The organism is Polaribacter sp. Z022 (assembly GCF_023555495.1).
GTDB lineage: Bacteria > Bacteroidota > Bacteroidia > Flavobacteriales > Flavobacteriaceae > Polaribacter.
On sequence record NZ_JALCZO010000006.1, the window covers coordinates 172879 to 214247 of the forward strand.

General features: G+C 29.2%; 36 protein-coding genes, 1 tRNA gene and 1 rRNA gene (1 of these 38 running past the window's edge). 7 read left to right on the plus strand and 31 right to left on the minus strand.

Annotated elements, in window-relative coordinates; all coding sequences use genetic code 11:
* The 28 genes from MPF13_RS13615 to MPF13_RS13750 all read right to left on the minus strand — a co-directional run.
* Nucleotides 1-248: the 5' portion of a DegT/DnrJ/EryC1/StrS family aminotransferase gene (locus tag MPF13_RS13615; protein WP_249983310.1), read on the minus strand. Its footprint begins 859 nt before the window's first position; 248 of the gene's 1107 nt are visible here — the first part of the coding sequence; it begins with the start codon at nucleotides 246-248; its stop codon lies beyond the left edge, outside the window.
* Nucleotides 238-1221 carry an MraY family glycosyltransferase gene (locus tag MPF13_RS13620; RefSeq protein WP_249983311.1) on the minus strand — a complete coding sequence of 328 codons (984 nt, stop codon included), beginning with the start codon at nucleotides 1219-1221 and terminating at the stop codon, nucleotides 238-240. Before MPF13_RS13620 ends, MPF13_RS13615 begins: the two co-directional genes overlap by 11 nt.
* A gap of 24 nt (nucleotides 1222-1245) precedes the next feature.
* The gene (gene rfbB, locus MPF13_RS13625; RefSeq protein ID WP_249983312.1) at nucleotides 1246-2295 is read right to left on the minus strand and encodes a dTDP-glucose 4,6-dehydratase; all 1050 of its coding nucleotides are present in this window, start codon (nucleotides 2293-2295) and stop codon (nucleotides 1246-1248) included.
* A gap of 7 nt (nucleotides 2296-2302) precedes the next feature.
* Complete coding sequence (rfbD, locus tag MPF13_RS13630) at nucleotides 2303-3175, minus strand: dTDP-4-dehydrorhamnose reductase (RefSeq protein WP_249983313.1); 873 nt, start codon at nucleotides 3173-3175, stop codon at nucleotides 2303-2305.
* A 2-nt stretch (nucleotides 3176-3177) separates the two neighbouring features.
* Nucleotides 3178-3732: a dTDP-4-dehydrorhamnose 3,5-epimerase gene (rfbC, locus tag MPF13_RS13635; protein ID WP_249983314.1), complete on the minus strand. Its 555-nt coding sequence runs from the start codon at nucleotides 3730-3732 to the stop codon at nucleotides 3178-3180.
* Between the two features lie 3 nt (nucleotides 3733-3735).
* Complete coding sequence (gene rfbA / locus MPF13_RS13640) at nucleotides 3736-4608, minus strand: glucose-1-phosphate thymidylyltransferase RfbA (protein ID WP_249983315.1); 873 nt, start codon at nucleotides 4606-4608, stop codon at nucleotides 3736-3738.
* Nucleotides 4609-4615: 7 nt separating this feature from the next.
* Nucleotides 4616-5527 (minus strand): NAD-dependent epimerase/dehydratase family protein, encoded by a 912-nt coding sequence (locus MPF13_RS13645; protein ID WP_249983316.1) that lies wholly within the window; start codon nucleotides 5525-5527, stop codon nucleotides 4616-4618.
* Nucleotides 5518-6366 (minus strand): glycosyltransferase, encoded by an 849-nt coding sequence (locus MPF13_RS13650; RefSeq protein ID WP_249983317.1) that lies wholly within the window; start codon nucleotides 6364-6366, stop codon nucleotides 5518-5520. Before MPF13_RS13650 ends, MPF13_RS13645 begins: the two co-directional genes overlap by 10 nt.
* On the minus strand, nucleotides 6357-7469 hold the full coding sequence (locus tag MPF13_RS13655; RefSeq protein ID WP_249983318.1) for a glycosyltransferase family 4 protein: 1113 nt from the start codon (nucleotides 7467-7469) through the stop codon (nucleotides 6357-6359). Before MPF13_RS13655 ends, MPF13_RS13650 begins: the two co-directional genes overlap by 10 nt.
* A gap of 27 nt (nucleotides 7470-7496) precedes the next feature.
* Nucleotides 7497-8777, minus strand: coding sequence for a hypothetical protein (locus MPF13_RS13660; RefSeq protein ID WP_249983319.1), 1281 nt, complete (start codon nucleotides 8775-8777; stop codon nucleotides 7497-7499).
* Between the two features lie 61 nt (nucleotides 8778-8838).
* Complete coding sequence (locus MPF13_RS13665; protein WP_249983320.1) at nucleotides 8839-10011, minus strand: glycosyltransferase family 4 protein; 1173 nt, start codon at nucleotides 10009-10011, stop codon at nucleotides 8839-8841.
* 21 nt (nucleotides 10012-10032) lie between these two features.
* A complete protein-coding gene (locus tag MPF13_RS13670) occupies nucleotides 10033-11289 on the minus strand; it encodes an oligosaccharide flippase family protein (RefSeq protein ID WP_249983321.1) in 1257 nt (418 codons plus the stop codon).
* Entirely contained in the window at nucleotides 11273-12298 is a 1026-nt protein-coding gene (locus MPF13_RS13675) for an NAD-dependent epimerase (protein WP_249983322.1), read from the minus strand. Before MPF13_RS13675 ends, MPF13_RS13670 begins: the two co-directional genes overlap by 17 nt.
* Before the next feature lie 38 nt (nucleotides 12299-12336).
* Nucleotides 12337-13503 carry a GDP-mannose 4,6-dehydratase gene (gmd, locus tag MPF13_RS13680; protein WP_249983323.1) on the minus strand — a complete coding sequence of 389 codons (1167 nt, stop codon included), beginning with the start codon at nucleotides 13501-13503 and terminating at the stop codon, nucleotides 12337-12339.
* A 306-nt stretch (nucleotides 13504-13809) separates the two neighbouring features.
* Nucleotides 13810-14763 carry a GDP-L-fucose synthase family protein gene (locus MPF13_RS13685; RefSeq protein ID WP_249983324.1) on the minus strand — a complete coding sequence of 318 codons (954 nt, stop codon included), beginning with the start codon at nucleotides 14761-14763 and terminating at the stop codon, nucleotides 13810-13812.
* A 13-nt stretch (nucleotides 14764-14776) separates the two neighbouring features.
* On the minus strand, nucleotides 14777-16099 hold the full coding sequence (locus MPF13_RS13690; protein WP_249983325.1) for a UDP-glucose dehydrogenase family protein: 1323 nt from the start codon (nucleotides 16097-16099) through the stop codon (nucleotides 14777-14779).
* Nucleotides 16100-16101: 2 nt separating this feature from the next.
* Nucleotides 16102-16530 carry an adenylyltransferase/cytidyltransferase family protein gene (locus MPF13_RS13695; protein WP_249983326.1) on the minus strand — a complete coding sequence of 143 codons (429 nt, stop codon included), beginning with the start codon at nucleotides 16528-16530 and terminating at the stop codon, nucleotides 16102-16104.
* Nucleotides 16531-16533: 3 nt separating this feature from the next.
* Entirely contained in the window at nucleotides 16534-16959 is a 426-nt protein-coding gene (locus MPF13_RS13700; protein ID WP_249983327.1) for an adenylyltransferase/cytidyltransferase family protein, read from the minus strand.
* A 38-nt stretch (nucleotides 16960-16997) separates the two neighbouring features.
* Nucleotides 16998-17930, minus strand: a complete 933-nt coding sequence (locus MPF13_RS13705) for a Gfo/Idh/MocA family protein (RefSeq protein ID WP_249983328.1) — start codon at nucleotides 17928-17930, stop codon at nucleotides 16998-17000.
* A 3-nt stretch (nucleotides 17931-17933) separates the two neighbouring features.
* Entirely contained in the window at nucleotides 17934-19217 is a 1284-nt protein-coding gene (locus MPF13_RS13710; protein WP_249983329.1) for a nucleotide sugar dehydrogenase, read from the minus strand.
* A complete protein-coding gene (locus MPF13_RS13715; RefSeq protein WP_249983330.1) occupies nucleotides 19217-20200 on the minus strand; it encodes an SDR family oxidoreductase in 984 nt (327 codons plus the stop codon). The genes MPF13_RS13710 and MPF13_RS13715 overlap by 1 nt, the downstream gene beginning before the upstream one ends.
* A gap of 109 nt (nucleotides 20201-20309) precedes the next feature.
* Nucleotides 20310-20384: transfer RNA gene (locus MPF13_RS13720), tRNA-Val, on the minus strand.
* Between the two features lie 59 nt (nucleotides 20385-20443).
* Nucleotides 20444-21652, minus strand: a complete 1209-nt coding sequence (locus MPF13_RS13725) for a bifunctional folylpolyglutamate synthase/dihydrofolate synthase (protein ID WP_249983331.1) — start codon at nucleotides 21650-21652, stop codon at nucleotides 20444-20446.
* 17 nt (nucleotides 21653-21669) lie between these two features.
* Nucleotides 21670-22500, minus strand: a complete 831-nt coding sequence (locus tag MPF13_RS13730; protein ID WP_249983332.1) for an energy transducer TonB — start codon at nucleotides 22498-22500, stop codon at nucleotides 21670-21672.
* A gap of 185 nt (nucleotides 22501-22685) precedes the next feature.
* Entirely contained in the window at nucleotides 22686-23078 is a 393-nt protein-coding gene (locus tag MPF13_RS13735; RefSeq protein WP_249983333.1) for an ExbD/TolR family protein, read from the minus strand.
* A gap of 1 nt (nucleotide 23079) precedes the next feature.
* Nucleotides 23080-23769: a MotA/TolQ/ExbB proton channel family protein gene (locus MPF13_RS13740; RefSeq protein WP_249983334.1), complete on the minus strand. Its 690-nt coding sequence runs from the start codon at nucleotides 23767-23769 to the stop codon at nucleotides 23080-23082.
* 147 nt (nucleotides 23770-23916) lie between these two features.
* Nucleotides 23917-25320: a sodium:proton antiporter NhaD gene (nhaD, locus tag MPF13_RS13745; RefSeq protein WP_249983335.1), complete on the minus strand. Its 1404-nt coding sequence runs from the start codon at nucleotides 25318-25320 to the stop codon at nucleotides 23917-23919.
* 320 nt (nucleotides 25321-25640) lie between these two features.
* A complete protein-coding gene (locus MPF13_RS13750) occupies nucleotides 25641-26711 on the minus strand; it encodes an anhydro-N-acetylmuramic acid kinase (RefSeq protein WP_249983336.1) in 1071 nt (356 codons plus the stop codon).
* Nucleotides 26712-26803: 92 nt separating this feature from the next.
* Between MPF13_RS13750 and MPF13_RS13755 the strand changes: the two genes are divergently transcribed.
* Entirely contained in the window at nucleotides 26804-27946 is a 1143-nt protein-coding gene (locus MPF13_RS13755) for an acyl-CoA dehydrogenase (RefSeq protein ID WP_249983337.1), read from the plus strand.
* Between the two features lie 159 nt (nucleotides 27947-28105).
* On the opposite strand, the gene MPF13_RS13760 is transcribed toward MPF13_RS13755, so the two are convergent.
* Nucleotides 28106-28888, minus strand: a complete 783-nt coding sequence (locus tag MPF13_RS13760; protein ID WP_249983338.1) for a tRNA pseudouridine synthase A — start codon at nucleotides 28886-28888, stop codon at nucleotides 28106-28108.
* Between the two features lie 266 nt (nucleotides 28889-29154).
* Between MPF13_RS13760 and MPF13_RS13765 the strand changes: the two genes are divergently transcribed.
* From MPF13_RS13765 to MPF13_RS13790, 6 genes are all read left to right on the plus strand, one after another.
* A complete protein-coding gene (locus MPF13_RS13765; RefSeq protein ID WP_249983339.1) occupies nucleotides 29155-30135 on the plus strand; it encodes an outer membrane beta-barrel protein in 981 nt (326 codons plus the stop codon).
* A gap of 47 nt (nucleotides 30136-30182) precedes the next feature.
* Nucleotides 30183-31472: an ammonium transporter gene (locus MPF13_RS13770; RefSeq protein ID WP_249983340.1), complete on the plus strand. Its 1290-nt coding sequence runs from the start codon at nucleotides 30183-30185 to the stop codon at nucleotides 31470-31472.
* A gap of 150 nt (nucleotides 31473-31622) precedes the next feature.
* A complete protein-coding gene (locus MPF13_RS13775; protein ID WP_249983341.1) occupies nucleotides 31623-31961 on the plus strand; it encodes a P-II family nitrogen regulator in 339 nt (112 codons plus the stop codon).
* A gap of 19 nt (nucleotides 31962-31980) precedes the next feature.
* Nucleotides 31981-33207, plus strand: a complete 1227-nt coding sequence (locus tag MPF13_RS13780) for an ammonium transporter (RefSeq protein ID WP_249983342.1) — start codon at nucleotides 31981-31983, stop codon at nucleotides 33205-33207.
* Between the two features lie 216 nt (nucleotides 33208-33423).
* Nucleotides 33424-37935: a glutamate synthase large subunit gene (gene gltB, locus MPF13_RS13785; protein WP_249983343.1), complete on the plus strand. Its 4512-nt coding sequence runs from the start codon at nucleotides 33424-33426 to the stop codon at nucleotides 37933-37935.
* Between the two features lie 4 nt (nucleotides 37936-37939).
* Nucleotides 37940-39403 (plus strand): glutamate synthase subunit beta, encoded by a 1464-nt coding sequence (locus tag MPF13_RS13790; protein WP_249983344.1) that lies wholly within the window; start codon nucleotides 37940-37942, stop codon nucleotides 39401-39403.
* A gap of 64 nt (nucleotides 39404-39467) precedes the next feature.
* Here the strand turns inward: MPF13_RS13790 and MPF13_RS13795 are convergent, their stop codons facing one another.
* On the minus strand, nucleotides 39468-41120 hold the full coding sequence (locus MPF13_RS13795; RefSeq protein WP_249983345.1) for an LVIVD repeat-containing protein: 1653 nt from the start codon (nucleotides 41118-41120) through the stop codon (nucleotides 39468-39470).
* A gap of 172 nt (nucleotides 41121-41292) precedes the next feature.
* Nucleotides 41293-41369, minus strand: a 5S ribosomal RNA gene (gene rrf / locus MPF13_RS15715); the annotation flags it as partial.

Below are 41369 nucleotides of genomic sequence, written 5' to 3' on the forward strand. Positions count from 1 at the left end.
GGATTTACAGTGGCAACATAAGTAAAAGATTGACATAAAACTTCATCTCCTTTTGTAATTCCACTTAAAATTAAAGCTAAATGTATTGCTGATGTTCCTGAATTTAAAGCAACAATTTTTTTATCAGCTTGAAAGTAATTTTCTAAAACTTCTTCAAAAGCATGAATACTATCTTTACTAATAGAAGAAATCTCTGTTTTTAGATCTAAATGAATAGTAGAATCTGATAAAGGTATTTTAGCCTGCATTATTTAAAGATAATGATTTTTTTATTTTTTTGAACAACAATATATAACAAAAAATAAAAAAAAACATAAAAGCTAGAAAAACAAGTATTTGTGTTTTTAAATCAAAATGATATGTTTTTAAAACCACTATATTTATTAACATCTGTAATACAGCATAAATTATAGAAACATTTAAATGAGGTATTTTATACACATCAACTAACTTCTGATACATATGGTGTCTATGTGGATCAAAAATACTTTCGTTTGTATAAAATTTACGATACAACAATGTACACCCTGCATCTGCGCCATAAACCATTACAATCATTATAATTATTGGTGCAGACAATTTATAAGCTAAAAAAAGACCTAAAAAAACGACTAAAACACCCAAGGATATACTACCAATATCACCTGCAAAAAAAAGGGCTTTTTTCCTAAAGTTATAAAAACCAAAAACCAATATAGAGATTCCAACATAAATTATTAAATCTTGGTCTAAAAGATTTTCTTGATAATTTACCATAAAAAACCCAGATAAAACAGACAAACTATAAATACCAGTAATTCCGTTTATTCCATCCATAAAGTTAAACATATTCACAATTCCTACTCCTAACATTAATAAGAATATAAATAAAATGATAGATGAAATTGGTAAAAATGTTACTCCTATTTGATAAAGTGTAAGTAATACACCTATCAACTGAAAAGGAAACCTAATTTTGGAACTTAATGTATAAATGTCATCTAAAAAACTTATTACGGATAGTAAAAACACACCCAAAACAAAATAAGTATATTGATAATCATTAAAAAAATAGAATAGCAAAATGGCGATAGGAAAAATAATTCCACCTCCTCTCACTGTTATTTTAGTATGAGAACTTCTTTGGTTGGGTTTGTCTATAATTTTAAATTTAACTGCTAATTTTAGATATACATAAGAAGCAACTATTAAACTAACTAATACAATTAAATAAATATTCATAAACTATATTTAAAATACCAATTTTTATTTATACATTTCCTCATAATATTTTTCATAATCACCAGAAGTTATGTTTAACAGCCAATCTTCATTATCTAAATACCATTTTACTGTTTTATCAATACCTTCTTCAAATTGTAGAGATGGTTCCCAACCTAATTCTTCTTTTAATTTTGTTGAATCTATAGCGTATCTTAAATCATGTCCTGCTCTATCAGTAACATAAGTAATAAGTTTTTCTGAAGCACCTTCCGCTCTACCTAAATACTTATCTACCGTTTTTATAATAACCTTTATTAAATCAATGTTCTTCCATTCATTAAATCCTCCAATATTATACGTTTCTCCTAATTTACCTTCATGAAAAATCACATCAATAGCTCTTGCATGATCATCAACAAAAAGCCAATCTCTTACATTTTCTCCTTTACCATAAACGGGTAAGGGTTTATTTTGACAAATATTATTTATAAATAAAGGTATTAATTTCTCTGGAAATTGATAAGAACCATAGTTATTGGAGCAATTAGATATAACCGTAGGAAATTGGTATGTATCTTGAAAAGATCTTACGAAATGATCCGATGATGCTTTTGATGCCGAATAAGGAGAATGTGGATCATAAGCTGTAGTCTCCAAAAAGAATCCTTCTTTTCCTAAAGACCCATAAACTTCATCTGTAGAAACATGGTAGAAAAGTTTATTTTCATAATCGTTATTCCAATACAATTTAGCTGCTTGCAATAAGCTTAAAGTCCCCATTACATTTGTTTGTGCAAATGAAAATGGATCTTTTATTGAACGATCTACATGAGATTCTGCCGCTAAATGTATCACATTATCAATTTTATAATCTATAAATACATTTTTAACTTTCTCAAAATCGCAAATATCGCATTTTATAAAAGTATAATTTTCTTTCTCTTCAATATCCTTTAGATTTTCAAGATTTCCAGCGTAGGTTAATTTATCCATATTTATAACATGGTAATCTGGGTATTTATTAACTAATAACCTTACTAAATGTGACCCTATAAAACCAGCACCTCCTGTAACTAATATATTTTTTTTCATTTTAATTTTATTTATTTTTTAATTTCAAAAGACATTCTTCTAACGAGTCTTTCCAATAAGGAATTTCAATTCCAAAATCATTTTTTACTTTTGATTTGTTTAAAACAGAGAAATGTGGTCTCTTTGCTGGAGTTGGGTAATCTTTTGTTTCAATAGGTTTTACATTACAATTAACGTTACCTATTTGCATAATTGCCTTAGCAAAATCATACCAAGATGCAACACCTTCATTAGAAAAATGATATAGTTTTCCTTTTAAGCTAATTTTATTTCCTTTGCTATTTGACAAAACTCTTAGGCAAGTTAATGCTAAATCTTTAGCATAAGTTGGTGTACCTACTTGGTCAAAAATTACACCTAATTCATCCCTATCTTTCCCTAAACGTAACATCGTTTTAACAAAATTATTTCCATAGGACGAATACAACCAAGAAGTTCTTATTACTATACCATCAATATCAGAATCTATTACAGACAACTCACCTTCTCTTTTAGTATCTCCATACACACCAATTGGGCTAACTGGGTCTGTTTCTTTATAAGGAACGAAACATTCACCATTAAAAACATAATCCGTTGAAATATGGATTAATTTACCATCTGTTTTTTTTAAAGCCTTTACAAGATTAAGTACCCCTTCTGAATTTACTTTTTGTGCAATTGCACTATCCTCTTCTGCTTTATCAACAGCTGTATAAGCTGCACAATTTATGATTGAGTTAATTTTATTTTCATCAACAAATTTTTCTAATTCTAAAAAATTACAAATATCTAAATCTGGCAAATCTTTAAAAATTAAATTGAGATTATCAAAGTTATCAGCTAAATCTCTTATTTCTGAACCTAATTGTCCGTTTGCTCCTGTTACTAAAATATTCATTCTTAATAATTAAAAGGTGAATTTAAATCTGAGAAAAAAGTTAAATTTTTATCTTTTTCAGACAACTGTACTTCACTTTCATCTAAGCCCCAATCGATATCTAAATCTTTGTCATTCCAACGAATACCCGAATCATATTCTGGGGCATAAGTATTATCTACTTTATATGCAAAAACAGCAGTTTCACTTAAAACAGAAAATCCATGAGCAAAACCTCTTGGTACAAATAACTGTCTTTTATTATCTCCTGTTAATTCTACAGCGACATGTTTCCCATAAGTTGGAGAACCTTTACGTATATCTACAGCAACATCCATTACGCTACCTTCTACACAACGTACTAATTTAGCTTGATTAAAAGGTGGTTTCTGAAAATGCAACCCTCTTAAAACACCTTTCGATGATTTAGATTCATTATCTTGAACAAACTTTATTTTACAAACGTTTTCTTCAAATTTTTCTAAATTAAATGACTCTAAAAAATAACCTCGATTGTCTCCAAAGACAGAAGGTTCTATAATATAAACATCTGGAATTTCAGTTTTAATAAATTTCATTTCTTATTTAGCTAAATTTAATAAATATTGTCCATAGGCATTTTTCTTAAGTGGTTCTGCTAACTTTTTTAGTTGGTTTTTATCAATATAATTCATGTAAAAAGCTATTTCTTCTAAACACGCTACTTTTAACCCTTGCCTTTTTTCAATAGTTTCAATAAATTGACCAGCTTCCATTAAAGAATCGTGAGTACCTGTATCTAACCACGCAAAGCCCCTACCCATTAATTCTACCTTTAAACTTTCTTTATTTAAGTATTCTTGATTAACAGTTGTAATTTCTAGTTCTCCTCTATCTGATGGTTTTATTTTTTTAGATATTTTAACCACATCGTTTGTATAAAAATATAAACCAACTACTGCATAATTAGATTTAGGATTTTCTGGTTTTTCTTCTATAGAAGTAACATTCCCTTCTTTATCAAATTCTGCTACACCATATCTTTCAGGATCATTAACATAATAACCAAAAACAGTAGATTTTTTATCTTCTTCTACATTTCTTCTTGCGCTTTGAAGCATTTCAGTTAAACCATGCCCATAAAAAATATTATCTCCTAAAACTAAACAAACATCATCATCTCCTATAAATTCATCTCCAATTATAAATGCTTGAGCTAATCCATCTGGACTTGGTTGTACTTTATAACTTAACTTTATACCTAATGTCTCACCAGAACCCAATAATTTTTCAAAATTTGGCAAATCTTCTGGAGTTGAAATTATCAATATTTCATTAATTCCTGCCAACATTAAAACTGAAAGTGGGTAATAAATCATTGGTTTATCATACACTGGTAATAATTGTTTTGAAACTCCTTTTGTTATTGGATATAAACGTGTTCCACTTCCTCCTGCTAAAATTATTCCTTTCATAATTATTTTAATTTTTATCAATTAGTTTAAAAGATTCAATAGTTTTTATTAGACCTTGTTCAACAGAGTATGGTAATTCTTTTCCAATTGCTTTTTTTATTTTTTTGTTACTTACTACGTAGTTTTCTGTAAGCTTTTGTAACCTTTCCGAATTTATAGGCAATCTCAAAAAATCTCCTAAAATAGACATAATTTTTATAATTGTTTTTGGTATATTTAGTATTTTTATCTTTACACCAATAACTTCTGAAATATTTCGAACTAAATCATTTGTTGATAATGGGGTATCATCAGATAAATTAAAAACATCTGACTTAATTGCTTCATTCTTTATAATTTGATCAATTACAAAATTAAAATTATCAATACCCAAAAATGATCTTTTATTATTAAAACTACCCAGAGGCCAAGGTATTTTTTTTGCAACAATATTATACATAAGGTTTAAATTCCCTTTATTATTGGGGCCATGAATCATACAAGGACGTATAATAAACACTCTTTTATTTAATAGGTTGTTTTTATTATTTAAGATATATTTTTCAGCATTAAGTTTTGAAATTCCATAATCAGTTTTTGGTAATGGCTCTATTAACTCTGTTAAAGGCTCATCAATAGAGTCTGCCACAGCTTTAACAGAACTTATAAAAATAAATACTGAACATTCTTTAGATTTTAAAAAACTATCAAATAATTGTTTTGTTAATTTAAAATTAGCTTCCTCATAAACTAATGAATTTGATTTAGACTTTAAATCATGTGCTTTACCTGATAAATGAACAATAACATCTTGGTTCAGTGTAATTTTTTGCCCTTTAGCATACCTAACACTTAAAGGATATATATTATATTTCTTTTCTAGAAAAGATTTTAAATTCCCTCCTACAAAACCACTTGCTCCTGTTATTGCTATATCCATTTCTTGATTTCAGAAATTGTCTTTTTGTTTATTTTACTTCTTTCGTTATCAAAAAACCAATTCCATTTATTAAAATAAGTAATTGCAGAATTAATATATATTTTAAATAACCTCTTATTTTTATTAGCTCCAGATTCATAACCATGTATTACAGAAACCTTAGGAAAATAAATTGTTTTATAAAACTTATGCATTCTTCTAGAGAGGTCCCAATCTTCAAAATACATAAAATAATTATCATCATACATTCCTACTTTTTCTATGGCTTTTATGTTTAATATTGTAAAACATCCTGATAATACAGGTGCATTATAAATTAAATCTTTAGGAACATTTCTTAACTCATATTTATTTATAAAGTTTTGATAAGCTTTATTAGGTTTTCTAATTTTTCTCCACAATATAGACTTTGGGCTAGGTAATAATTTTGGTAAATTCTGAATAGACCCATCTAAATTTAATATTTGTGGCATCATCATACCAATTTCATTATCTTTTTCCATAAATTCTATCATAGGTCTTATAATATCTCCATCAAAACTAATATCAGGATTTACTACTAAATGGTATTTATAACGATTCTTAATTGTTAATTTTATAGCTATGTTATGTGCTTTACCAAAACCTAAGTTATTATTTTGATACAGATATATTATTCTTTCTGGATCAATATTTTTTAAAAACTTTAAAGCTTCTGTTGGTGAGTTGTCAATTAAATATAATTTACCAACAAGGTTAGATTTTAAAACACAAGTTATTGCTGTGGTCAATTCATCTTTACAGTTACAATACATAACCAAAGATACAGAAAGTATTTTTTTGTTGATATTTATTGACATTTCTCACTCATTTTATATACTTTATAACATAAATCAATATATTTTTCTGCTTGCTCTTTAGATGTATCAAATACTTTCAAACGCTTTTTACCATTTTCCACAGTTTTTTTATATAATTCATTATCATGAAAAAGATTTTTAATTTTTTCGGAAATTTCTTTAGCATTCAAATTATCAAAATAAATAGCTGCATCACCACAAACCGTTTTTGCAAATGACAAATTAGAAGTTAAAATAGGTCTTTCCATTTTCATTGCTTCTGGATAAGATGCAGAAAAACATTCTAAATGTGCAGGTAAAAACATTGCATCACATTCTTTATATAATTGAGGACAATCTTTTGCAAATACATGTCCATGATTTTTAACCCATTGTTCTTTCCCTTTAAAAACTCTATCAAAATCTTCTTTTTTTATTGTTATATGAAATTCATAATTATAAATATCATCTTCTAAATAAGGAATTACTTCATTAATTATTTCAAAATTTTTACTCGGCCTAAAAGTACTAATCATTAATAACTTCTTAGTCAAATTATTAGACGGTGGTGAAGCTGTTATATTACTATATTGTTTTCCTGCACCATTAGAAACTAAAAATATTTTAGATTTGTCAACATTAATTCTATCTGCCAACCGTTTACGAACATCTTCTGTTTGAACTACATAATAATCTGCTTCTTTTTTTGTCCAATATTTTTTGTAAATCATTTCAAGTTTTACTTTCCATGAATATTTTTTTACATAATCATAATCATCATATACTATATGAGGAACAGCATACCCAACAAGATGAGGGCTTTTAGCTTTCCAATAACATGGGCCAACAAAAGAGAATACAACATCAGGCTGAATTATTTTCTCTAATCTATTAAACTCTTTAATTATTTTTTTTCTATACTTTAATGATGCTGGTGATTCTTCAAAAAGATAAAAAGAAAATCTATCATCAAAAGAAGATAAATCAATTTGATCATTTACATTATTTGTCTGAAAAATATGATATTCATCATTTCCAAATTCTTTAAGTTCATTTAGAAAAGAAATTGCCCTTTGTAAAGCTCCTCCTACTCTAATATTTGTTGTATTAATTATTATTTTCATTTAAATATATTATATTGAATAAACCTTTTAAAAAAACTCCAAAACAAATTGAATTAAAAATAAAAAAACAAAAAGCGCTGAGCCAATAGCTTTAGATATAGGTGTCCCTTTATGATAACCATATGCAACAAATATATAAAAAAATGGCATTAAACCTGTCTTATGCCTAGGCTGAATTGAAACTTGACTAATCATGAGTATACAAAAACAAAACATATAAAAAAATCGGGTCATATCTTCATTTTTAATTTTAAAAAAATGTATAATTCCTTTAAAAAAATATTTAAAATAAAAAAGGGATAAAATAGGCATAAGCATAGTATACATAATACTTCTTATATTCAAAACACCTAGAGTATAAAATTCTACCCTAAAAAAAGGAAGAAATATAAAAAAAATAAATCCAAGGGGTACTTTTAAATAAATTGGTAAACTATATATTTTATAGATTATCGATCCTTCATCTGCTTCTTTAATTATAGATTCTACAAACGATTGGCGATCTAGACCTTCAAATCCTTTTTCTAATAAATATTCAGAAATAAAAGGCAATAATAAAAATGTTACCATCCCTAATCCTAATAACAAAAATAAAACTTTAGGTATAATATTAATTGTTGCTCCTTTTAAATAAGATTTATTAAAATAAAACATAAATGCACAAAGTAATAATAACCCAGAACCTGGCCTAACAAAAAACAATAAACATAAACTGATAATAAAATTTAAAAACTTATTTTTTATTAAATAGTAAACACCAATTAATGTGAAAAACGCAACCCAACCATCTCTCATTAAAATTAAGCTATTGGATAACAAAACTGGGCAAAACAAGACTAAGGTATATGCAGTTTTTGCAATCTTAATATCTTTAGTCAGTAAATTTGTTAATTTGGATGTAAAATGAGGAATAAAACAAATTCCTAAAATATTAGGTATTAATATTGTTAATGGATGAACTATTTTAAAAGGATATAAGATTTTAAGAAATTTAACAAAACTATGATCCATCCCTATATAGCCCATACCATACCATGGAATATTAACATCACTTGATGCTACACCTGCAAAAAACCTACTGTCATCAGTCCCAATACCTCCATACATACCTGAAAAACCAAATGAATCCGGCATTATTAAATAATGCCCCCAATAAAGCAGAATCGATAGAAAAATGAAAAAATTTAAAACTAATAAATTTCTTAAAAAAAAGATTTCTGCTTTAATAACTTTATTTATTATAACAAAAAGTAAAAAAGTATATAAATACGAATATAATGATTGAAAATCAGTTACTGTAATAAACAATACATTTAAAAATATAAAACAGAATGATAAAACATCTATAATTGTATTTTTACGTTTATAACTATATATCATTTAATAAAATTATTTCAACCAATTTAACTAAATCTTCTTTTTGTTTTTTAGATATTAATTCATATCTTTTTTCTCCAAGTAGTTGAAGGTTATTTCTTAAATTTTCATTGTTCTGTAATTGAAAAATTCTAGCTTGTAATTCTAAAATGGAAAATGGATGAAACTTTAAACAAGCTTCTCCTACAATTTCTGGTATTGCAGTAATCATAGACGCTATAACAGGTGTACCATATTTCATTGCTTCTAGAGGTGGGTATCCAAACCCCTCATTAAGTGATGGGTAAACAAAACAAAATGCATTTTTGTATAATATTTCTAATTCTTTAGATGGTACATAATCCAAGAAATAAAACATCTCTTTATTTCTAACAATATTTTTAACTTTATTATTAACTCCTGTTAAAACGATTTTTTTTGTTAACTGCCCATTATCTATTAAATTATCAAAAGCTTTAACAGCTCTATATGTATTTTTTACCCAACGCTTAGAACTAACTAATAAAAAATAATCTTTAGGAATAATTGATGTTCTTAAAAAAAAATTTTTTTCATCAATTATGTTTATATTTTGGTTCTTTTTTTCAGGACTATAAAAAACAGAAATATCATCAGGTTTTGTTCCAAAAAGGGTAATTATGCTATTTTTTGTATGTTCAGATACAACTACTAATTTCTTCTTTGTTGCTACTAAATTAATTACATCTCTAAATTTATTTTTATTCTTAATATTAAAATATGTAGAAAATATTTTCTTTATTATGTGTTTAATTTTACTTTCTAGATGATACTCATTTATGTCAGTTAACAACTCAATTGGCCTTAACCCATGAACAGTATAAACAACCTCAACATCTTTTAAATTAACCCTCGATAATCCAACCCCTAAAGGGTCAAACAACCTATTTATATTGCATTCCTTAATAACACTATCTATATCAGAATATTTATTTTGATTGACTATTATTGAGTTACGTTTATCATCCTTAATTAGGGTTAAAACGTTGTTATCAATAAACTCTTCAGAAAAACAATAAAAATATAGTGAATTAAATGTATTTGCTTTAATTATCTCCTCAACTAATCTATTTGCATACTCATTTCCTCCATGAAATGGATTATTAGCATCCTTAGAAGAAGAATTTAAATTTATTAGAATATTCATATCATTAATAGTTATAATTAATTAAAAAATCCATTTTATTAAATTATTTTTTTTACTTATTATTACCCTAACTATTAATTCAAACAAAACAGATAAAGATAGAGTTAGAGATAAATTATATACTGTTATTTGACTAAATAAATAAAAACATAAATTTAACAAAATATAAAACACAACTGATAAGTATAAACTTAAAGTGTATTCTTTTTTTAAATCATTAACAAGAAGAACAGTTACTCCAACCATATAACTTAAAGGTTGAAATATAATTAAAAAGCCTAAGAATAGAAATATATACAAAACTTCAAATTGATTGTTAAAATAGTACTTTGTTGTTAAATAGACTATTAAACTTGTTAGTAAAAACACAAAAACAGAAACATAGAAAATAATTTTTATAGTTTTTCTTACTAAATTCCCATTTTTACTATTAACTACATTAGGAAACAAAACTGACACTATAATTTGAAGGAAGTAAATAAATAAATTTTTTATTTTATCTGCAACATCATAAATAGATAAAATTTCCATTCCTACAAAAGCTCCTAATATTGCTTTGTTACTTAAAATTTTGATTTTACCCGCAATATTTCCAAAAAATATAGGAAAACTTTCAATAAAGTATTTTTTTAGAACATTTGTTTTTTGAAATTTAAAAATAATACCATCTTTTTTAAATACAATCCATAATGCAGCTAAAGAAGCGATTAAGCTTCCTAATCCATTTAATAAAGGTACTTTCAAAAAATCGTTTTCATTTTTTACAATAAAAAAAATAAGTGTTAAAAAAACAACCCTACCTATTAAATTAATTATTGTAATATATTTCATTTCCTCTTTACCTTGGAAGTACCAAACAGGAAAAACCCATTCATATAAACATAAATACATAGTAAATAATAAAAGGTACTTCAAGTTAATGTCTGAGAAAAATGGTGAAATTATTGCTAAAATCAAAAATGATAAAAAGAAAAAAATTCCTTTTAAGATAAAAACACTACTAACTATTTCAGATAGAGCTTCTTTATCATTCCTGTTCATAGATACATCTTTTGTAGCACTTATATCAAATCCAAAATTTATCAGCACAAGAAAATAAGAAATAATAGTATGTGAAAAAACTATTAATCCATACTTTTCGGTACCTAAAACAGTTAGTAAATAAGGTAAAGTTATTAAAGGTATTAATAAATTAAAAACCTGTAAAATGGCTAAATATGAAAAATTACTTATTAAACTTTTATTCTTAGAATAAATTTTTTTAATTTGATCTTTCATCCTGGTAGTAATTTTCATACCATTTAATAAATTTATTAATACCTTTATCAATTAGTGTAACTGGTTTATAATGATAATCTTCAACTAGAGCACTTACATCAGCCCAAGTTCTTTTAACATCTCCCTTTTGCATAGGCAACATATTTTTCTTAGCGTTAATACCAAGATTCTTTTCAATTGTTTCTATAAAAGCCGCAAGTTTTACAGTATTATTATTGCCTATATTATAAACTTTATATAGACTTCTATCTTCAATTGGTTTTTCAATCACTCTTTTAACCCCCCCTACAATATCATCTATAAAAGTAAAATCACGCTCCATATCTCCATGGTTAAAAACTTTTATAGGATTATTTTGACTAATCGCATTTGCAAAAAGCATCGGAGCCATATCAGGTCTTCCCCAAGGGCCATATACTGTAAAAAAACGCAAACCTGTAGTGGGTATTTTATATAAAAAACTATATGCATGTGCCATTAACTCATTACTTTTTTTAGTAGCTGCATACAAACTTACTGGGTGATCCACTTTATCATCTTCTGAAAAAGGAATTTTTGCATTTGCTCCATAAACACTTGAACTACTTGCATAAACCAGATGTTTTATATTATTATGTCTACAACATTCTAAAATATTTAAAAAACCAACTATATTACTTTGTATATAGACGTCTGGGTTTTCTATACTATATCTAACACCTGCTTGTGCAGCTAGATTACAAACAATATCAAAATTCTCAATCTTAAATAATTCAGATAACTCTTCTTTATCTTCTAAATGTATTCGTATAAATTTAAGGTTTTTGAATAATTCACTTTTACATTCTTTATAAAACTTAGACGACTCTGTTTTTTTAATCCCTAATTCAATTAAACGGTCATATTTTAAATTCACATCATAATAGTCATTGATGTTATCTATCCCGACAACGATATGACCTGCTTCTAATAGGCTCTTAGACAAATGAAATCCAATAAAACCAGCTGCCCCTGTAATTAAAATCTTCATAAATTATTCTTTATTTTTTTTGAGTAAACACTATAACATTAATACTCTGCTCTTTTCAAAACTTCATGTCCTGCTTTTAACAAAGCTAGATCTTTATTCATTAATTCAATATCACTTATCATCATGTCTTTTACTAAATACGTTAAATCGTAGACTGGCTCCCAACCTAGCTTTTGTTTCGCTTTGGTTGGATCTCCTAATAATAAATCTACTTCTGTCGGACGGAAGTATGAAGGATCAACAGACAATACTTCTTGTCCAATTTTAGGCATTTGAGATTTCTCGATTGCACTCGAAATAACATTTGCGTATTTTTCTTGATTTATAGATTTAATATATGCTTTTTCATCAACACCTGTTCCATTAAATTTTAGTTCAATACCAACTTCACTAAAAGCCATACACACAAAATCCCTTACAGTTGTTGTAACTCCAGTTGCGATTACCCAATCTTCTGGTTGATCTGCTTGTAAAATCATCCACATCATACGAACATAATCTTTAGCATGCCCCCAATCGCGTTTTGCCTCTAAATTTCCTAAAAAAACTTTTTCTTGGAGGCCTAAAGCTATTTTGGCAACTGCACGTGTAATTTTTCTTGTTACAAATGTTTCTCCTCTTCTAGGAGATTCATGATTGAATAATAAACCATTACATGCAAACATTTTGTAAGCTTCTCTGTAGTTTTTTGTAATCCAAAAACCATAAATTTTAGCAACTCCATATGGAGATCTAGGATACAAAGGAGAGTTCTCGTCATAAAAACCTCTTTCATTTTTATTTTCTGGTAATCCACCAAATAATTCTGATGTTGATGCTTGGTATATTTTCGTCTTTTTACTCAATCCTAAAAGGCGTACTGCTTCTAAAATTCTTAATGTACCCAACCCATCAACATTTCCTACATATTCTGGCATATCAAAAGAAACCTTTACATGAGACATGGCTCCTAAGTTGTAAATTTCATCTGGCTGACATTCTTGAATGATTCTAGTTAAGTTCATTGAATCTGTCAAGTCACCATAATGTAATTTTAATCTTTGGTTAGGATCGTGAGGATCTTGATATAAATGATCAATTCTATCCGTATTAAAAAGAGAACTTCTTCGTTTTATTCCGTGTACCATATACCCTTTCTCTAATAACAATTCTGCTAAATAAGAACCATCTTGACCAGTAATACCTGTAATTAATGCTACTTTCATACTTTTTGTTTCAAAAAATGACATTGACATAAACTTTGACTTAGACTGATTTGTCTTTGTTTTAATTTATAATTTTCTTAAATCTATTATTTTATTTTATAAACTAGTTAACTTTAAAATAATTTTCTATCAGTGATATTGTGGCCTCTATTTTCTTATTTCAGCTATGATTAACCGTGTTTCTATTTCAAAAGCTTATACTAAAGTATATACATCATCAACAAATACCATAGTGTTAGTCCAAATATCATATTTTAAAAATCTCTTAGCATTTATAAATGTGCTCTTCTTTGTCTTTGTCAAGATCTATGCTAACTTTACTTCTTTAAAATTTTCAATATTCTCTAAAAACCAACTATAGGTTTTTTCGATTCCTTCATGTAATTCAGTTGAATATTCCCAACCCATATTCTTCATTTTTGAGACATCCATCAATTTTCTTGGCGTACCATCTGGTTTTTCGGAGTCCCAAACAATATTTCCTTTGTGGCCTGTAACTTTCTGAATAGTTTCTGCCAACTCTTTAATTGTAATATCTTTTCCAGAGCCTACATTATATAAATATTCTGGCAACTTGTTTTCTAAAGCATACACTACAGCTTCTGCCATATCATCTACAAATAAAAACTCTCTCATCGGAGTTCCACTTCCCCACAATACTACATCTGAATTATCATTAGCTTTCGCTTCATGAAACTTACGAATCATAGCAGGTAAAACATGTGATGTTTTTAAATCAAAATTATCAAAATAACCATATAAATTAGTAGGCATTAAGCTAACATAATCCTTTTTGAATTGTTTTCTAATTGCCTGACAAGCTTTTACTCCTGTAATTTTTGCAACAGCATACCATTCGTTTGTTGGCTCTAATGAGTCAGTTAATAAATACTCTTCTTTAAGCGGCTGTGGAGCCAACTTTGGATAAATACAAGAACTTCCTAAAAAAATAAACTTTTCAACACCTAACTTTAAAGCGCTGTCTATTAAATTATTTTGAATTTGCATATTTTCCATTAAAAATTGATATGGAAAATCATTATTAGCCAAAATACCTCCTACTCTAGCAGCAGCATCTATAATTGCTTCTGGTTTTTCTTTTTCTAGAAAACTAAAAATTTCTGATTGATTTTTTAAGTCTAAATTTTTACTAGTTTTGCCTATTAGATTTGTATAACCTTTTTTCTCTAAAGCTCTCCATACAGCAGATCCTACCATTCCGCGATGACCAGCAATATAAATTTTTGTGTTTTTATTCATTTTTTTAATACTATTATTTTCCTATTTGAAAATATTCAAAACCTTGCTTTTCTAAATTAAAAGCATTGTATTGATTTCTTCCATCAAAAATAATAGGATTTTTTAATTGTTGCTGAATCTCTACAAAATCAGGAGAACGAAACTCTTTCCACTCTGTTAATAAAATTAAAGCGTCTGCCCCCTTTAAAACTTCATATTTTGAATTAAAATAAGTAATGTTTTTAGCATCTTTTAAATAATATTCTTGTGCTTCTTCTATCGCTTTTGGGTCATAAGCTTTTACTTTTGCTCCTCTTTTCTCAAGTTCTTTTACTACATAAATTGCAGGTGCTTCACGCATATCATCTGTACCTGGTTTAAATGCTAAACCCCATAAAGCAAATGTTTTTCCTGTTAAATCTTCCCCAAAACGCTTTACAATTTTATTTGCAATAACTAATTTTTGAGCATTATTTACATTCTCTACAGATTCTATCAAACTTGCCTTATAACCATTTTCTTCAGCTATTTTCTTTAAAGCCTTTACATCTTTTGGAAAACATGAACCTCCATAACCTGCTCCAGGATAAATAAAACTATATCCAATTCTTTTATCAGATCCAATACCTATTCTAACTTTATTGGCATCTGCCCCCACTTTTTCACAAATATTCGCAATCTCATTCATAAATGAAATTTTTGTAGCTAACATTGTGTTTGCGGCATATTTCGTCATTTCTGCTGAACGAATATCCATTGTTATAAAACGATCATGTGTTCTACAAAATGGAGAATACAATTGTTTCATTACCTCAATGGCATAGTCAGAATCTGCTCCTATAACTACTCTATCTGGCTTCATAAAATCATCAATTGCTGCTCCTTCTTTTAAAAATTCAGGATTAGAAACAACATGAAAATCAATAGCAACTCCTCTCTTATCTAATTCAGCCTGAATGGTTGCTTTTACTTTATCTGCAGTACCAATTGGTACTGTAGATTTATCTACAACTACAATTTCTTTTGTCATAGATTCCCCTATAGATTTGGCAACCGCCAAAACATATTGTAAATCTGCAGAACCATCATCTCCCATTGGTGTACCAACAGCAATAAAAACAATTTTTGCATTTAAAATTGAATCTGACAAACTTGTTGTAAAATCTAGATTTTTATTTTTTACATTTTTTAACACCATGGTTTCTAAACCTGGTTCAAAAATTGGAATAATACCTTTATTTAACTTTTCAATTTTAACCGGATCTATATCTACACAAGTTACATGGTTTCCCATTTCTGCGAAACATGTACCTGAAACTAACCCAACATAACCAGAACCTACTACAGATATATTCATTATTATTTTTTATTTTTTAAATTTTCTTTTTCCTGTACTTCTTTTCTTAAACCACTACTAGAAAAACGGTGTTCTCTTTTATTATAAAAAAGCTCTATACCAGTTTGCTCACAATATTCACGCCCCGTAAAAGGCTTACTTGCATATTCATCTCCTACAATACGAACATCAATTTTAAAAGAACGTAATACATCTTCTAAATCTTGTTCTGTAGCATAAGGAACAATCTCGTCTACATATTTACACCCTTTTAATTGAATGTATCTTTCTACTACAGATTGAATGGGCATATTTTTTTCTGGACGATCTAAAGTTGGGTCTGTTTGCAAACCACATATTAAATAATCGCACTCTGCTTTTGCATCTTCTAACATTTTTACATGCCCTGCATGAAACAAATCAAAAGCACTAAAAGTGATTCCTACCTTCATAACTTATTTTTTATTTAACAACCAAGATGATGATTGAATTTTATCGCCTAAACCATCAATTAATTGAATATTTAACTCATTACAAATTGGAGCTTCAGGAATTGAATTATTATCTTGATCACCCCCATTAGCAAAACCTAATTCGTATTCTTCTCCATAGGCTTCAAAAAGAGAGCGAATAGATTCGCAAACTGTTCTATCCTTATCTATGGAAATAATTGCTTTGTTAACAGCTTTAATATTTTGGACTATAAAAAGTCTCTCTTCTTCTTTTTGAAACTCTTTTGACCCTTTTAAAGCCCTTTGCAAATCACTATTTACAATTACAAATAATTCATCTGCTAAAGCTTTAGCATTATTAAAATACTCTAAATGTCCTTTGTGTATAGGGTTAAAATACCCCGATACAATTACTGCTTTTTTCTTCATGGGTTTCTTTTTTTTTGTGCAAATATATGCTTATTTATTTATTTTAAGAACAGGTGTTTTTCACCTATTTTACTTATTGCAATATTCCTAATTTCATGAACTATTTTTATTGATTCCTCAGAATCACTAAGACCAAAACCATTTCCTTTTAAGATTTCTTGATAACTTACATTATGTAAATCTGTAAACCCAGAACTAAACTCTAATTCTTGATTATCAATAGTAATAGACCTAAAAGTTCTTTGCCCCTTAATTTTTATTTCCTTTGGCAAATCATCTTCATTAATTGATAAAAACCACCTAACTCTAGCGTTTTTAAACTCTAGATACCCAGATGCTTTATCTTTTTCTCTAAGATACACAATATTTTCTTGAACTTCACCAAAAATCCAATATAACATATCATAAAAATGCACACCAATATTAGTAGCTATTCCACCTGATTTACTTTCATCACCTTTCCATGAAATATCATACCAATTTCCTCTTGAGGTTATATAAGTTAAATCAACATCGTATTTACCATTTTTATCCTCAATATCAACTTTATTTTTTAAAGCAATAATACTTGGATGCAATCTTAACTGTAAAATTGTATTTATCTTATTTCCAGACTCTTTTTGAATATCTTTTAAAGCATCAATATTCCATGGATTTAAAACCAATGGCTTTTCACAAATAGCATCTGCACCTCTTCTTAAAGCCATCCTTATATGAGAATCATGAAGATAATTAGGCGTACAAATACTTACATAATCTAATTGAGTACCTGCTCTTTTTAACTTCTCTAAATGACGATCAAATCTTTCAAACTCAACAAAAAAATCTGCTTTCGGAAAGTAGCTATCCAAAACACCAACACTATCAAACTTATCTAATGCCGCAATTAAATTGTTATTAGTCTCTTTGATAGCTTTTAAATGTCTTGGAGCAATATATCCTGCTGCTCCTATCAATGCAAAGTTTTTCATTTCTTAAAGTGATTTATCTACAAGTTTAGAATCTAAAAAATTCTTTACATCGTATACAATTGATTTGTCTTTTTTTATTTCTTTAAAGTTCAAATCCTGAAATTCAGAATGAGAAACAGCTAAAACAATTCCGTCAAATTTTTGCTTTGGCAAAACCATTTTAGAGTCTAAATTGTATTCTATTTTTACTTCTTCTGAATTTGCATGAGGATCAAAAATAGTAACGTTTGCACCATAATCTTTAAGTTCATAAATTAAATCAACCGCTTTTGTATTTCTAACATCAGGACAATTTTCTTTAAAAGTAATTCCTAATACCAATATTTCTGCACCTTTTACCTCAACATCGTTTTGAATCATTAATTTAGCTACCTCAGATGCTACATATTTCCCCATTCCATCATTAACCCTCCTACCTGCTAAAATTATCTCTGGATGATAACCATATTCTTGTGCTTTTTGCGCCAAATAATATGGATCAACCCCTATACAATGCCCTCCTACTAAACCTGGTTTAAAAGGCAAGAAATTCCACTTTGTTCCTGCAGCATCTAAAACATCTTGAGTATTAATATTCATTAACCCAAAAATTTTTGCTAACTCATTAACAAAAGCAATATTTATATCTCTTTGCGAGTTCTCTATAACCTTGGCAGCTTCTGCAACTTTTATTGAAGGAGCTAAATGAGTACCTGCTGAAATTACTGAAGCATAAAGACTATCTATCTTTTTTCCTATCTCTTTAGTTGAACCAGAAGTAACCTTTAAAATTTTATCTACAGTATGTTTTTTATCTCCAGGATTAATCCTCTCTGGAGAATACCCTACATAAAAATCTACATTAAACTTCAATCCAGATGTTTTTTCTAAAATAGGGACACAATCTTCTTCAGTAGCACCAGGGTATACTGTAGACTCATAAACTACAACATCGCCTTTTTTAAGAACACTTCCAACAGTTTCACTTGCTTTTATTAAAGGTGTTAATACAGGTCTATTATTTTTATCTACAGGAGTGGGAACTGTAATTACAAAATAATTACAACTTTGCAACCCCTCTAATCTTGAAGAAAAATACAAACCATTTTTGTTTGAGTTTTCAGTTTTTAACACCTCATCCAAAAGCTCTTTAGAAACTTCTCTAGTTTTATCTTCTCCTAGTCTTAATTCTTCAATTCTAGATTCATTTATATCAAAACCAACTACTGGGTATTTAGTAGAAAAAAGTCGCGCCAAAGGCAACCCTACATATCCTAACCCTATTATTCCTATTTTTACTTTACTCATTAATTTAAGTTTTTCCAATACCACTCAATTGATTCTTTTAATCCTTCTTTTAATGAAAAAGCTGGATTATAATTTAGTTTTTCTTTAGCTTTAGAAATATCTGCATGAGAATGAGGAATATCTCCTATTCTATTTGGTCCATACTCAACCTTAACATCAGCTATTTTATAATTATAACGTTGCAGTAATTCTTTTAACAAATCACATAAGTTTTTTAATGTATTCCTATCTCCATAAGCAACATTATACACTTCATTTATTGCTTTTTTATCAGCTACCAAACTTAGTAAATTTGCTTGAATTACATTATCTATATAAGTAAAATCTCTTGAAAAAGAACCATCTCCATTTATTATTGGAGACTCAAAATTAATTAATTGACTAATAAATTTAGGTATAACTGCTGCATAAGCTCCATTAGCATCTTGTCTTCTTCCAAAAACATTAAAGTACCTCAACCCAACAACTTCTAATCCATATGTTTTTGAAAAAACATCAGCATAAAGTTCATTTACATATTTTGTGATTGCATAAGGAGACAATGGCTTACCAATAACACTTTCTATTTTTGGCAGTGATTTAGAATCTCCATAAGTTGAAGAACTAGCAGCATAGACAAATCTTTTTACATTATTATCTCTTGCAGCAACTAACATATTTAAAAAACCAGAAACATTAACATCATTTGTAGTTATTGGATCTTTTACTGACCTTGGTACAGAACCTAAAGCCGCTTGATGCAAAATATAATCAACTCCTTTAGATGCATTTAAGCAATCTTGTAAATTCCTTATATCACCTTCAATTAAAGTAAAGTTTGAATCTTTTAAAAAAGAAGAAATATTTTCTCTTTTTCCTGTAGAAAAATTATCTAAACAAACTACTTTGTTTTTTTTAAACAGAAGAACCTCACAAAGGTTAGAACCAATAAAACCAGCACCTCCAGTTACGAGTATTTTTTTTCCAGTCAACTCCAAATTCATATAGACGAAATTTATATTAAACAAATATAACGAAAAAGCATCACTAGTTTTATCAGCAAATTCCTTAAAAACAAAAAAATCCTTTACAAAATGTAAAGGATTTTTTTAGTGGGCAATGAGGGATTCGAACCCCCGACCCCCTCGGTGTAAACGAGGTGCTCTGAACCAACTGAGCTAATTGCCCTAAGCGGTTGCAAATATACAACCCTTTTCGAGTTTGACAAATAAAAAAATGATTTTTTTTTAAATAATTTCAGCAACGACAAAAGTACTACCCCCAACATAAATTATATCTCCCTGATTTGCATTTGATAACGCATTTTTATAAGCTTTTTTTACAGAAGAATATTTTTTTCCTTTTAATTCAAAAGAAGCTGCTTTTTTATATAAAACTTCTTCTGACATACCTCTTGGAATATTTGGTTTACAAAAATAATATGTGGCTTCTTTAGGAAACAAAGGTAAAACTTCTTCTAATTTCTTATCTGACACAACACCTAATACAAAATAAATCTTTTTAAAAGTTTCTTTTCTTAATTGATTTAAAACAATTTTTAAACCTTCTTTATTATGTGCTGTATCACAAATTACTTTTGGATTTTCTTGTAAAATCTGCCATCGACCTTTTAAATTAGTATTTTTAACCACATTCAATAAGCCATCAGAAATATTTTTTATTGAAATTTTAAAACCTTTTAATTGATTTATAGCCTCAACAGCGGTTTTTGAATTCTTTATTTGATAATCTCCTAACAAATCTGTTATATAACTTTCATTATTATCTGATGCAAAAAATAGTGAAGAACGACATTCATGGGCTTTTGTAATAAAAACATCTTTAACTCTTTCTTGCTTTTCTCCAATTACAATCGGAATATTTTCTTTAATAATTCCAGCTTTTTCAAATGCAATTTCAGGCAATGTTTCACCTAAAAACTGTGTATGATCTAAACCTATGTTTGTAATTACAGACACTTCTGGTTTAATAATATTTGTTGAATCTAATCTACCCCCTAAACCAACCTCTATTATAGCAATATCTACTTTTTCATTTGCAAAATAATCAAAAGCCATTCCTACTGTCATTTCAAAAAAAGACAACTTTTGACTTTCTAAAAAGCCTTTGTTCTTATTTATAAAAGAAGAAACTTTTCTTTTAGGAATTTCCACTCCATTAATCCTTATTCTTTCAGTGAAATTTTTTAAATGAGGAGAAGTATAAAGACCTACCTTATAACCAGCTTCTTGAAGAATAGATGCTAACATATGACTTGTTGACCCTTTTCCATTTGTACCTCCTACATGAATAGATTTAAATCTTTTTTCAGGAAAATTCAATTCTTTAGAAAACGCTAAAGTATTTGACAAATCTTTTTTGAATGCAGTCTTACCTTCTCTTTGATACATAGGTAATTGAGCAAACATCCAATCTAATGTTTGTTGATAATTCATACAGCAAAAATACGTGATTATTTAGAGAGAGAAAATTTATAGATGATAGTTCCTACTTGTTTTGAAGGCGCTTTACCATCTGAATTCCATTTTGTTCTTAGAGCAGCTTCTTTTGCAGGCTTTAATAAACACGGGGCTGAATTTGTAGTTCCCTGAACTCCTGCCTGCGCAAACACTACTTTTCCATTTTTATCTACCTGAATTCTAACTACAACAGTTCCTTCTTCTTGACAATCTGGTTGCTGTTTTGGCTTAGAAAGTGCTTTTCTTCCTGCTAAATTATAATTTCCTCCTGAGCCACTACCTGTGTTTCCATAATATTTTGAAGAATCTGGATCTCCATTTTCATCACCTTTAACCCCTGGTTCCTTATTACCCCCCTCACCTTTTGGCTCTCCATTTGAAGAATTACCATTTAATAAGTTATTTAAAGCTTCTTGATTTTCTTTTGATGGTTTTGGCTTTGGAATTTCTTTTTTAACTTCTTCTTTTACAACCTCCTTTATAGGTTCTTTTTTATTTTTCTTTACATTCTCTACTACAGGAACATCTTTTGTTGTTTCATTTGTTATTATTTCTTCCTTAATAATTTCTTTTGAAACCTCTTTTACCTCTTCTTTAACTATTTCTTGTTTTTGAACTACTTTAGATGTAGAAACTTTTTTTGTATTATACACTGGCTCTCCATTACCAACTTCAGAATTACCAAAATTAATTGCCAAACCATATTCTTCTGGTGGATCTAAATACTGCATTCCGTAATTAAAAATTCCGAAAATTAACAACAACAAAATTAATGCTGTTATTACAGCAGATTTACGTTTATGTTTAGTTTCTAAAATTTTCACTTTTATTTATTAAACTTTCTTTTACGAATAATAGGTAAATCCTTTTCTAAAATTGCCATAGCGTTAAGGATTGAAACCGCTCGAATAACTATTGATATTCTTAACCTTTATACTTTTTTAGCAAAAAGATATAGTCTTTCAACTTCGCTCAAGTAAATTCCAAGCACGTTAAAACTCTAAAAAAATTATTTACCTTTTACAGCTAAAATCATTTTTAATTTATTCTTATTTGCTATATCAATTACTTTCATAACATTTTTATAAGGCACATCTTTATCACCTCTAATTACAATAGTTTTCTTTTTATCTACACCTACTTTTCTTAAAATTTCACTTTCAAGTTTAGTTGAACTTACTTTAGTTTTATCAATATAAAACAAAGATTTACTAGTTATTGTTATAGCTATTGATTTACTATTTTCTGTTTTTCCTCCTGCTTTTGGCAACAAAACATCTATTGCACTTACAGTTACCAAAGTAGAAGTAAGCATAAAAAATATTAATAAAAGAAAAACAATATCTGTCATAGACGACATATTGAATGATGGATCTACTTTATTTCTTCCTCTTAAATTCATACTAAACTGGTTCGTTTAATAAATCTAAAAATTCTACAGATTTAGCCTCCATTTGATATACAACCTTATCTGTTCTTACCACTAAATGATTGTAGGTTATATACGCAATAATACCTACAATTAAACCAGCCACAGTAGTTGTCATTGCTGTATACAAACCATCTGAAAGCATTTTTATATCTATCTGACCACCTGCATTTGCAATTTCATGTATTGCAACTATCATTCCAATTACAGTACCCAAAAAACCTATCATTGGAGCAGCTCCTGCAATTGTAGCCAATACACTTACATTTTTTTCTAATTGATAAACCTCTAATTTTCCTGCAGTTTCTATAGCTGATTTAATATCTTCTAAAGGTTTTCCTATTCTAGAAATACCTTTTCCAATTAATCTTGCTGTAGGTGTATTTTTACTATTACAAAGCGCATCTGCAGATTCTAATTTACCATTTGAAACATATTCTTTGATTTGATTCATAAAATTTTTATCTATTTTAGATGCAGATTTTATTGCAAAAAAACGTTCAAAATAAATATACAACGCTACTGCAAGCAATACAAAAAGTAAGGCTATAATTATTTGACCTCCTAAACCACCATCCATAATTAAATTATAGATTGATAATGTTTTTTCTTCTGAAACAGTTTCTTCTACAAACTCTTTATTTTCTTGATAAAATGATATCATTCAACTTCTTATTTTAAGTTCTACTCTAAGTAACGACTATTCTTTTTTAAAATTGTTTCAAAACTAAAGAATAGATTTAACTTAATGACAAAAAAAATGTCATTTTGCAATTACACAAAATGACATTTTTTTTGTTTTTTATTTATTTTAAATAAACATTCTTAACACTACAAAAGCTGCAGAACCAATTAAGAATCCTATTAATGCTAACCAAGATATTTTTTTCAAATACCAAAAGAAATCTATTTTTTCCATACCCATTGCTACAACACCTGCTGCAGAACCAATAATTAACATTGACCCTCCTGTACCTGCTGAAAAAGCAATAAAATGCCATAGAGGATTATCTATACCTTCTGAGAACATACCTAAACTTGCAGCAACTAAAGGAACATTATCTATTACTGCTGAACCTATACCTAATAATATAACAACTAAATCTGAAACTCCTGTCCCTTCTAACTCTGTTCCTATTAAAGGAATTCCTTGTTTTAAACTATCTGCAAAATTAAACAATATACCTAAAGATTCTAATGCAGCTACTGCCATTAAAATTCCTAAGAAAAATAAAATACTAGGCATCTCAATTTTAGACAAAGAACTATGAACAGGACTATGGTGTGCTTCTGCTTCATGCTCTGTAGCTTCTTCTCCATCTACACTCGAAATAGAAAATTTAGAATTACTATAAATCTCTGCAAAAGTTGCTACAACAGCTAAAGACAACATCATACCTACATATGGAGGTAAATGTGTAACAGTTTTAAAAATTGGTACAAATAAAATTGCTCCCAATCCTAAATACAACATTCTTGCACTATGCTTACTTTTTGGTTTTTCAACTTCATTTTCATCAAAATCAATTTCGCCTTTAAATGCTGGTAAAAAAGTAGCTATAAAAGAAGGCACAATCATACATAATAATGAAGGAATAAATAAATATGTAAACAACATACCTGTACTTACTTTATCTCCAATCCAAAGCATTGTAGTTGTAACATCTCCAATTGGAGAGAATGCTCCCCCTGCATTTGCAGCAATAATTATTAAACCTGCAAACCAAATTCTATCTTCTCTTGTTTTTACTATTTTTTGTAAAATAGAAATTAATACAATTGTTGCTGTTAAATTATCAATAATAGCAGATAAAATAAAAGCTAAAATTGAAAACATCCATAAAAGTTTCTTTTTACTCTTAAAATTTACATATCCTTTTATTGTAGAAAAACCATCGAAATAATCAATAATTTCTACAATAGTCATTGCTCCTAAAAGAAAAACTAAAATCTCAGCAGTTTTACCTAAGTGATGCAATAATGTTTCCTCAACTAAATGCAACTTATCATCATGAACCATAGTTGCAAATCCGTCTACTAAACCATGTTTACTAGAATCAAACCAATTTGTAAAATTATCTACACCCAATGCCACTAAAGCCCAACATACTGCCATCATTATTAAAGCTGGGATTAATTTATCTAATTTTAAGTTATGCTCTAATGTAATGGCTAGATACCCCATTACAAATACAATAATTATTACTGACTCCATTTAGTTGTTTGTTTTTGTTTTTTTGTTTATTTAAATTTTAATATCAATTAAAAGACTAATTTACCCTGTCTTTTAAAAATTTAGCTTATTCAAATGCTCAAACATCTTTAATTCTAAATTCGCCGAAATATCAGGAGAATTAGTTTTCATTTTTATGACTTTTATCACTCAAAAAGTTATTTATACAATTATTAACATTTATCTTTAAGATAAACTTAATTTTATTAAAACTTTATTGATTATTCTTGTAAAAAAACATGAAAATATCGATTAATTGATACTTTACAAACTTACAGTAAAAAAACGATTGGTCAAATTTTTTATTGAACCATAGAAGGATTAACTACTACTCCTGAAGAATGATTTTTTTCTGCGCCAGTAACACTACACAAACAGTTTACCTGATTATCAAGTTTTAACACCCCTAAAAAAGCAAAAATTAAAGCCTCTTTAAAGTCTATTATTTTTTTTGAAGGAATAATTAAATCAATATTTTTAATACTTTTTATTTTTTGAATTAAATAATCATTATAAGCACCACCACCAGTAACCAAAACCTTTGCTTCTTTTGGAAACTCCCTAGCAATTGCCCAAGCAACATGATCTGTAAAAGTTCTTAAAACATCTTCAGGTTTATTAATGTTATTATCAATTTTAGGAAAAACTTTTTCTTTAACCCATTCTAAACCCAAAGACTTAGGCGCTTGTTCTTTATAAAAATGTAACTTTTGTAATTGAACATCTAATTCTTCGTTATAATTTCCTTTAGCAGCAACCTTACCTCTATCATCATACTCCAAACCTATTTTTTGAGCATATTTATTTAAAACAATATTTACAGGACAGATATCATATGCTATTCTTTTACTTCCTTTTTTAAAGGAAACATTTGCAAAGCCTCCAAGATTTAAACAATAATCATATTCAGAAAACAACAACTCATCTCCTATAGGAACCAAAGGTGCACCTTGACCTCCTAATTCCACATCTTGAGTTCTAAAATCGTAAACAACTTTATGTTTAGTAATATTTGCTATTTCTAAACCATTACCCACCTGAAGCGTAATTCCTTTTTCTGGTTGATGTAAAACAGTATGCCCATGAGACGCAATAAAATCTATATTTTCAATTTGAAATTCATCAATAAAATCATTTACAACATATCCTAAATGTTTTCCGTAATTAACATCTAGATCCTCCAATTCTTCAGAAGAAAAATTAATTGAATTTTGTAAATCTTGTTTCCATTTATAAGAATAAGAAACTGTTTTTGATTCTAAAATTTCAAAAAACTGATAATTATTTTTATCAAACTTTACATACACCAAATCAATTCCATCTAGTGATGTACCAGACATTAACCCTATTACAAAAACCTCACTTTTATTCATATCTGTAAAAATAATAAAAGTCTATTGAAAATATGTTACGAAATCGATATCTTTGGAACAATTAATTACGAATATAACAATAATACATACACATGAATTTTAATTTAACAGAAGAACATATCATGATTCGCGATGCTGCAAGAGACTTTGCTCAAGCTGAATTGTTACCTGGCGTTATTGAAAGAGACAACAAACAAGAATTCCCAAATGAACTAGTAAAAAAAATGGGAGATTTGGGTTTTTTAGGAATTATGGTAGACCCAAAATACGGAGGAAGTGGTATGGATGCAATTTCGTACATTCTAATTATGGAAGAACTTTCTAAAATTGATGCTTCTGCATCTGTTATGGTTTCTGTTAACAACTCATTAGTTTGTTATGGATTAGAAGCTTATGGAAGTGAAGAACAAAAACAAAAATATTTAACAAAATTAGCTACAGGAGAATATCTTGGAGCATTTTGTTTAAGTGAGCCTGAAGCTGGTTCTGATGCAACTTCTCAGGCAACCACAGCAGAAGACAAAGGTGACCATTATGTAATTAACGGAACAAAAAATTGGATTACTAATGGTGGACGCTCTGATGTATATTTAGTTATTGCACAAACTGACAGAGAAAAAGGACACAGAGGAATAAATGCTTTTATTGTAGAAAAAGGAATGGAAGGCTTCCATATTGGACCTAAAGAAGACAAATTAGGTATTCGTGGTTCAGACACACATACTTTACAATTTAACGACGTTAAAGTACCCAAAGAAAATAGAATTGGTGAAGATGGTTTTGGTTTTAAATTTGCAATGAAAACCCTTTCTGGAGGCAGAATTGGTATTGCTGCTCAAGCTTTAGGTATTGCTTCTGGAGCTTACGAATTAGCTTTAAAATACAGTAAAGAGCGTAAAGCTTTTGGAACCGAAATTTGCAACCACCAAGCAATTGCCTTCAAATTAGCAGACATGTATACAGAAATAGAAGCTGCTAGAATGTTAGTTACAAAAGCTGCTTGGGACAAAGACCAAGGTAATAATTACGATATGTCTTCTGCCATGGCAAAATTATACGCAAGTAAAGTTGCAATGGAGCAAACTGTAGAAGCAGTTCAAATTCATGGAGGTAATGGTTTTGTAAAAGAATACCATGTAGAACGTTTAATGCGTGATGCAAAAATTACTCAGATTTACGAAGGTACTTCCGAAATTCAAAAAATTGTAATTTCAAGAGGAGTTATCAAAGGTTAATTTTACACCTTATATATAAGTATCAAAATCCATCTTTTTAAAAGGTGGATTTTTATTTTGGGCGCAACCTTTCAGGTCAGGCTTTACGCACTCGCTTTTTTGTAAAAACAAAAAGAGCTCAAACAATTGCTTCAATCCTTTGCGCAACTTACTTGCCAACTATAGTACCAACTCAATATTATAGAGCTGCAAACCAGATGCAGGAGCAATATTCCTCAAAAACTTTCTATCATTATCCACTTTTAAAGAATCTTCAATAAACTGTAAATCTAAATTCCCTTTACCAACTTCAAACAAAGTTGCCATCATCAATCTAATTTGATAACGTAAAAAACCTTTACCCTTTACCTTTAATATATATGACTGCTCAGGAAAAAAACTAGCCGTTAAAATATCATTCTCTACAATTTCACAAGAATCAATTGTTCTTTTAAAGATTGTATTTTCTGATGGCTTTGTACAATATTTATGAAAATAATGTTCTCCTTCAAACAATTTAGCAGCTTTCATCATCAATAAAACATCTAACTCATTATTAATATTTACTAAAAAGGGTGCAGAAAAAGGGTGATTTTTTTCACCAAATGAAAAATAATAATGGTATTCTTTTACTTTAGAAACATTAATAACATTAAAAGATCTATCTACTTTTTCCACTAAAAGCGCCTTAAAATCTGGAGGAAAATTAGAGTTTAACGACTCTAAAAAAGGGATTTCATCAACTAAAACATCTGTAAACATCTGTAAAAAATAAATATTAGCAGAAACTTTAGCATCAGTTCTACCTACCCCAATAGTCTTATAATCACCCCCTTTAAATACAAAAGACAAAGATTTATCTACCATGTCATGTAAGGTTTTAGCATTGGTTTGTTTTTGCCATCCAGAAAAACGAAAACCTAAAAATTGAATTTTAATTAAATAAGAATTAGAGTATTTCATACCTCAAAAGTACAATAAAAACATATTTTTTTTACAAAAATGCATTTTTATGAATATGTTAAAAAACTATACTTCATTTTTATAAACATCATATTTTACACCCTTCAAAAACCTCAAAATACATTTATCTCAATATTACCCCCTTTTTTTTGAGGGATACATTTACAAAAACATACCTTTACAAATCACACCCCCTTGTTAACACAAAATAAATACATACTTTTGAACCGTTCAATTAAATAAACACAACAAAAAGAACTTAAATTATGAAAAAAATCATTTTTACTTTATTATTAGCAACTAGCTTAATAGTAACCGGACAAGAAAAAGAAGAAAAAGGAACTTTCACATTAAGTGGAACAGTAGACGTATATCATAGTAGCAATCTAAAAAGCGGAGCTTTAGGTTCTGTTGGAGTTTTATCTGATGTACCAGCAAACGGTTTTGGTTTAGGTATGGTAAATACTGTTTTTTCTTACGAAAAAGGAAAAGCTGGAGTAGTAGCTGATTTAGCTTACGGTCCAAGAGCAAATGCTGCAAATGCTTATACTGGTGCAATTAACCAATTATATGCTTACTACCAAGCATCAGAAAAAGTAACATTAACTTTAGGACAATTTAACACTTTCTATGGTTATGAAGTAATTTCTCCAGCAGGAAACTTTAACTACTCTGTATCTTACTTATTTAATGCAGGTCCTTTTTCTCATACAGGATTTAAATTAGACTATGCAGCTTCAGAAGATTTATCTTTTATGTTTGCTTTAACAAATCCTCATGGAATTACAGCTGGTTCTAACCCAACAAACGACTACCAATTAGGTTTTCAAACTGGTTATAAAGGTCAATACTTTAACTTAGCTTATGGTGCTGATGGTTTTGGTTTTACTGATGTACTATATTTAGATTATACAGGAGGATTTGATTTATCTGATTCATTCTTCTTAGGAATCAATGCTGCATATGCTAATTCAAGTGATGCTGATTCTGGATACCAAGGTGTAGCTTTATATTTACAAAACACTTTTTCAGATACTTTTTCTTTAGGATTAAGACCTGAATTTTATACTGCTACTTCAGGAGCTGGAGATGCAAGTCAATCTGCTTACACACTTACTGCTAACAAATCTTTAACTTCTAGCTTAAATATTATTGCTGAATTAAGATATGACACTTCAGATGACGTAACTTTCTTCGGAGACAAAAACGTTACAGGAGCTACTTTAGCAGCAGTTTACTCTTTCTAAGAAAGAGTATTAAATAAAAAATTATACTAACCAAAAAAATATTAAACATGAGTTTATTTTTAACATTATTTCAAGACGCTCCAGCAACTGAAGCTGCAAAAGTTTTAGAGCAAGTAAATGGAGATATGGGAATGCTTTGGATGCTTATTGCAGGTATCTTAGTATTTTTAATGCAAGCTGGTTTTACTTTAGTAGAATCTGGTATGACAAGATCTAAAAATGCAGTTAACATTGCAATGAAAAACTTACTAGACATCTGTGTAGGTTCAATAACTTTTTGGTTAGTTGGTTACTCTTTAATGTATGGAGATACTTCAAACGGATTTTTCTTTTGGAGTGGATTATTCCAAGGAGAAGGAGCTGATTTATTCTTCCAAACAATGTTTGCTGCAACAACTGCAACAATTGTATCTGGAGCAATAGCAGGTAGAACAAAGTATACAACATACATTATATTCTCTTTAGTTATGACTGCTGTAATCTACCCAATATCAGGTGGATGGCAATGGCAAGGTGAAGGTTGGTTAACTAAATTAGGTTTCATCGATTTTGCTGGTTCTTCAATAGTTCACTCTGTAGGTGGATGGGCTGCATTAGTAGCTGCATTTATGGTAGGTCCTAGAATTGGTAAATATGTAGATGGTAAAGTTTTACCAATACCTGGTCATAACCAAGTATTAGCAACTTTAGGTGTATTTATCCTTTGGTTTGGATGGTTTGGTTTTAATGGTGGATCTCAATTAGCTTGGGGTGGTGCTGATGCAACTGGAGCTTCAAACGTAGTATTAATTACAAACTTATCTGCAGCAGCAGGAGGTTTAGGAGCCTTAATTACTACTTGGATATGGTATGGAAAACCTAATTTATCTCAAACTTTAAATGGTTCTTTAGCTGGTTTAGTAAGTATAACTGCTGGTTGTGGTAACATGACTGCTGGTGGTGCTGTATTAGCTGGTTTAATTGGAGGTATCATAGTTGTATTCTCTATTGAATTCATCGAAAAGAAATTAAAAATTGATGACGCTATTGGAGCTGCTTCTGTACACGGTGTTGCTGGTGCATGGGGAACTTTAGTTATTGGTCTTTGGGGTGTAGATGGTGATACTGCTATTGGATTATTTAACGGTGGTGGAGCTTCACAATTAGGATCACAAGCCATAGGAGTTGTAGCTTATGCTGCATGGGCAATTGGTTTATCATTTATTGTTTTAGCAATCTTAAAGAAAACAATGGGATTACGTGTTACTAAAGAAGTAGAAATCGAAGGTTTAGATATCTCTGAACACGGATCTATTGCTTATCCTGGAAAAAGACAAAGAGACTTTGAAGACAAATAAAATATCAATTTAGTTTTTTAGTTATTATTTATAAATAAAATCACATAATCTAATAATTTAGGTTATGTGATTTTTACAGAATTTAATTTTATTAAATTCGCAAAGTATATAAACATAAAACTAAATATTAATAACAAATTAAACTTTATCATGAAAAAAATAGAAGCAATCATCAGAAAATCAAAATATAGAACATTAAAAGAAGCGTTACACGAAGTAGGTGTAAACTTTTTCTCTTATTGGGATGTAACTGGAATTGGCAATGAAAAAGAAGGCCATGTCTATAGAGGTGTTAGCTATAGCACAAGCGACATTCAAAGAAGACATATTTCGATTGTAGTAAATGATGATTTCGAAGAGGTTACTATTAATACAATTTTAAAAGCCGCTTCAACTGGTGAAGTTGGTGATGGAAAAATATTTATAAGCGACATTAACGAAACTTACAGAATTAGAACTGGCGAAAAAGGCGGACAAACTTTAAAATAAACTATTACAAAATTAAATTATGGAATTATTAACTACCAATAATGTATGGATGATGATCTGTACAGCTCTTGTTTTCTTTATGCATACTGGTTTTGCATTTTTAGAAATTGGATTAACAAGACAAAAAAATACTATAAACATTTTATTTAAAAATATATTTATTATTACTGTTGGACTTCTACTATATTACATAGCAGGATTTAACTTAATGTACCCTGGATTTGCAGAAGGTTCTTCTGGTATTTTAGATTTTGCAGGTTTTGGAATTGCAGCTCCTGAAAACGGAATGACGCCAGAATATGCAGATGGTGGTTATACTTGGTGGACAGATTTCTTATTTCAAGGAATGTTTGCTGCAACAGCTGCAACTATTGTTTCTGGTGCTGTTGCTGAACGTATGAAAATTGGACCTTTTATGATTTTTACAATTTTCTATGTAGGATTAGTTTACCCAATTGCTGGTTCTTGGAAATGGGGTGGTGGATTTTTAGATCAAATGGGATTCTATGATTTTGCTGGTTCAACTTTAGTGCATTCAGTTGGTGGATGGGCTGCTTTAGTAGCAGTATATTTATTAGGATCACGTATTGGAAAATTTAAAGATGGTAAACCACAAGCAATACCTGGACACAATATTCCATTAGCAACTGCTGGAGTATTAATTCTTTGGTTAGGTTGGTTTGGTTTTAATGGTGGTTCTGTATTATCTGCAGATCCTGAATTAACTTCTTTAACTTTAGTAACAACATGTTTAGCTGCTGCTGCAGGTGGAGTTGTTGCTGCATTAGTTTCTTTTATTAGATATAAAAACTTAGACTTAACTATGTTTTTAAACGGAATATTAGGAGGATTAGTTGGTATTACAGCTGGTGCTGATGTAATGACACCAGAAAGTGCAATTATTATTGGTGCTATAGCAGGTTCATTAATTGTATTTGCAGTATCATGTGTAGATGCAATTAAATTAGATGATCCTGTTGGGGCAATTGCTGTTCACTTAATTTGTGGAATTTGGGGTACTTTAGCTGTTGGTATATTCTCTACAAACCCAGAACATACTTTCTTAATACAGTTAACAGGTGTTGCTTGCTATGCTGCATTTTGTTTAATAACTTCATTTATAATTATTTATACATTAAAGAAAACTGTGGGAATAAGAGTTAGTGAAAGAGAAGAATTAGAAGGATTAGATGCACATGAACATGGTATGGATGCGTATCCAGACTTCCGTTTAAATGAGCACTAAAAACATATAAATATTAACAAAAAGAGACTGTAAAGTTAAAATTTTACAGTCTCTTTTTTTATATTATGGATTTCATAATTTATATGAAATAAATTATCATAAGTAAATTTTTTTTAGCCCTTTATTGTTTTCATCATAAAAATCACATTAAAACATCTATAATATTAAGACCTTCTTAATAAAATACATAGATTTGTAGATATAATTGAATACAATATGGAGAAACAAGGACTATACTTACCAGAGTTTGAACATGAAAATTGTGGTGCAGGTTTTATATGTAATTTGAATGGTGATAAAACAAATCAAATCATACATGACGCTTTAGAAATCCTAGTAAAATTAGAGCATAGAGGTGGTGTAAGTGCAGATGGAAAAACAGGTGATGGTGCTGGTTTATTAATTGACATTCCTCATGACTATTTTACCAGAGTGTGTGATTTTCCATTACCAAAACAAAGAGAATATGCTGTTGGAATGGTTTTTCTTCCAAAAGTTTCTAATCAGTATGATTTTTGTAAAACTACTTTTGAAAAAGAAGTAAAAGAACAAGGACTTTCTATTTTAGGATGGAGAGAAGTTCCTGTAGATTCTTCTCAATTAGGAGAAATTGCACTAGCATCAGAACCAAATATCGAACAACTTTTTATTGGTAAAACTGAAGATATTGATGAAGCTACTTTTAAGGCTAAATTATATGCAGCAAGAAAAATTGCTGAACACACAATTAGAGATTCAAAAATATCTGAAAGCAATTATTTTTATATTCCAAGTTTATCAATAACAACAATTATCTATAAAGGTATTATTATGCCTGAAGATATTGGTCCTTATTACAAAGACTTACAAGAAATAGATTTAGTTACACGTTTAGCCCTTGTACATCAACGTTTCTCAACAAACACAATGCCTACTTGGGAGCTTGCACAACCTTTTAGACATATGTGTCAAAATGGAGAAATAAACACTTTACGTGGTAATGTAAGTAGAATGAGAGTTCGTGAAGAGATCATGAAAAGTGATGTTTTTGGACCTCAAATAGACAAATTATTCCCGATAATTTTACCAGGTAAATCAGATTCTGCATCTATGGATATGGTTGTAGAATTATTAACACATACAGGTCGTTCATTACCAGAAATTATGATGATGATGATTCCTGAAGCTTGGGAAAAACACGAAACCATGTCTAAAGAGCGTAAAGCTTTTTATGAATATAATGGATGTATTATGGAACCTTGGGATGGTCCTGCTTCTGTACCTTTTACAGATGGAGATTATATTGGTGCCTTATTAGACAGAAATGGATTAAGACCTTCTAGATATACCATAACAAAAAGTGGTAAATTAATTATGTCTTCAGAAATTGGGGTTGTAGATGTTGCAGCAGAAGATGTAAAAGAACATGGAAGATTAGAACCAGGAAAAATGTTCTTGGTTGATATGAATGAAGGAAGAATTATTGAAGATAAAGAAATTAAAAGTAAAATAGTTTCTGAAAGACCTTACCAAGAGTGGTTAGATAAAACTCGTTTACATTTAAAAGACGTTCCTTACACAAGTGAAACTTGTCCTATAGAAACTATAGATGTTAAAACAAGACAACGTTTATTTAATTATACGTTTGAAGATATACAAGAAGTAATTACACCAATGGCTATTGCTGGTAAAGAGGCTTTAGGTTCTATGGGTATAGATACTCCTTTAGCAGTTTTATCAGACAGACCTCAATTAATATCAAACTACTTTAAACAATTATTTGCTCAGGTTACAAATCCACCTTTAGATGGAATTAGAGAAAATATTGTAACTGATATTAGTTTAAATTTAGGAAAAGATAGAAACATTTTTAGTATTACAGAAAGACAGTGTAGAAAATTAAGAATTCAAAATCCTGTTATTTCTAATGCTGATTTAGAAAAAATTAGAAATATAGAAGTAGAGAGTTTCAAAGCAGAAACAATCGAAATTTTATATCCAAAAGCTCAAGGTTTAAATGGTCTTGAAGATGCTTTAGATGATATCATTGTTCAAATTGAAAAAGCTTTAGAAAGAAAAACAAATATCATTATTCTTTCTGATAGAGGTGTAAACCAAGAGTTTGCTCCAATACCAGCTTTATTAGCTTGTTCTTATGTTAATCATCAGTTAAATCGTTTACGTAAGCGTTCTTATTTTGATATCATTATAGAATCTGCAGAACCACGTGAACCACACCATTTTGCAACTTTATTTGGTTATGGAGCTAGTGCTATTAACCCTTATATGGTTAATGAAATTATCAGAGTACAAGTTAAAGAAGGCTTTATTACTGGTATGGATGAGCAAAAAGCAGTAGATAACTTTAACAAAGCAATTGGTAAAGGAATACTAAAAGTAATGAACAAAATAGGAATCTCTACATTACATTCTTATAGAGGTTCTCAAATTTTCGAAATTGTAGGGTTTAACTCTCAATTTGTAGAAAAATACTTCCCATATACTGCTTCAAGAATTGAAGGTATTGGATTATATGAAATTGAAAAAGAAATAGATCAACGTTATAAACAAGCGTATCCAGATAACCAAATTGATAAAAATTTAGGTTTAAATGTTGGTGGAGATTATAGATGGAGAAGAAATGGAGAACGTCACTTATTTAATCCAACTACAGTTTCTAAATTACAACAAGCTGTAAGATTAAGTGATCAAAAAAGTTACGATGTTTATTCAAAAACAATAAATGAACAGTCAGAAAGTTTAATGACTATTCGTGGTTTGTTTCAATTTGATAATTTAGATCCTATTCCTTTAGAAGAAGTAGAACCTTGGACAGATATTGTAAAACGTTTTAAAACTGGAGCAATGTCTTATGGATCTATTTCACGCGAAGCTCATGAAAATTTAGCGATTGCAATGAATAGAATTGGAGGAAAATCTAATTCTGGAGAAGGTGGTGAAGACAGAAAACGTTTCCAAAAAGATATCAATGGAGATAGTAGAAACTCTGCTATTAAACAAGTAGCATCTGGTAGATTTGGTGTAACATCACACTATTTAACAAATGCAAAAGAGATTCAAATTAAAATGGCTCAAGGAGCTAAACCTGGTGAAGGTGGTCAATTACCTGGAGAAAAGGTTTTACCTTGGATTGCTTCAGCAAGAAATTCAACTCCTTTTGTAGGATTAATTTCTCCTCCTCCACATCACGATATTTATTCAATTGAAGATTTAGCACAATTAATTTTCGATTTAAAAAATGCAAATCGTGAAGCTAGAATTAATGTAAAATTAGTTTCTGAAGTTGGTGTTGGTACAATTGCAGCTGGTGTTGCTAAAGCAAAAGCGGATGTAGTATTAATTTCTGGTTATGATGGTGGTACTGGAGCTTCTCCTTTAACATCATTAAAACATGCTGGTTTACCTTGGGAACTTGGTTTAGCAGAAGCTCAACAAACTTTAGTATTAAATGACTTAAGAAGTAGAATTGTAGTTGAGTGTGATGGACAATTAAAAACGGGTAGAGATGTTGCAATTGCTGCTTTATTAGGAGCAGAAGAATTTGGTTTTGCAACTGCACCTTTAGTTGCTTCTGGATGTATTATGATGCGTAAGTGTCATTTAAATACATGTCCTGTAGGTATTGCTACTCAAGATAAAGAGTTACGTAAAAACTTTAAAGGTACTCCAGAGCACGTAATCAACTTCTTCTATTATGTAGCTGAAGAATTAAGATCTATAATGGCTCAACTTGGTTTCAGAACATTAGCTGAAATGGTTGGACAAACACATAAAATAAATGCTAATAAAGCTATTAAGCATTACAAAGCTAAAGGATTAGATTTATCTAGTATATTACACAGACCTACTGCTTATAGTAGTATGATTGTAAAAAATACTGAAGAACAAGATCATAATTTAGACGAAGTTATAGATTTTACTATTCTAAAAGATTCTCATAGAGCATTATATAGAAAAGAAAAAATGAACTTAGCTTATCCTATTAAAAATACTGATCGTACAGTAGGAGCTATTGTTAGTAACGAAATCTCAAAAATTTATGGTCATTTAGGATTACCTGAAGACACATTAAACATAAACTTTACGGGTTCTGCAGGACAAAGTTTTGGAGCATTTGGTGCTTATGGGTTAACATTTACTTTAGATGGTAATTCTAATGATTACTTAGGTAAAGGTTTATCTGGTGCAAAATTAATTATTAAGAAACCAGCTAAAGCTGACTTTATAGCAGAAAACAACATTATAGTTGGTAATGTTTGTTTATTTGGAGCAGTAAATGGTCAAGCATACATTAACGGAATTGCGGGAGAACGTTTTGCTGTTCGTAATTCTGGTGCAACTGCAGTTGTTGAAGGTGTTGGAGATCATTGTTGTGAATATATGACTGGTGGTAAAGTAATTGTTTTAGGTAAAACTGGAAGAAACTTTGCTGCAGGAATGAGTGGTGGTATAGCTTATGTTTACGATCCAAATAATAAATTTGTAAATGGTCTTTGTAATACTGAAACAATAGAGTTTGAAGAAGTATTAAACGAAGATGCTGCAGAATTGAAAGCAACAATTGAAAAACACGTTTTATATACAGAAAGTAAAAAAGGTGCTTCATTGTTAGCTGATTGGGATACAAGTGTAAAAAACTTTGTAAAAGTTATGCCAACAGAATACAAACGTGCATTAATCCGTTTAGAAACGGAAGAACAAATGGTAGAAGAATTAACAACAGCATAATGTCATGGGAAAAGTAACAGGATTTAAAGAATTTGAAAGACAAGATGAAACTTACAAGTCTGTAAAAGACCGTGTAAAACATTATAAAGAATTTACAGTTCCTCTTTCTGAAGAGGAAATCACAAAACAGGGTTCACGTTGTATGGATTGTGGTATCCCTTTTTGTCATAGTGGTTGTCCATTAGGAAATCTTATACCAGATTTCAATCACATGGTACATCAAGGAGAATGGAAAAAAGCTTCTTGGATATTGCATTCAACTAATAATTTTCCAGAATTTACAGGTCGTTTATGTCCTGCTCCTTGTGAACAATCTTGTGTATTAGGTATTATTGAAGACCCAGTATCAATAGAAAATATTGAAAAAAATATTGTTGAACGTGCTTTTAAAGAAGGGTGGATTAAGCCTCAGCCTCCAAAAACAAGAACAGGTAAAACTGTAGCTATTGTTGGTTCTGGTCCTGCAGGTTTAGCTGCAGCACAACAATTAAATAGAGCAGGTCATACTGTAACTGTTTTTGAAAGAGATGATGAAGTTGGTGGGTTATTAAGATATGGAATTCCTAATTTTAAAATGGAAAAGGGAATTATTGATAGAAGAGTTGCCATTTTAGAAGCTGAAGGTATTACTTTTAAAGTTAATGTAAATGTTGGTGTAAATTATGATGTTGAAGACTTAAAAGCTTTTGATAGTGTTGTATTATGTGGTGGTGCTACAGAAAGACGTAGTTTACCAACCCCTGGTATAGATGCTGAAGGTGTTGTACAAGCAATGGATTTTTTAACACAACAAACTAAAGTTGTATTTGGTAAAGAAGTTAAAGATCAAGTTTTAGCAACAGATAAAAATGTAATTGTAATTGGTGGTGGAGATACTGGTTCTGACTGTATAGGAACTTCTAATCGTCAAGGAGCAAAATCGGTTGTTAATTTCGAAATTATGCCTAAACCTCCTGGTCATCGTTCTCCAACAACTCCTTGGCCTTTTTGGCCATTACAACTAAAAACTTCTACATCTCATAAAGAAGGTGTTGAACGTAATTGGTTGATAAATACAAAAGAGTTTGTAAAAGATGAAAGTGGAAAATTAACAGCATTAAAAACTGTTAATGTAGAATGGAAAATGGTTCCAGGGCAACGTCCTCAATTAATTGAAATTGCTGGTACAGAAAAAACATGGCCTTGTGATTTAGCTTTATTAGCATTAGGTTTTACAGGACCAGAAAGCACATTAGCAGATAAGTTAGGTATTGAAAAAGATGCACGTTCTAACTTTAAAGCTGAATATGGAAAATATAAAACAAATGTTCCTAATGTTTTTACTGCAGGTGATATGCGTCGTGGACAATCACTTATAGTTTGGGCTATTTCTGAAGGAAGAGAAGCTGCACGTCAAGTAGATATTCATTTAATGGGCAAATCATTGTTACCTTCAAAAGATGTATCTGGAGATTTAGTTGCAATGTAAATAGTTACTATAAAAAAGAAAAAAACTCATCAATTTTATTGATGAGTTTTTTTTTATAAAGTATTTATAATTTATTAAAAGTATCTGTATAATCACCTTTTATTGTTACAGTTCCATTTTTAATAACATCTCCATAAACTGTAATACTAGAACCCGATCCTACAAATTCAATAGTAGCTCCATCATTTAAAATCATATTTCCATAAACTACCAAACTACCTTCTATAAATAATGTTGCTTTATTATTAATATTAAAAGAATTCCATTTATTATAAACACTTCCTTGTGCTAAAGAACCACTCATATAAAAGTTTCCACCACTATTAATATTCAATCCTTTACTAATTGCTAAAGAGCCACAAAAAGTAAAATCATCATTAATATTTAAACCATTTAAACTTAAAGAACCTCCATAAGATTTTGGATCATTTGAATTAATATTCAACCAAGAACTTCCTTTATAAGTTGGTAAATCTGTACAAGAAATGGAAGTGCCATTATTATCAGATTCAATAATTTTAATTATTTTTAAACCACCATCACCACTAGCTACAAAAATGTAATCATCTGTACTTTTAACATAATTAGTAGAACCATCAATATCTAAGGTTCCTGTTTTAGTAATATCATGTATTCCATTTTCTAAATCATGTACAGCTAAACCTGCAGCTCCATTAGCCATAAAAACATGGTTATTTGTTACAGTAACAGAATTAGTTACAACTTCATTTAAATCGATATTTGAATCTTTTATTTCTGGTAAAGATATACTTGATGATTTATTACCTGAAGAGATATTATAAATTCCTAAACCATCCTTTCCTTCTGCAACTAAAACATTATTGTCAAAAAAATCAATAGTCCTTTTAGATTCAGCTATATTATTACTTGTTGAAAATGTATTAATTAGCTTAAGGTTATTTTCATTATAAATAAAAAGACCATTAGTACCACTTAAAGCAAAAATTTGGTTTTTATAGCCTCCTATAGCTCTTAAATCTTCTAAAGGGACTTTATATTCTAATTCATTAGAATAAAGATTAAATTTAGATAAATCTCCATTATCACCTGATACAGAAAAAATACCTTTATCACTTGCAAAAACATCAGTAGCAACATAACTCGATAAATCAATCAAATTAAAATTTTCGGTCGGTAAGCCATTAGACAATTCAACAGACATTAAAATTGCAGGATTACTTTCATCAATATCATATGAAGAAGATGCACCTGCTAAGTATAGTTTCTCCTTAAAATATTTAACAGAGCTAACATCTGTATTAGGTAGTATTGCTTCTAATTCTACTACTGGTTTTGTAGGATCAGAAATGTTTATAACATCAATTCCTCCTAAATATTTACTTCCTTCAACATTATAAGAAACATAAACATAATTATTATCTACATCTACATGTGTAGCTCTTAATGTATTTCCTTTATAAGTAGGAGCTGAAACTTCAGCTATTAATGTTAAAGGAATATCACTGGCTATATCATCAGAATTTGTTTTACTAAAACTAGGAGTTTTCTCATTTGGATTTATACTAGGAGCCTCTTTAATACTTATAACACCAATATTAGTATTATCAATACGTTTTGTTGAATTAGAAATATTTAAAATAATTTCTTTTTCTTGAGTTTCTATGTCATTAACATTATCAGTAGAGCAACTAATAAAAGTTAAGAATAACATAATTGTAGGGATAATTCTTTTCATAATGTTTAATTTAATTTTCAATTAAATTAAACATAAAAAAGAATAACTTTTATAATCTATAGGTAAGAAAAAGATTACTATAGATTAATTACAATTTTCCGAAGATAAATGTTTTATTTAAACAATTTAAAATAAAAAAGCCTCAATTCATTAAGAATTGAGGCTTTATAAAGAAAGGCGGCGACCTACTCTCCCACATAAATGCAGTACCATCGGCGCTATTGGGCTTAACTTCTCTGTTCGAGATGG

Bases quoted from the DNA above. Each gene is read 5' to 3' on its own strand.
- MPF13_RS13765 (WP_249983339.1), top strand. From the start codon at position 29,155: ATGAAAAAAATCATTTTTACTTTATTATTAGCAACTAGCTTAATAGTA.
- MPF13_RS13685 (WP_249983324.1), bottom strand. From the start codon at position 14,763: ATGAATAAAAACACAAAAATTTATATTGCTGGTCATCGCGGAATGGTA.
- MPF13_RS13780 (WP_249983342.1), top strand. From the start codon at position 31,981: ATGGAATTATTAACTACCAATAATGTATGGATGATGATCTGTACAGCT.
- MPF13_RS13760 (WP_249983338.1), bottom strand. From the start codon at position 28,888: ATGAAATACTCTAATTCTTATTTAATTAAAATTCAATTTTTAGGTTTT.
- MPF13_RS13700 (WP_249983327.1), bottom strand. From the start codon at position 16,959: ATGAAGAAAAAAGCAGTAATTGTATCGGGGTATTTTAACCCTATACAC.
- MPF13_RS13795 (WP_249983345.1), bottom strand. From the start codon at position 41,120: ATGAAAAGAATTATCCCTACAATTATGTTATTCTTAACTTTTATTAGT.
- gltB (WP_249983343.1), top strand. From the start codon at position 33,424: ATGGAGAAACAAGGACTATACTTACCAGAGTTTGAACATGAAAATTGT.
- MPF13_RS13690 (WP_249983325.1), bottom strand. From the start codon at position 16,099: ATGAATATATCTGTAGTAGGTTCTGGTTATGTTGGGTTAGTTTCAGGT.
- rfbD (WP_249983313.1), bottom strand. From the start codon at position 3,175: ATGAATATTTTAGTAACAGGAGCAAACGGACAATTAGGTTCAGAAATA.
- MPF13_RS13715 (WP_249983330.1), bottom strand. From the start codon at position 20,200: ATGAATTTGGAGTTGACTGGAAAAAAAATACTCGTAACTGGAGGTGCT.
- MPF13_RS13670 (WP_249983321.1), bottom strand. From the start codon at position 11,289: ATGAAAGATCAAATTAAAAAAATTTATTCTAAGAATAAAAGTTTAATA.
- MPF13_RS13750 (WP_249983336.1), bottom strand. From the start codon at position 26,711: ATGAATAAAAGTGAGGTTTTTGTAATAGGGTTAATGTCTGGTACATCA.
- MPF13_RS13675 (WP_249983322.1), bottom strand. From the start codon at position 12,298: ATGAAGATTTTAATTACAGGGGCAGCTGGTTTTATTGGATTTCATTTG.
- MPF13_RS13655 (WP_249983318.1), bottom strand. From the start codon at position 7,469: ATGAAAATAATAATTAATACAACAAATATTAGAGTAGGAGGAGCTTTA.
- MPF13_RS13620 (WP_249983311.1), bottom strand. From the start codon at position 1,221: ATGAATATTTATTTAATTGTATTAGTTAGTTTAATAGTTGCTTCTTAT.
- MPF13_RS13645 (WP_249983316.1), bottom strand. From the start codon at position 5,527: ATGGATATAGCAATAACAGGAGCAAGTGGTTTTGTAGGAGGGAATTTA.
- MPF13_RS13735 (WP_249983333.1), bottom strand. From the start codon at position 23,078: ATGAATTTAAGAGGAAGAAATAAAGTAGATCCATCATTCAATATGTCG.
- rfbA (WP_249983315.1), bottom strand. From the start codon at position 4,608: ATGAAAGGAATAATTTTAGCAGGAGGAAGTGGAACACGTTTATATCCA.
- MPF13_RS13695 (WP_249983326.1), bottom strand. From the start codon at position 16,530: ATGAAGGTAGGAATCACTTTTAGTGCTTTTGATTTGTTTCATGCAGGG.
- rfbC (WP_249983314.1), bottom strand. From the start codon at position 3,732: ATGAAATTTATTAAAACTGAAATTCCAGATGTTTATATTATAGAACCT.
- MPF13_RS13665 (WP_249983320.1), bottom strand. From the start codon at position 10,011: ATGAATATTCTAATAAATTTAAATTCTTCTTCTAAGGATGCTAATAAT.
- nhaD (WP_249983335.1), bottom strand. From the start codon at position 25,320: ATGGAGTCAGTAATAATTATTGTATTTGTAATGGGGTATCTAGCCATT.
- MPF13_RS13790 (WP_249983344.1), top strand. From the start codon at position 37,940: ATGGGAAAAGTAACAGGATTTAAAGAATTTGAAAGACAAGATGAAACT.
- MPF13_RS13650 (WP_249983317.1), bottom strand. From the start codon at position 6,366: ATGTCAATAAATATCAACAAAAAAATACTTTCTGTATCTTTGGTTATG.
- MPF13_RS13710 (WP_249983329.1), bottom strand. From the start codon at position 19,217: ATGAGTAAAGTAAAAATAGGAATAATAGGGTTAGGATATGTAGGGTTG.
- rfbB (WP_249983312.1), bottom strand. From the start codon at position 2,295: ATGAAAAAAAATATATTAGTTACAGGAGGTGCTGGTTTTATAGGGTCA.
- gmd (WP_249983323.1), bottom strand. From the start codon at position 13,503: ATGAAAGTAGCATTAATTACAGGTATTACTGGTCAAGATGGTTCTTAT.
- MPF13_RS13755 (WP_249983337.1), top strand. From the start codon at position 26,804: ATGAATTTTAATTTAACAGAAGAACATATCATGATTCGCGATGCTGCA.
- MPF13_RS13740 (WP_249983334.1), bottom strand. From the start codon at position 23,769: ATGATATCATTTTATCAAGAAAATAAAGAGTTTGTAGAAGAAACTGTT.
- MPF13_RS13705 (WP_249983328.1), bottom strand. From the start codon at position 17,930: ATGAAAAACTTTGCATTGATAGGAGCAGCAGGATATATTGCTCCAAGA.
- MPF13_RS13725 (WP_249983331.1), bottom strand. From the start codon at position 21,652: ATGAATTATCAACAAACATTAGATTGGATGTTTGCTCAATTACCTATG.
- MPF13_RS13775 (WP_249983341.1), top strand. From the start codon at position 31,623: ATGAAAAAAATAGAAGCAATCATCAGAAAATCAAAATATAGAACATTA.
- MPF13_RS13770 (WP_249983340.1), top strand. From the start codon at position 30,183: ATGAGTTTATTTTTAACATTATTTCAAGACGCTCCAGCAACTGAAGCT.